Annotated in this window: 55 protein-coding genes and 1 tRNA gene (1 of these 56 running past the window's edge); 17 read left to right on the top strand and 39 right to left on the bottom strand. The window is 60.2% G+C overall.

Annotated elements, in window-relative coordinates:
* Positions 1 to 269 carry the 5' portion of a nuclear transport factor 2 family protein gene (locus HBN79_RS22580; RefSeq protein WP_095000034.1) on the bottom strand. Its footprint begins 175 nt before the window's first position, so the window shows 269 of its 444 coding nt (coding positions 1-269); the start codon lies at positions 267 to 269; its stop codon lies beyond the left edge, outside the window.
* A gap of 168 nt (positions 270 to 437) precedes the next feature.
* The gene (locus HBN79_RS22575) at positions 438 to 1,331 is read right to left on the bottom strand and encodes a LysR substrate-binding domain-containing protein (protein ID WP_095032364.1); all 894 of its coding nucleotides are present in this window, start codon (positions 1,329 to 1,331) and stop codon (positions 438 to 440) included.
* A gap of 109 nt (positions 1,332 to 1,440) precedes the next feature.
* Here HBN79_RS22575 and HBN79_RS22570 point away from each other — a divergent pair, with 109 nt between their 5' ends.
* From HBN79_RS22570 to HBN79_RS22560, 3 genes are read left to right on the top strand one after another with little or no spacing between them, the layout of a single operon-like run.
* On the top strand, positions 1,441 to 2,100 hold the full coding sequence (locus HBN79_RS22570; protein ID WP_095000032.1) for an ankyrin repeat domain-containing protein: 660 nt from the start codon (positions 1,441 to 1,443) through the stop codon (positions 2,098 to 2,100).
* A 19-nt stretch (positions 2,101 to 2,119) separates the two neighbouring features.
* Positions 2,120 to 2,581: a nucleoside deaminase gene (locus HBN79_RS22565; RefSeq protein ID WP_150628492.1), complete on the top strand. Its 462-nt coding sequence runs from the start codon at positions 2,120 to 2,122 to the stop codon at positions 2,579 to 2,581.
* On the top strand, positions 2,568 to 3,779 hold the full coding sequence (locus tag HBN79_RS22560; RefSeq protein ID WP_169917223.1) for a CynX/NimT family MFS transporter: 1,212 nt from the start codon (positions 2,568 to 2,570) through the stop codon (positions 3,777 to 3,779). The genes HBN79_RS22565 and HBN79_RS22560 overlap by 14 nt, the downstream gene beginning before the upstream one ends.
* A gap of 80 nt (positions 3,780 to 3,859) precedes the next feature.
* Here HBN79_RS22560 and HBN79_RS22555 read toward each other — a convergent pair whose 3' ends face one another.
* The 6 genes from HBN79_RS22555 to HBN79_RS22530 all read right to left on the bottom strand — a co-directional run bounded on the left by HBN79_RS22555 (position 3,860) and on the right by HBN79_RS22530 (position 9,360).
* Positions 3,860 to 5,131, bottom strand: a complete 1,272-nt coding sequence (locus HBN79_RS22555) for an outer membrane protein transport protein (protein ID WP_095018457.1) — start codon at positions 5,129 to 5,131, stop codon at positions 3,860 to 3,862.
* A gap of 538 nt (positions 5,132 to 5,669) precedes the next feature.
* Positions 5,670 to 5,745: transfer RNA gene (locus tag HBN79_RS22550), tRNA-Gly, on the bottom strand.
* Positions 5,746 to 5,808: 63 nt separating this feature from the next.
* Complete coding sequence (pgsA, locus tag HBN79_RS22545) at positions 5,809 to 6,366, bottom strand: CDP-diacylglycerol--glycerol-3-phosphate 3-phosphatidyltransferase (protein WP_016781234.1); 558 nt, start codon at positions 6,364 to 6,366, stop codon at positions 5,809 to 5,811.
* A gap of 32 nt (positions 6,367 to 6,398) precedes the next feature.
* The gene (gene uvrC / locus HBN79_RS22540; protein WP_095000028.1) at positions 6,399 to 8,222 is read right to left on the bottom strand and encodes an excinuclease ABC subunit UvrC; all 1,824 of its coding nucleotides are present in this window, start codon (positions 8,220 to 8,222) and stop codon (positions 6,399 to 6,401) included.
* A 2-nt stretch (positions 8,223 to 8,224) separates the two neighbouring features.
* Complete coding sequence (gene uvrY / locus HBN79_RS22535) at positions 8,225 to 8,863, bottom strand: UvrY/SirA/GacA family response regulator transcription factor (protein ID WP_095000027.1); 639 nt, start codon at positions 8,861 to 8,863, stop codon at positions 8,225 to 8,227.
* A 116-nt stretch (positions 8,864 to 8,979) separates the two neighbouring features.
* Positions 8,980 to 9,360 (bottom strand): helix-turn-helix transcriptional regulator, encoded by a 381-nt coding sequence (locus tag HBN79_RS22530; RefSeq protein WP_095000026.1) that lies wholly within the window; start codon positions 9,358 to 9,360, stop codon positions 8,980 to 8,982.
* Between the two features lie 81 nt (positions 9,361 to 9,441).
* On the opposite strand from HBN79_RS22530, the gene HBN79_RS22525 reads away from it, so the two are divergent.
* The 7 genes from HBN79_RS22525 (at position 9,442) to HBN79_RS22495 (ending at position 16,109) form a co-directional block, all read left to right on the top strand.
* A complete protein-coding gene (locus HBN79_RS22525; RefSeq protein ID WP_095018455.1) occupies positions 9,442 to 9,684 on the top strand; it encodes a DNA-binding protein in 243 nt (80 codons plus the stop codon).
* 654 nt (positions 9,685 to 10,338) lie between these two features.
* Complete coding sequence (locus tag HBN79_RS22520; RefSeq protein WP_095000025.1) at positions 10,339 to 11,427, top strand: 3-deoxy-7-phosphoheptulonate synthase; 1,089 nt, start codon at positions 10,339 to 10,341, stop codon at positions 11,425 to 11,427.
* Positions 11,428 to 11,536: 109 nt separating this feature from the next.
* Positions 11,537 to 12,418 (top strand): triacylglycerol lipase, encoded by an 882-nt coding sequence (locus HBN79_RS22515; protein WP_095000024.1) that lies wholly within the window; start codon positions 11,537 to 11,539, stop codon positions 12,416 to 12,418.
* Positions 12,419 to 12,524: 106 nt separating this feature from the next.
* A complete protein-coding gene (locus HBN79_RS22510; RefSeq protein ID WP_016781241.1) occupies positions 12,525 to 12,806 on the top strand; it encodes a peptidylprolyl isomerase in 282 nt (93 codons plus the stop codon).
* Positions 12,807 to 12,929: 123 nt separating this feature from the next.
* Positions 12,930 to 13,700 (top strand): 3-hydroxybutyrate dehydrogenase, encoded by a 771-nt coding sequence (locus HBN79_RS22505; RefSeq protein ID WP_186348372.1) that lies wholly within the window; start codon positions 12,930 to 12,932, stop codon positions 13,698 to 13,700.
* 147 nt (positions 13,701 to 13,847) lie between these two features.
* A complete protein-coding gene (locus HBN79_RS22500; protein ID WP_095000023.1) occupies positions 13,848 to 14,954 on the top strand; it encodes an enoyl-CoA hydratase/isomerase family protein in 1,107 nt (368 codons plus the stop codon).
* A 3-nt stretch (positions 14,955 to 14,957) separates the two neighbouring features.
* Entirely contained in the window at positions 14,958 to 16,109 is a 1,152-nt protein-coding gene (locus HBN79_RS22495; protein WP_095000022.1) for an acyl-CoA dehydrogenase family protein, read from the top strand.
* Between the two features lie 118 nt (positions 16,110 to 16,227).
* Here the strand turns inward: HBN79_RS22495 and HBN79_RS22490 are convergent, their stop codons facing one another.
* Genes HBN79_RS22490 through HBN79_RS22470 form a run of 5 tightly spaced genes read right to left on the bottom strand, consistent with a single transcriptional unit; the run spans position 16,228 to position 21,800 of the window.
* Positions 16,228 to 17,001, bottom strand: a complete 774-nt coding sequence (locus tag HBN79_RS22490) for an enoyl-CoA hydratase (protein ID WP_095026169.1) — start codon at positions 16,999 to 17,001, stop codon at positions 16,228 to 16,230.
* Between the two features lie 16 nt (positions 17,002 to 17,017).
* A complete protein-coding gene (locus HBN79_RS22485; protein WP_095021148.1) occupies positions 17,018 to 18,145 on the bottom strand; it encodes an acyl-CoA dehydrogenase in 1,128 nt (375 codons plus the stop codon).
* A gap of 9 nt (positions 18,146 to 18,154) precedes the next feature.
* On the bottom strand, positions 18,155 to 19,348 hold the full coding sequence (locus HBN79_RS22480; RefSeq protein ID WP_095000019.1) for an acetyl-CoA C-acyltransferase: 1,194 nt from the start codon (positions 19,346 to 19,348) through the stop codon (positions 18,155 to 18,157).
* Positions 19,349 to 19,358: 10 nt separating this feature from the next.
* The gene (locus HBN79_RS22475) at positions 19,359 to 20,126 is read right to left on the bottom strand and encodes an SDR family NAD(P)-dependent oxidoreductase (protein WP_095000018.1); all 768 of its coding nucleotides are present in this window, start codon (positions 20,124 to 20,126) and stop codon (positions 19,359 to 19,361) included.
* A 15-nt stretch (positions 20,127 to 20,141) separates the two neighbouring features.
* A complete protein-coding gene (locus tag HBN79_RS22470; RefSeq protein WP_169917222.1) occupies positions 20,142 to 21,800 on the bottom strand; it encodes an AMP-binding protein in 1,659 nt (552 codons plus the stop codon).
* A 201-nt stretch (positions 21,801 to 22,001) separates the two neighbouring features.
* Here HBN79_RS22470 and HBN79_RS22465 point away from each other — a divergent pair, with 201 nt between their 5' ends.
* The 3 genes from HBN79_RS22465 to HBN79_RS22455 all read left to right on the top strand — a co-directional run bounded on the left by HBN79_RS22465 (position 22,002) and on the right by HBN79_RS22455 (position 23,249).
* Entirely contained in the window at positions 22,002 to 22,361 is a 360-nt protein-coding gene (locus HBN79_RS22465) for a VOC family protein (RefSeq protein WP_095032370.1), read from the top strand.
* 265 nt (positions 22,362 to 22,626) lie between these two features.
* Complete coding sequence (locus HBN79_RS22460; RefSeq protein ID WP_095023299.1) at positions 22,627 to 22,950, top strand: type II toxin-antitoxin system RelE/ParE family toxin; 324 nt, start codon at positions 22,627 to 22,629, stop codon at positions 22,948 to 22,950.
* The gene (locus HBN79_RS22455; RefSeq protein ID WP_095000014.1) at positions 22,947 to 23,249 is read left to right on the top strand and encodes an addiction module antidote protein; all 303 of its coding nucleotides are present in this window, start codon (positions 22,947 to 22,949) and stop codon (positions 23,247 to 23,249) included. The genes HBN79_RS22460 and HBN79_RS22455 overlap by 4 nt, the downstream gene beginning before the upstream one ends.
* 60 nt (positions 23,250 to 23,309) lie before the next feature.
* On the opposite strand, the gene HBN79_RS22450 is transcribed toward HBN79_RS22455, so the two are convergent.
* The 10 genes from HBN79_RS22450 to HBN79_RS22405 all read right to left on the bottom strand — a co-directional run bounded on the left by HBN79_RS22450 (position 23,310) and on the right by HBN79_RS22405 (position 34,696).
* A complete protein-coding gene (locus HBN79_RS22450) occupies positions 23,310 to 24,692 on the bottom strand; it encodes a DUF1329 domain-containing protein (RefSeq protein WP_262372754.1) in 1,383 nt (460 codons plus the stop codon).
* Positions 24,693 to 24,780: 88 nt separating this feature from the next.
* Positions 24,781 to 26,469 (bottom strand): class I adenylate-forming enzyme family protein, encoded by a 1,689-nt coding sequence (locus HBN79_RS22445; protein WP_130871347.1) that lies wholly within the window; start codon positions 26,467 to 26,469, stop codon positions 24,781 to 24,783.
* A gap of 37 nt (positions 26,470 to 26,506) precedes the next feature.
* Positions 26,507 to 27,646, bottom strand: coding sequence for an acyl-CoA dehydrogenase family protein (locus tag HBN79_RS22440; protein WP_095018447.1), 1,140 nt, complete (start codon positions 27,644 to 27,646; stop codon positions 26,507 to 26,509).
* 11 nt (positions 27,647 to 27,657) lie between these two features.
* Positions 27,658 to 28,848, bottom strand: coding sequence for an acyl-CoA dehydrogenase family protein (locus tag HBN79_RS22435; RefSeq protein WP_169917221.1), 1,191 nt, complete (start codon positions 28,846 to 28,848; stop codon positions 27,658 to 27,660).
* A 142-nt stretch (positions 28,849 to 28,990) separates the two neighbouring features.
* Positions 28,991 to 30,160, bottom strand: a complete 1,170-nt coding sequence (locus HBN79_RS22430; protein ID WP_095018445.1) for an acyl-CoA dehydrogenase family protein — start codon at positions 30,158 to 30,160, stop codon at positions 28,991 to 28,993.
* Complete coding sequence (locus tag HBN79_RS22425) at positions 30,161 to 31,339, bottom strand: lipid-transfer protein (RefSeq protein WP_130871344.1); 1,179 nt, start codon at positions 31,337 to 31,339, stop codon at positions 30,161 to 30,163.
* 17 nt (positions 31,340 to 31,356) lie between these two features.
* Complete coding sequence (locus HBN79_RS22420; protein ID WP_095018444.1) at positions 31,357 to 31,776, bottom strand: MaoC family dehydratase; 420 nt, start codon at positions 31,774 to 31,776, stop codon at positions 31,357 to 31,359.
* On the bottom strand, positions 31,748 to 32,881 hold the full coding sequence (locus HBN79_RS22415) for an acyl-CoA dehydrogenase family protein (RefSeq protein ID WP_095018443.1): 1,134 nt from the start codon (positions 32,879 to 32,881) through the stop codon (positions 31,748 to 31,750). Before HBN79_RS22415 ends, HBN79_RS22420 begins: the two co-directional genes overlap by 29 nt.
* 10 nt (positions 32,882 to 32,891) lie before the next feature.
* Positions 32,892 to 33,869, bottom strand: coding sequence for an OB-fold domain-containing protein (locus tag HBN79_RS22410; RefSeq protein WP_095021156.1), 978 nt, complete (start codon positions 33,867 to 33,869; stop codon positions 32,892 to 32,894).
* A 53-nt stretch (positions 33,870 to 33,922) separates the two neighbouring features.
* Positions 33,923 to 34,696: an SDR family oxidoreductase gene (locus tag HBN79_RS22405; protein WP_095025937.1), complete on the bottom strand. Its 774-nt coding sequence runs from the start codon at positions 34,694 to 34,696 to the stop codon at positions 33,923 to 33,925.
* Positions 34,697 to 34,839: 143 nt separating this feature from the next.
* Between HBN79_RS22405 and HBN79_RS22400 the strand changes: the two genes are divergently transcribed.
* A complete protein-coding gene (locus tag HBN79_RS22400) occupies positions 34,840 to 35,625 on the top strand; it encodes an enoyl-CoA hydratase (RefSeq protein WP_169917220.1) in 786 nt (261 codons plus the stop codon).
* A gap of 59 nt (positions 35,626 to 35,684) precedes the next feature.
* On the opposite strand, the gene HBN79_RS22395 is transcribed toward HBN79_RS22400, so the two are convergent.
* Both HBN79_RS22395 and HBN79_RS22390 read right to left on the bottom strand, forming a co-directional pair.
* Entirely contained in the window at positions 35,685 to 37,112 is a 1,428-nt protein-coding gene (locus HBN79_RS22395; protein ID WP_095023296.1) for an FAD/NAD(P)-binding protein, read from the bottom strand.
* Between the two features lie 74 nt (positions 37,113 to 37,186).
* Positions 37,187 to 38,587 (bottom strand): LLM class flavin-dependent oxidoreductase, encoded by a 1,401-nt coding sequence (locus tag HBN79_RS22390; protein ID WP_095018438.1) that lies wholly within the window; start codon positions 38,585 to 38,587, stop codon positions 37,187 to 37,189.
* 261 nt (positions 38,588 to 38,848) lie between these two features.
* Here HBN79_RS22390 and HBN79_RS22385 point away from each other — a divergent pair, with 261 nt between their 5' ends.
* Positions 38,849 to 40,075, top strand: a complete 1,227-nt coding sequence (locus tag HBN79_RS22385; RefSeq protein WP_169917219.1) for an acyl-CoA dehydrogenase family protein — start codon at positions 38,849 to 38,851, stop codon at positions 40,073 to 40,075.
* A gap of 94 nt (positions 40,076 to 40,169) precedes the next feature.
* Here HBN79_RS22385 and HBN79_RS22380 read toward each other — a convergent pair whose 3' ends face one another.
* The 12 genes from HBN79_RS22380 to HBN79_RS22325 form a co-directional block, all read right to left on the bottom strand.
* Positions 40,170 to 41,147, bottom strand: coding sequence for an ABC transporter permease (locus HBN79_RS22380; RefSeq protein WP_169917218.1), 978 nt, complete (start codon positions 41,145 to 41,147; stop codon positions 40,170 to 40,172).
* Positions 41,144 to 42,139 carry an ABC transporter permease gene (locus HBN79_RS22375; protein WP_095026157.1) on the bottom strand — a complete coding sequence of 332 codons (996 nt, stop codon included), beginning with the start codon at positions 42,137 to 42,139 and terminating at the stop codon, positions 41,144 to 41,146. The genes HBN79_RS22380 and HBN79_RS22375 overlap by 4 nt, the downstream gene beginning before the upstream one ends.
* On the bottom strand, positions 42,126 to 43,670 hold the full coding sequence (locus HBN79_RS22370) for a sugar ABC transporter ATP-binding protein (RefSeq protein WP_095026156.1): 1,545 nt from the start codon (positions 43,668 to 43,670) through the stop codon (positions 42,126 to 42,128). The genes HBN79_RS22375 and HBN79_RS22370 overlap by 14 nt, the downstream gene beginning before the upstream one ends.
* Positions 43,667 to 44,614 carry a sugar ABC transporter substrate-binding protein gene (locus tag HBN79_RS22365; RefSeq protein ID WP_262372762.1) on the bottom strand — a complete coding sequence of 316 codons (948 nt, stop codon included), beginning with the start codon at positions 44,612 to 44,614 and terminating at the stop codon, positions 43,667 to 43,669. Before HBN79_RS22365 ends, HBN79_RS22370 begins: the two co-directional genes overlap by 4 nt.
* Before the next feature lie 251 nt (positions 44,615 to 44,865).
* Entirely contained in the window at positions 44,866 to 45,792 is a 927-nt protein-coding gene (catA, locus tag HBN79_RS22360; protein ID WP_150629015.1) for a catechol 1,2-dioxygenase, read from the bottom strand.
* 42 nt (positions 45,793 to 45,834) lie between these two features.
* Positions 45,835 to 46,125 carry a muconolactone Delta-isomerase gene (gene catC, locus HBN79_RS22355; protein ID WP_095021161.1) on the bottom strand — a complete coding sequence of 97 codons (291 nt, stop codon included), beginning with the start codon at positions 46,123 to 46,125 and terminating at the stop codon, positions 45,835 to 45,837.
* A gap of 127 nt (positions 46,126 to 46,252) precedes the next feature.
* Positions 46,253 to 47,371 carry a muconate cycloisomerase family protein gene (locus HBN79_RS22350; protein ID WP_169917216.1) on the bottom strand — a complete coding sequence of 373 codons (1,119 nt, stop codon included), beginning with the start codon at positions 47,369 to 47,371 and terminating at the stop codon, positions 46,253 to 46,255.
* Positions 47,372 to 47,398: 27 nt separating this feature from the next.
* A complete protein-coding gene (locus HBN79_RS22345) occupies positions 47,399 to 48,160 on the bottom strand; it encodes a 1,6-dihydroxycyclohexa-2,4-diene-1-carboxylate dehydrogenase (protein ID WP_095018430.1) in 762 nt (253 codons plus the stop codon).
* 20 nt (positions 48,161 to 48,180) lie between these two features.
* A complete protein-coding gene (benC, locus tag HBN79_RS22340) occupies positions 48,181 to 49,191 on the bottom strand; it encodes a benzoate 1,2-dioxygenase electron transfer component BenC (RefSeq protein WP_094999991.1) in 1,011 nt (336 codons plus the stop codon).
* Between the two features lie 79 nt (positions 49,192 to 49,270).
* Positions 49,271 to 49,759: a benzoate 1,2-dioxygenase small subunit gene (gene benB / locus HBN79_RS22335; RefSeq protein WP_169917215.1), complete on the bottom strand. Its 489-nt coding sequence runs from the start codon at positions 49,757 to 49,759 to the stop codon at positions 49,271 to 49,273.
* Positions 49,756 to 51,114: a benzoate 1,2-dioxygenase large subunit gene (benA, locus tag HBN79_RS22330; RefSeq protein WP_169917214.1), complete on the bottom strand. Its 1,359-nt coding sequence runs from the start codon at positions 51,112 to 51,114 to the stop codon at positions 49,756 to 49,758. Before benA ends, benB begins: the two co-directional genes overlap by 4 nt.
* 214 nt (positions 51,115 to 51,328) lie before the next feature.
* Positions 51,329 to 52,285 carry an AraC family transcriptional regulator gene (locus HBN79_RS22325; protein WP_169917213.1) on the bottom strand — a complete coding sequence of 319 codons (957 nt, stop codon included), beginning with the start codon at positions 52,283 to 52,285 and terminating at the stop codon, positions 51,329 to 51,331.
* Between the two features lie 191 nt (positions 52,286 to 52,476).
* Between HBN79_RS22325 and HBN79_RS22320 the strand changes: the two genes are divergently transcribed.
* The gene (locus tag HBN79_RS22320; RefSeq protein ID WP_169917212.1) at positions 52,477 to 53,811 is read left to right on the top strand and encodes an amidohydrolase; all 1,335 of its coding nucleotides are present in this window, start codon (positions 52,477 to 52,479) and stop codon (positions 53,809 to 53,811) included.
* A 539-nt stretch (positions 53,812 to 54,350) separates the two neighbouring features.
* The gene (locus tag HBN79_RS22315; RefSeq protein ID WP_094999986.1) at positions 54,351 to 54,680 is read left to right on the top strand and encodes a hypothetical protein; all 330 of its coding nucleotides are present in this window, start codon (positions 54,351 to 54,353) and stop codon (positions 54,678 to 54,680) included.
* Between the two features lie 52 nt (positions 54,681 to 54,732).
* Here the strand turns inward: HBN79_RS22315 and HBN79_RS22310 are convergent, their stop codons facing one another.
* Together HBN79_RS22310 and HBN79_RS22305 are read right to left on the bottom strand one after the other, a co-directional pair.
* The gene (locus tag HBN79_RS22310) at positions 54,733 to 55,194 is read right to left on the bottom strand and encodes a hypothetical protein (protein WP_095018427.1); all 462 of its coding nucleotides are present in this window, start codon (positions 55,192 to 55,194) and stop codon (positions 54,733 to 54,735) included.
* A gap of 197 nt (positions 55,195 to 55,391) precedes the next feature.
* A partial coding sequence (locus HBN79_RS22305) for an FAD-binding protein (RefSeq protein ID WP_222931198.1) occupies positions 55,392 to 55,904 on the bottom strand: 513 nt, incomplete at its 5' end.

The raw sequence follows: 55,904 nt of genomic DNA, 5'->3' as shown, positions 1-55,904 counted from the left end.
CCGGTCAACTTGATCCAGTGGTTGGCGATCGCATGCAGAAACGGATAACTGCCCTGGTGGTCGCGATCGAAGAGTTTGAAGGCATCATTGAGGCCACTGCGGATGGCATCTATACCCGTCATTTTGCCGACCGTAACCTCCACCACCGCATCTGCCGAGAACACTTCGTCAAGGGCGTCGATAGTGTTGCTGTCCAGGTGATGTGCATAGAGGGTTCTGAGATTGCGAATCTCTTCGCGATCAAGCAACGCTTTGAGTTTGGTATCCATAACCTGTGACCTCTGTAGTGACTGGCTTGCCTGTGAAGGCGCTGGCCTGCTCAGGACAATCAGCTCCTGACCTGTAAAACCTCTACTTTAGTCATGTTCCAGCACAAGATAATCACCCATAAATTCCAAACATTCTGGAATCACAGGATCAAATTCTTTCTCTTTCACTCAACTGGCCGCGTTTTGAAGGGCTCGTTCACCAGCCTGCTCATCGTTAGCAAGCGTCTGGCACAGATCCAGCAACTGGCATTGCAGCAATTTGCCCGCATGGCTCAGACCGTTTTGCCCATACAACGCCAGAAATACCCCCTGGATATCCGGCAGGCCGCTGCCGGCATCAATCACCCTGTGTTCCGGGCTGATCACCCGCAACGGCAACAAGCTGATACCCAGGCCCGCCGCCACGGCGGCGCAGACACTGGCCAGACTTGCGCTGGAGTAGTTGATGCGCCAGCGCCATCCCCCCACTTCAAGGTGATGGAGCATTTCATTGCGGTACAAACCGCCCACCGGAAACGCCACCAGCGGCAAGGGCTCGCGCCCCAGTGCGGGCGCTGAACGGCTGTCGACCCAACACATGGGTTCGGGCCAGCAAGCCAGGCAATCATCGCCCTGCCCCATCTGCTTGACCAATAACAGGTCGAATTCATTCTGGCGATAAAGCCGCATCAGTTCAGGCCCCAACCCGCTGGTGACTTCCAGGCGCACTCCCGGGTGCTCCAGGCCGAACCGCGAAAGGATCGGCATCAAGCGCTCGGCAGCAAAGTCTTCAGGCACGCCGAGGCGCAACACCCCCTCACTGGCCTGGTTGAACAGCACATCGCGGGCTTCCTGATCAAGCGCCAGAATGCGCCGCGCATAGGCCAGCAGGCGCTCACCTTCAGGGGTGGCAATCACCCGGCGCTGTTCGCGGTCGAGCAGCTTGCAGCCAAGGCTGTCCTCCAGACGGCGGATCTGCTGGCTGACCGTCGACTGGGTGAGATGCAGACGCTGCGCCGCCCGGGTGAAATTGGCGCAGTCCACCACCGCGACAAAACTGCGTAACAGTATGGGATCAAGCATCCGCCTCACCATTCACATTGCCACTTAAAGGCATGGCTATATTTAATTTCAGAATACCTGCTGCGCTGACCATACTGGCTTTTCACGGGATGTAAAAGAGGGCTCAACCATGGGCAGCCTGACACGCAAATGCGGCCTGCTGACGGTCGCGCTGTTGATAATGGGAGCGGTGATGGCAAGCGACAAGACACTCCTCAATGCCGTCAGCGACGGCGAACTGGACAGGGTCCAGCAACTGATCAGTGAAGGCACGGACCTCAACGTACAGGCGCTGGATGGCAGCAGCGCGCTGCTGCTGGCAACCCGATCGAACCAGATCGAAATCGCCCGGGCCTTGATCCAGGCTGGGGCCGACGTCAACCAGAAGAACCTGATGCGTGACAGCCCCTATCTGTTGGCAGGCGCCAGTGGGCGTAACGAAATCCTGCAAATGACCCTGGCTCACGGTGCCGATCTGCAGAGTACCAACCGCTATGGCGGCACCGCCCTGATCCCGGCATGCGAACGCGGACATGTTGAAACGGTACGCCTGCTGATCGCAGCAGGGGTTGATCTGAACCATGTCAATCGCCTGGGCTGGACCTGCCTGATGGAAGCCATCGTGCTCTCCGACGGCGGCCCGGCGCATCAGCAGATCATCACCCAGCTGATCAATGCCGGTGCCGACCTGAACCTGCCGGACAGCGACGGCCACACCCCCCTGCAACAAGCGCAGCAGCGCGGCCAGGGCGTAACCGCACAATTGCTGCGTGATGCCGGCGCGCACTGAATCAAACCCTGGAGTTGTTATGCATAGCGATGAGTTTTACCTGCAACGCGCCGTGGTCCTGGCCGCCAGCAACGTTGCCGGCGGTGGCCGGCCTTTTGCTGCGCTACTGGTCAAAGACGACCAGGTGATCGTTGAGGCCGTCAACACCCTCCATATCAGCCAGGATCCGACTGCACACGCAGAACTCTTGGCCATACGGGCTGCCAGCCAGCAACTGGGCCCGCGCCTGGAGGGTTGCGTGATCTATGCCAGTGGCCAGCCTTGCCCCATGTGCCTGAGTGCCATGCACCTGTGTGGCGTAACCCGAGTGGTGTATGCCGCCAGCAACCCGCAGGGGGAACCCTTCGGGCTGTCTACGGCAGCGATTTATCAGCAACTGGCGCTGCCGTTGAGCGAACAGACACTGGCGATACAACACATACCCCAACCGGCCATGGTCGAGATCTATAGTGACTGGAAAGCCTGCCATGAGCCTGGATAAACACCCTGCGCGGGTGTGCGCCAATTGGGCATTGCTGGTGGTGCTGGGGCTTAACCTGCGTCCGCTGCTCAGCTCCATCAGCCCGCTGTTGCTTGAGATACGTCATGACACGGGCATGAGCTTCCAGAGCAGTGCCTGGCTGACCAGCCTGTCAGTGATCTGCATGGGTCTGGTGGCCTTGCTCGGCGTACGCCTGCAGGCAGGCCTGGGTGAGCGCCGTGGCGTGGCCCTGGGCTTGTCGATGATCCTGGGCGCCTGCCTGTGGCGCTTGTCTGCCGATCAGGCAGAAACCCTGATGGCCACGGCCTTGTTGGGCGGTGCCGGGGTTGCGCTGATCCAGGTGCTGGTTCCGGCGCTGATCAAGCGCCAGTTTGCGCAGCGGGTTGCGCTGGCTTTAGGGGTGTACTCCGCCTCCCTTATGGCCGGCGGCGGCCTGGCTGCACTCGTCAGCCCGCTGGTGGCCGGCCATTTTGGCCATTGGCAGGCCGGACTGGGGATTTGGCTTGCGCCTGCTCTGGTCGCACTGGTGCTGTGGGGCTTATTGCCCTTTGCCAGCGGTGCCCGAACGGCGGGCGAGCCAGCCATGCGCCCGTGGCGCAACCGGCGCGCATGGTTACTGGCGCTGTACTTCGGCCTCGTCAACTGTGGCTATATGAGCATGGTGGCGTGGTTGCCCGCCTACTATTTGCAGATGGGCTGGAGTGCAGCACAAAGCGGCTCGCTTCTGGCGTTCATGACCATTTTTCAGGTACTGGCTGCGCTGGTGATGCCTGCGCTGGCCCACCGCAGCACGGACAGGCGCCCGCTCTTGGCGGTCAGCCTGGGAGCGCAGGCACTGGGCTATAGCGGACTGGTCATGTGGCCGCTGGAATCGCCGTATGTGTGGGTGGCCTTGATTGGTTTTGGCCTGGGTGCCTGTTTCGCCCTGAGCCTGATCCTGACCCTGGACCATTGCCGCAAACCCAGCGAAGCCGCTCAGCTTGCAGGGTTCGTGCAAGGCGCGGGATTTCTTGTCAATGCGGTATCGCCATGGCTGACGGGCTGGCTTCGCGAACTCACGGGGAGTTTTGTTACTGCCTGGTGGGTTCTGGTTGTGGCGGTTGTTGCAATGCTGCTACTGACGCGGATTTTCAGCCCGCAGAGCAATGCCCGGGCAGTGTTTGCCGCTGGCGAGGCCGAGCCGCTTGCGGTGCCTTGACTGAGCATGGGTGTGAAGCATGGTGCTGCTTGCCCCCGGCCAGATGTGCGTTACATTCCCGGTAACGCACATCCCGCAGATCAGAAACGATAGGTGATCGAAGTACCAAAACCGCTCGCGCTGTTTTTGTAGGTAGAGCTGTACGCGCCCTTGGAAGCCGAACTGTCGTTGACCTTGGTACTGTCTTCCCACAGGTAGGAGTACGCCAGGTCGATCGTCATGTTACTCACCGGCGTCCAGCCAGCGCCGAAGCTGATGGCGGTACGGTCACCGGTGGGGATACGCGGCGAACGGTTGCTGTTGTTGGTCGGCGACTCATCGACTGACAAGCCCGTGCGCAACACCCATTGCGGATTCAACTGATACGCGACGCCAATGGCGTGGGCCCAGGTGTCGTGCCAGTTCTGCTCCTCGGTAATGGTGCTCAACGAGCCGCCAAGACGCGGGCTGACATCACTGTTCTGAGCGGTAATATCCTTGAGGCGGCTCCAGCGGGTCCAGGTGCTCCCCGCATACAGGGTCCAGTCATCATTGAGCTGGTGAGTGACCGAGAAGTCCACGGACTCCGGCGTGTCCAGGTCCAGCTTGGCATCGTAGCTCTGGCCGCTCAGGCCCAGCAGGCTGAAGGTACCGCCAGTGACCTTGGTAGTGCCCTTGAGGTTGTAACTGACCTTGGAGTGATACGTCAGGCCCACACGGGTGCTGTCAGTGGCCTGTACCAGGATGCCGGCGTTGAAACCGATGGCCGTGTCATCGCCGCTGATCTTCACCTTGCCGTCGTTACTGCCCGGGGTAAGGGCATTTGGCACTTGTGAAGTCAGTTCACCGTCAATGCGGTTGATGGTCGGACCAAACCCGATCGACACCTTGTCATTGAAGGCATAGCTGACCGTAGGCTGGAACGTCATGACTTGAATCTTGCTTTTATTGGCGAAGTAGCGGCCGGCGAAACCACTGCCATAGTCCGTAATCAAACCAAACGGCACATAGAAACCGACACCGAAAGCCCAGTGTTCATCAATCGGCTTGACGTAATAACCCATTGGCACCGCAGTCAACGGCACCATATCGCCGTCTTCCTTGCCGCCAAAGGTACTGCGGGTATGGCTGATATCGGTTTTCGCCACGAGCAAGGCAGCACCTGCACTCACCTGCTCCTGTTTCAGGCGCGCCATGCCGGCAGGGTTGCCGTAAACGGTACTGGCATCATCCGCGGAGGACGATCGACCGGCGAAACCGGTGCCCATACCGCTGATACTTTGTTCATTGATTGCAAGACCGCTGGCAAGTAGCTGAGACGACGCAAGTGCAACGGCAAGACCGAGGGTGGTCTTGAAGAATAGTTTTTTCATTATTAGAGGTCCAGTGATCAACGGGGCGCAAACTACCAATATTCCTGATCCGTTGCCAGAGCCTGTTATATAGAAATCAATTGCCTTGTAGGACAATATAACAAGAGCGCGCCGTTATTCAGCGGGCGAATACCCGCTGATGGGCAGAGCTGATCAACTGATTGATTTCGCTAACATATTAAAGCGCTAAAGATCATTAAACATGATGCACTAAACATGAAATCGCAATCTGCTGTCCGGGAGCTGATGGCGCCGGACTTGAGTGAAGTGGATCGCTGGCGGGGCAAGTGCGCTTTTCTTGAAAGAGCTGCGAACTTTAAATAAACCCATATTCAACGTCTCAATCAAACAGGCCAGGGAATAGCAAACGGTTGGGCATTTAATAGATCAATACGCTGTGTCGGGCGCACATCATTTTCAGCCCGCGGCTTCAGAAGAGCGACTCAGCATCCCCGAATAAAACGCCAGAAACGAAAAAAGGACCCGAAGGTCCTTTGTTCTGCCCTTGCGAATCCGATTGAATTCACTGGGCCATGTTTGGAGCGGGAAACGAGACTCGAACTCGCGACCCCGACCTTGGCAAGGTCGTGCTCTACCAACTGAGCTATTCCCGCTTGGTGATGCGCATTCTATAGAAATCTAATAACGCGTCAAGCCTTTGTTTTAAAAAGTTTTATTTATTTTACCGAGGTGGTCTTCAGATGCGGCCAGGCAGCCCGCAAATACTGGAGCATCGACCACAGGGTCAAGCCGGCAGCTACCAACAGCAACCCGTACCCTACCAATACCCAGAAGCTGAAGTCCGACGGATTGGCCAGCAGTATGACCAGAGCGAGCATTTGCGCTGCGGTTTTCCATTTGCCCATGTTCGAGACCGCTACCTGGGCCCGTGCCCCCAGCTCCGCCATCCACTCGCGCAACGCGGAGATGACGATCTCACGGCCAATAATCACCGCCGCCGGCAAGGTCAGCCACACGTTGTGATGCTCTTGCACCAGCAACACCAAAGCCACAGCCACCATCAACTTGTCGGCCACCGGATCCAGAAAGGCACCAAAAGGCGTGCTCTGCTCCAGCCGGCGGGCCAGGTAGCCGTCAAGCCAGTCGGTCGCCGCCGCAAAGGCGAAGACTGAGCTGGCGGCTGCATAACTCCAGCTGTAAGGCAGGTAAAACAACAAAATGAAGAAAGGAATAAGTAGAACGCGTAGTACGGTGATCAAATTAGGGATATTCATCGGCACAACTGGCTACGAGGTGAGGTGGCATTCTACTCGCTGTGCAGGTTTGCATAAATCAACTCAGCGAGCTTTTTACTGATCCCGGGTGCTTTGGCGATCTCCTCGATGCTTGCACGAGATAGCTCCTGTAAGCCACCAAAATGTTTCAATAAATCTCGGCGGCGGGTCGGCCCTACCCCTGCAATGCCTTCCAGCGTTGAGGTTCGACGGGTTTTTCCGCGTCGCGCCCGGTGCCCGGTAATTGCAAAGCGGTGGGCCTCGTCACGGATTTGCTGGATCAGATGCAAGGCCGGCGAGTCACCCTTGAGGGTGAATTCATGGGCCGCATCATTCAGGTAAAGCGTTTCAAAACCGGCCTTGCGCGTCGTACCTTTGGCCACGCCAAGCAAAATCAGGTCGGGTACTGCCAATTCATTCAGCACATCACGGGCCATCGACATCTGCCCCTTGCCACCGTCGACCAGAAGAATGTCCGGCAGTTTGCCCTCTCCCTCCTTGAGTCGACTGAAGCGCCGCATCAGTGCCTGGTGCATGGCGGCATAGTCGTCGCCTGGCGTGACACCTTCAATGTTAAAGCGCCGGTAGTCGGACTTGATCGGCCCCTCGGGGCCAAACACCACGCAGGACGCCACAGTGGCCTCGCCGCTGGAGTGGCTGATGTCATAGCACTCCAGGCGCTGCGGAATCTCGTCGAGTTTCAATACCTGGGCCAAGGCTTCAAAACGCGCCGCCACATGCAGGCGATTGGTCAGGCGGGCCATCAGCGCTTGCTCGGCATTGGTGACCGCCAACTGCTGCCAGCGCGCCCGGGTGCCGCGCACACGATAGCTGATCGCCAGCTCTCGGCCACGCAGCTCGGCGATTGCATCGATAATCGCGCCGAAGCTCTCATGCTCCACGTTGACGATCAACTCGCTGGGCAGGTCGCGCTCGGGACTGCTGATGTAGTACTGGCCAAGAAAGGCCGCCATGACTTCGGCGACATCTTCCTCAATACCTACCTGAGGGAAAAAATTCTTGCTGCCCAGCACACGCCCGCCGCGCACGTTGATCAGGTGCACACAGGCGCCGCCCGGGTTGACGAAAGCGGCAATCACGTCCACGTCGCCGTTACCGCCCTCCATGCTTTGCTGGTCCTGAACCCGGCGCAGCAAGGAAATCTGGTCACGCACCTCAGCGGCACGCTCGAAGTCCAGCGTGCTGGCAGCCTGTTCCATGGCTGCGTTCAACTCATCGGTCAGGGCACTGCTACGCCCTTCAAGGAACATGATCGAATGGCGTACGTCCTCGGCATATTCCTGCGGGTCAACAAGGCCGACGCAAGGCGCCTTGCAACGCTTGATCTGGTACTGCAAGCAAGGTCGCGTTCTGTTTTTGAAGTAGCTGTCGTCGCACTGACGCACCAGAAAAGTCTTCTGCAGGATACTCAGACTTTCACGGATGGCGCCGGCGCTGGGGTAAGGCCCGAAATACTTGCCTTTCAGTTTTTTGGCACCGCGGTGAATACTCAGCCGCGGGTATTGACCATCCGACAAAAACACATAAGGGTAGGACTTGTCGTCGCGCAACAGGATGTTGTACGGCGGACGCCACTCTTTGATAAGCGTCTGCTCAAGCAACAGCGCTTCGGTTTCGTTGGCGGTGATAGTGGTTTCAATTTGCGCGATACGCGCAACCAGTGCAGCCGTCTTGGGCGCCAGGCCGGTTTTGCGAAAATAGCTGGCCAGGCGTTTTTTCAGGTGCTTGGCCTTGCCCACATAGAGAAGCCGCGCATCACTGTCGAACATGCGATACACGCCGGGTCGACCACTACAGGTCGAAAGAAATGCACTTGCATCAAACACGTCTGTCATCTCTAACCAGCATCAACCATGCCGTGACGAACGGCCAGCAAGGCCAGCTCAACATCGCTCTTGACCGAGAGCTTCTCGTAAATACGGTAGCGATATGTGTTTACCGTCTTGGGCGACAAACAAAGCTTGTCAGAAATAACCTGAACCTTCTGACAGCCAACAATCATCAGGGTGATCTGGATTTCGCGCTCGGACAAGGCATCGAAGGGAGAGTCGCTGGCAGGCTGAAAAGATTTGAGCGCCAGCTGTTGTGCCACTTGCGGACTGATATAGCGCTGGCCTGCGAACACCTGGCGAATTGCCTGAACCATTTCAGCCAGACCGGCACCTTTGGTCATGTAACCCGCCGCGCCTGCTTGCAGCAAGCGCGTAGGAAAAGGGTCTTCTTCACACACGGTCACAGCGACAACCTTGATATCCGGGTGGCTGCGCATCATCTTGCGAGTAGCCTCAAGACCACCAATGCCAGGCATTTTGACATCCATCAGAACCACATCCGGCTTCAATTCACGAGCCTTGAGCAACGACTCTTCGCCGGACTCGGCCTGACCGACCACCTGCAGACCTTCGATATCGGCCAGCATTCGTGTGATCCCTGTACGCACAAGATCGTGGTCATCGACCACTAGAACCCGAATCAAGTCGACACCTCGCAAATTGGTCTTGGTTGATTGCCGACACCTTAGCAAAAACTAAAGCACCAACCTATCGACTTGCGTCAACTATCCCTGCCAAAGCATTAAATCCTTTTAAACATTCATTCCTTGACGGGATCTACCTCCTTAGGATCACGGCGTTCCTTTGCCGCTTGAGGTGCCGATAACTCTGCCAGGGTAGTGGTGAGGCGGCGAATGGCGTCCTGATCCTCCTTGTGCAGCACCCTGTAACTGATCAGCACCTTCTCTTCAAGATGACTCAAATTATCGAGCAGGGTCGGGGTTGGACTGCCGGTCAACACGTAAAGCACGTCAACACCCCGGGCAGCAACGCGCGACAAGTAATCTGCCTTGGGTGCGCGGTCACCATTTTCATATTTGCCCTGGGCATTAGCCTCGACACCACCGATTTCGCCAAAAGTTTTTTGCGACAAACCTAGCCGCTCTCGCTCCTGCCGCAAGCGCAAACCAATTCCACTCATTTGGATGTAGGATCCCATTTTAAACACCCACAAGGATGGTATAATCGATAAATATTAAACAACTTTGAACGGTTTTGAACTATGACCGGAATTCGTACCGCTGCACAAGCCAAGGCATGGCTGGAACACCAGGGAAAGTCCGTTCAAGAGTTCGCTCGGGAACATGGCATAGACCCGGCTACCACTTATCAAGTGCTCGCCGGGCGCAAAAAGGGGAAACGTGGTGAAGCCCACAAGGTGGCGGTTCTTCTGGGCATGAAGGACGGGATCATTCCGTCCCAGGGCACGCATCTGACAGAAGCTAAGGATGATGAGTTAGCTTGAGTATGCGCCTAATCGGGCGGCAGGCCCGATTTAGTGTTTATACTGGCTCAGAGGCCCGATTACAGGGCTCTGCGCCCTGCCCCGGCATTGCACACGTGCAGGCCAATAGTGATCGTGGGAGTTCCAGATAGTATTTTCTTATTGAATCTGCCCGTTCGCCTCGCGTAAGCTGCAAACCATCAATCGGAGACCACCCATGTTGCATCACGCCACCACCGCCATCTGCATGACCATACGCCAATCGCGTCTGGCTGCTGCTGTGTGCGCGAACAACATGCACTCCACAGCACGATTTTATTTTGGGTATTGGTTTAGCCACTGGCGCGCCTGATACCCACACGGCGCCCACTACTTAGGGGTCGCCTGACAGAGAATTCTCACCCCCGGTCGGCTTCCCGACCGGGGGTTTTGTTTTTTTGGCCCCTGACATTTTCTTGAATTGAGGATTTACCCCATGAACTACGCCACTTATTACCGTTTCGACCTTTGCACTGCATGGCGATTTATCAGCCGCCGTTCGGGACAGCCTGCCGCCTCCGAACGGACCCACATTGGTGGCACGCACGTACTTACAGCCAGTCTGGCCAATTGTCGAACACCCCACTAGGGCTGAGCGCGCGGGACAACCCGCCGCCTGCCCAGGAAGCCCGAACCATGAACGCATCCGTATCCGCCCTGCCAACCGTACACGCTGTATCTGCCCCCGTGACGACCCGTCGCCTGCCCACGGCAGCACAACTCAAACAGCAACTGCCCCTCAGCGATGCCCTGCGCGTCCAGATCAGCAGCCAGCGCCAGGCCATTCGCGCCATCCTTGACGGTGAAGACTCCCGTTTACTGGTGGTGGTCGGCCCCTGCTCCATCCACGATCCCGTCGCCGCCCTGGAATACGCCAGCAACCTGGCTGCCCTCGCCCATGATGTGCGCGACGACATGCTGCTGGTAATGCGTGCTTACATTGAAAAACCGCGCACCACCGTGGGCTGGAAAGGCCTGGCCTACGACCCGCACCTGGACGGCAGCGATGACATGGCCCACGGCCTGACCCTTTCGCGCGAATTGATGCTGGAGATGCTGCGCATGGGCCTGCCGGTCGCCACCGAGCTATTGCAACCCATCGCCGCCGGCTACTTCGACGACTTGCTGGGCTGGGTAGCTATTGGCGCCCGCACCACGGAATCGCAAATCCACCGCGAAATGGCCAGCGGGCTTGATTTGCCGGTGGGCTTCAAGAACGGCACCGACGGCGGCGTGGCCATTGCCTGCGACGCCATGCGTTCCGCCGCCCACAGCCATCGTCACTTCGGCATCGACAGCCAGGGCCACCCGGCAATCGTCGAGACCCGTGGCAATCCCGACACCCATCTGGTGTTGCGCGGCGGCCACAGCGGTCCCAACTACGACCGCGCCAACGTCGCCAAGGCTCGTGCAGGGCTTGAGAAGTCCGCCATCCCGGCCCGCATGATGGTCGATTGCAGCCACGCCAACAGTGGCAAAGACCCGCTGCGCCAGCCGCAAGTCTTCAATGATGTGCTTGAACAACGTCTTGCCGGCGATCACTCGCTGATCGGCATGATGCTCGAAAGCCATCTGTTCGAAGGCTGCCAGTCCCTGGGTGCAAACATGCGCTACGGGGTCTCGGTGACCGATGGCTGCCTGGGCTGGGACGCGACCGAGCAACTGCTGCGTAACGCCGCACATCAGTTGCAAACACAGCGCCACACCGCCAAGGCCATCGCCTGACAGACGCGTTCGGCTAACCACAGCGCAACCCGGGACAATGCCTACGGTTGCGCGAAGCCGGTATCGACTAAGGTGTTTTTATGATTCAAAAACACCTGGAAAATAGCCCATGGACGACTCAGCCAATACCAAGTATCCGATATTACTGGTACACGGCCTCTTCGGTTTCGGCCGCATAGGCCCATTCAACTACTTCAAAGGCATCAAGCAAGCGCTCGGCGGATCGGGCGCCCGGGTTTTCGTACCGATCATCTCGGCCGCCAACAACAACGAGACCCGGGGCGAGCAGCTGCTTGAATACATACGCGGGGTTTGCTCGCGCACCGGGGCAACACGGGTCAACCTGATCGGCCACAGCCAGGGTGCCCTGACAGCCCGCTATGCGGCAGCCGTGGCCCCCCTTCTGATCGCCTCCGTCACCTCCGTCAGCGGACCGAATCATGGCTCCGAAGCAGCGGACCGCTTGCGCCAGGCCTTCGTGCCCGGATCGCTCCCCGAAACCGTCGCCGCCGCCCTGACCACCTCGTTTTCCAGTTTCCTGTCCGCGATCACCGGCCACCGGCAATTACCGCAACACGCCCTTGAAGCCCTCAACGCGCTGACCACCGAAGGCGTTGCCGCCTTCAACCTGAAATACCCCCAGGGCCTGCCCGCCACATGGGGCGGCATGGGCCCCGAGCAGGTCAATGACGTTCTTTATTACTCATGGAGCGGCATCATCAAGGGCTCACGGTTGTCGGAGTCGCTAAATCTGCTCGACCCTCTACACAATGCCTGCCGCATCTTTGGCAGTTTCTTTACCCGCGAGAGCAAACAGAACGACGGGCTGGTCGGACGTTTCAGCTCGCATCTGGGCCATGTGATCGGCTCGGACTATGCAATGGACCACTTGGACACCATCAATCACCTGGCCAGAATGAACCGCACACGCATTGACCCTGTCGCCCATTACCTCGATCACGCCAGACGACTAAAGGCAGCGGGAGCATAAGCCCACCGGCAAACCCGCAACGAAATATAGCTAAGCGCACTTTTTGCCGAGAAAAACCCTACTGAATCCGGTAGGCTCGGCACTTTCTTGAAAGGAGTACACCCTCATGGCCAAAGCCACTGCCCGTCATATCCTGGTTGCCACCGAAGACAAGTGCAACGAACTGAAAGCCCAAATCGAAGGCGGCGCTGATTTCGCCGAAGTTGCCAAGGCCAATTCTTCTTGCCCATCCAGCCGTCAGGGCGGCGATCTGGGCTCTTTCGGCCCGGGCCAAATGGTTAAAGAATTCGACACTGTCGTGTTCAGCGCGCCAATCAACGTGGTGCAAGGCCCGGTTAAAACCCAGTTTGGCTACCACCTGCTGGAAGTCACCAGCCGCCAGGACTGATCCTCTGCGCGCTGCGTGAAGACGGCCCGCCTTTTGGCGGGTCGTTTCGTTTGGGCAACGGCAAATCCCCGTGCTACGTTTCCTCATTCACGAATCCGTCGTGACGCATCCGAGGAATTGATCATGAGCCTTACAGGTAAAACTGCATTGGTTACCGGCTCCACCAGCGGCATCGGCCTGGGTATCGCATTGAGCCTGGCCAAGGCCGGAGCCAACCTGATCCTCAACGGTTTTGGCGATCCGGCCAAAGTGATTGCCGAAGTCGAACAGTTCGGCGTCAGGGTAGGTCACCACCCCGCAGATGTCAGCGACCCGGCGCAGATCGCCGACATGATCGATTATGCCGAACGCGAATTCGGCGGCATCGACATCCTGGTCAACAATGCAGGCATTCAGCATGTAGCCAGCGTCGAAGAGTTCCCGGTAGAGCGCTGGGATTCGATCATCGCCATTAACCTGTCCAGCGTGTTCCACAGCACCCGCCTCACCCTGCCCGGCATGCGCAAGCGCGGCTGGGGGCGCATCGTCAATATTGCCTCGGTTCATGGCCTGGTGGGCTCGGTCGGCAAGGCCGCCTATGTCGCCGCCAAGCACGGGGTAATCGGCCTGAGCAAAGTGGTGGGCCTGGAAACCGCCACCAGCAATATCACCTGCAACGCCATTTGCCCGGGCTGGGTGCTGACGCCGCTGGTGCAAAAACAGATTGATCAGCGCATCAGCCAGGGCATTGACCCCTATCAGGCGCAGCACGACCTGTTGGCCGAAAAACAACCTTCGCTGGAATTCGTCACCCCGCCGCAACTGGGCGAGCTGGTGCTGTTTTTATGCAGTGAGGCTGGCAGTCAGGTACGGGGCGCGGCATGGAATGTCGATGGTGGCTGGCTGGCGCAATAAGATCGCGCATTGCTGCACGCCCAATATGCAAAAATGCACAGCAACCCTGCACTTATCAGGGTTGTAATGGGCAAATTTGCACTGTTAGCATCGGTTATCGTTCACCCGTGAACCCCCTTAAAAATAATATAAAGCAGGGAGTTAGTGATGACTGCTCAGGTTTCCTCCTCACCGACACCGGATATCGCGCAGCTGCAAAGCACCGTTCTGGCCGAGGTCCGCAACCATATTGGCCACCTGACCTTGAACCGCCCAGGCGGACTCAATGCCATCAATCTTGAAATGGTCCGCAGCCTCCAGCAGCAACTCGATGCCTGGGTCGAAGACCCGCAAGTCAAGGCCGTGGTACTGCGTGGCGCGGGCGAAAAAGCCTTCTGCGCGGGCGGAGATATACGCTCGCTGTACGACAGCTATCAAAACAACGACACCCTGCATACCCTGTTCTTTGAAGAGGAATATGCCCTCGACCTGACCCTGCACCGCTACCCCAAACCCGTTGTGGCCTTGATGGACGGCTTCGTTCTCGGCGGCGGCATGGGCCTGGTGCAAGGCGCGGATCTGCGCCTGGTTACCGAGCGCAGCAAATTGGCGATGCCGGAAGTGGGCATCGGTTATTTTCCTGACGTTGGCGGTAGCTACTTCCTGACCCGAACGCCAGGTCAGTTGGGCACTTACCTGGGCGTCAGCGGGGTCCAAATCCGCGCTGCCGATGCCTTGTACTGCGGGCTTGCTGACGGCTATCTGGAAAGCACCGCACTGCCTGAACTGGACAAGGGCCTCGACAGCCTCAACTGGCAAAAATCCCCTATCGATGACCTGACCGCGCTGGTAGCCCGATTCGCGGTAACCGTATTGCCCGACCCACCGCTGGCCAGGTTGCGCCCGCTGATTGACAGCGTTTTCGCCCAGGTCGACATGCCACGGATTATCGCCCATCTGCGCGCTGTCATAGCCCCGGAAACCCGCGACTGGGCCAATGAAACCGCCGACCTGTTGCAAACCCGCTCGCCGCTGGCGATGGCCGTGACCCTAGAAATGCTGCGCCGTGGCCGAGCGCTGCCCCTTGAGCAATGCTTCGCCCTGGAACTGCACCTGGATCGCCAGTGGTTTGATCGCGGCGACCTGATGGAAGGCGTGCGTGCATTGATTATCGACAAGGACAAGAAACCGCAGTGGAACCCGCCCAGCCTGGATGCACTGGATCCAGCCCATGTCGCCAGTTTCTTCACCGCATTCAACGCCAAGGGAGCCTGAGCCATGCAAGACATCGAACTGAGCGAAGAACAAGTGATGATCCGCGACATGGCTCGCGACTTTGCCCGGCGTGAAATCGCTCCCCATGCCCAGGCCTGGGAAAAAGCCGGCTGGATCGACGACGCGCTGGTGGCCAAGCTTGGCGAACTGGGGTTGCTGGGCATGGTGGTGCCGGAGGAATGGGGTGGCACTTATGTCGATTACGTCGCCTACGCCCTGGCCGTGGAGGAAATCTCAGCGGGCGATGCCGCTACCGGCGCCCTGATGAGCATCCACAATTCGGTGGGCTGCGGGCCGATACTGAAATACGGCAGCGAGGCACAAAAACAGACCTGGCTGGCGGAGCTGGCCAGCGGCCAGACCATCGCCTGCTTCTGTCTGACCGAACCCCAGGCCGGCTCCGAAGCCCATAACCTGCGCACCCGCGCCGAGTTGCGTGACGGTCAATGGGTGATTACCGGTGCCAAGCAGTTTGTCAGCAATGGCAAGCGCGCCAAACTGGCCATTGTCTTTGCGGTAACCGACCCTGATCTGGGCAAAAAAGGCATTTCGGCGTTTTTGGTACCCACCGCCACCCCCGGTTTTATTGTCGACCGCACCGAACACAAAATGGGCATCCGCGCCTCGGACACCTGCGCGGTAACCCTCAACAGCTGCAGCGTGCCTGAAGCCAATATGCTCGGCGAGCGCGGCAAGGGGCTGGCCATTGCCCTGGCCAACCTGGAAGGCGGGCGAATCGGCATTGGCGCCCAGGCATTGGGCATCGCCCGTGCGGCCTTCGAGGCAGCACTGGGTTACGCCCGTGACCGGGTGCAATTTGACAAGGCGATCATTGAGCACCAGAGCGTGGCCAATATGCTCGCCGACATGCAGACCCGCATCAATGCGGCACGCCTGCTGATCCTGCATGCGGCGCGCCTGCGCAGCGCGGGCAAGCCCTGTCTGTCAGAAGCTTCGCAAGCCAAACTGTTTGCTTCGGAAATGGCCGAGTATGTGTGCTCCAAAGCCATCCAGATCCACGGTGGCTATGGCTACCTTGAAGACTATCCGGTGGAGCGCTACTACCGCGATGCGCGGATTACCCAGATTTATGAAGGGTCGAGCGAGATTCAGCGCATGGTGATTGCGCGGGAGCTGAAGAATTATCTGCTTTAGAAACTGATTCACAACCAGTGGGAGCGGGCTTGCTCGCGATGCAGGCGGCTCGGTGCTTCTCACACACCGAGTTGAGGCTATCGCGAGCAAGCCCGCTCCCACATAGAGGCATGTGCAGTTATTGGTTCTTGAACTGCGCCTCGCGTTTTTCAACAAACGCCGCCATGCCTTCTTTCTGATCCTGTGTGGCGAACAAGGCGTGGAATACCCGACGCTCGAAACGCACACCTTCAGCCAGGTTCACCTCAAAGGCACGGTTGACGCATTCCTTGGTCTGCATCAGCACCGGCAGGGACTTTTTGGCAATGGTGGCCGCTACCTTCAGCGCTTCGTCGAGCAATTCATCCACCGGCACCACACGGGCCACCAACCCCGAACGTTCCGCCTCTTCTGCGCCTATCAAACGCCCGCTCAGGCACATTTCCATGGCCTTGGCCTTGCCCACCGCACGGGTAAGGCGCTGTGTGCCGCCCATGCCCGGCAACACCCCCAGGTTGATTTCAGGCTGGCCGAATTTGGCGTTGTCCCCGGCCAGAATAAAGTCACACATCATTGCCAGTTCACAACCGCCACCCAGGGCAAAACCCGCGACTGCAGCAATAATCGGCTTGCGCCTGGCCGCCACACGGTCGCTGTCGGAAAACAGGTCATCAAGATAAATTTGCGGGTAGCTCAGGTCGGCCATCTCCTTGATGTCCGCACCGGCAGCAAAGGATTTCTTCGAGCCGGTGATAACGATACAGCCAATCCCGTTATCGGCTTCCAGGCTGTCCAGCGCGTGGTTTACTTCGCGGATCAATTGCGCATTCAGAGCATTCAGCGCCTGGGGGCGGTTCAGGGTAATCAGGCCCACTTGCCCATGGATGTCCAACAGAATGGTTTCGTAGCTCATCGCTAATGTCCTCGATTCAAAGATTGCGCGAAATGACCATGCGCTGAATATCACTGGTGCCTTCATAGATCTGGCACACCCGCACATCGCGGTAGATCCGTTCCAGCGGGAAGTCGCTCAAATAGCCATAACCGCCCAGGGTTTGCAACGCCTTGGAGCACACGCGCTCGGCCATTTCCGATGCAAACAGCTTGGCTTGCGAGGCCTCGACCAGCGCCGATTGCCCACTGTCACGCAGTGCCGCAGCGTAATGGACCATCTGCCGGGCGACGGCGATTTCCGTCGACATATCGGCCAGGCGAAACGCCACCGCCTGATGCTCCACCAGGGGCTGGCCAAAGGTCACGCGTTCGCGGGCATAGTCGCGGGCCGCTTCAAAGGCTGCACGGGCCATGCCTACGGCTTGTGCGGCAATACCGATGCGCCCGCCTTCCAGGTTGCCCAGGGCAATCTTGTAGCCTTGCCCCTCTTCGCCCAGGCGGTTGGCCACCGGTATCTTCAGGTCAGTAAACAGAATCTGGCAGGTGTCCGATGCATGCTGCCCCAGTTTGTCTTCAACCCGGGCCACGCTGTAACCCGGAGTATCCGTGGGTACGATAAACGCGGTAATGCCACGCTTGCCCGCCGCCGGGTCCGTCACCGCAAACACGATCACCACCCCGGCGTTTTGCCCTGAGGTAATGAACTGCTTGCAGCCATTGAGAATGTAATGATCGCCTTCGCGGCGGGCCCGGGTTTTCAGGTCACTGGCATCGGAGCCGGCTTGCGGCTCGGTAAGGGCAAACGCGCCGAGCATTTCACCGCTGGCCAGGGGGATCAGAAATTGCTGTTTTTGCGCCTCGCTGCCGTATTTGAGAATCGGCACGCAACCCACCGAGTTATGCACGCTCATGATCGTGGAGCACGAGCCGTCACCGGCGGCGACTTCTTCAAGGGCCATGGCATAGGCCTGATAACCCGTGTCACAACCACCCCACTCCTCGGGCACCAGCATGCCGAAAAACCCCAATTGAGCCATCTCGGCAATTGCCTCACGAGGAAACCGATGCTGCTTGTCCCACTCGGCGGCAAAGGGTTTGAGGCGTTCCTGGGCAAACTCTCGGGCTGCTTCGCGTATTTGTAATTGTTCGGGTGTAGGCAGCATACAAAATCCTTAATACAGACATTCCACGGCAATGGCCGTGGCTTCACCGCCGCCGATGCAGATGGCGGCAACACCGCGTGTAGCCTTTTGCTGGCGCAATGCCGAGAGCAAAGTCACCAGTATTCGCGCACCCGAAGCCCCAATCGGATGCCCCAGCGCACAGGCGCCGCCGTAGATATTGACCTTGCTGTGGGGGATATCCAGCTCAGTCATGGTTACCAGGCTGACCACAGCGAAGGCTTCGTTGATTTCAAACAGATCGACCTGGTTCAGATCCCAGCCAGTGGTGCTCATCAGGCGCTTGATTGCCCCCACCGGTGCAGTCGGAAACAACCCCGGCTCATCGGCAAAGGCGGCGTGGCCGTGGATAACCGCCAACGGCTTGAGGCCACGTCTTTGCGCTTCGCTGCGACGCATCAGTACCAGCGCCGCCGCACCGTCGGAAATCGAGCTGGAGTTGGCCGCCGTAACCGTACCGCCCTCGCGGAACGCCGGTTTCAGGGTTGGAATTTTTGCCAGATTGGCCTTGGGCGGCTGCTCGTCATCACTGATCAGGCGCTGCTCTTTACCCACGGTCACCTGCACCGGGACGATCTCGCTGCTAAAACTGCCGTCCTTGATGGCCTGCTGCGCACGGGTCAGGGAGGCCACGGCAAAGGCATCCTGAGCTTCACGGGTAAAACCGTGATTCTGGGCGCAGTCTTCGGCAAAAGTCCCCATCAGACGGCCACGGTCATAGGCGTCTTCCAGGCCGTCAAGGAACATGTGATCCAGCACCCGGCCATGGCCCATGCGGTAACCGCTGCGGGCGCGATCAAGCAGGTACGGCGCATTGGACATGCTCTCCATGCCCCCTGCCACCACCACATCGGCACTGCCGGCCAGCAGCCTGTCGTGCCCAAGAATGGCCGCTTCCATGCCCGAGCCGCACATCTTGTTCAGTGTGGTGCAACGGGTACCCTTGTCCAGCCCGGCCCCCAGGGCGGCCTGACGGGCAGGTGCCTGGCCGATCCCTGCCGACAGCACACAGCCAAACAACACTTCTTGCACACCATCGGCAGCAACCCCCGCGCGTTCAACCGCTGCACGGATCGCCGCAGCGCCCAGTTGCGGCGCGGTCAGGCCCTTGAAGTCCCCCTGAAAGCCGCCCATGGGCGTACGCGCAGCACTTACGATTACAACCGGATCATTGCTGATTGTCATATCTCACCTCTTATTTCGCGGCCATGCGCAAGGCACCGTCGAGTCGGATCACCTCACCATTGAGCATGCTGTTTTCAATAATCTGACGCACCAGCGAGGCGTACTCGTCAGGCTTGCCCAAGCGTGGTGGAAATGGCACACCGGCGGCCAGCGATGCACGCACTTCAGGCGTCATGCCAGCCATCATCGGGGTTTCAAAAATACCCGGGGCGATGGTCATTACCCGAATGCCGAAGCGTGCCAGTTCACGGGCTGCAGGCAAGGTCAGACTGGCAATCGCGCCCTTGGATGCGGCATAAGCTGCCTGACCGATCTGACCGTCGAATGCCGCGACCGAAGCCGTGTTGATGATCACCCCGCGCTCGCCCTCGGCATCGGCAGTGGTTTCGGCAATCGCCGCTGCAGCCAGACGCAACATGTTGAAGCTGCCAATCAGGTTGACGTTGATCACCTGGCTGAATGTGTCCAGCCCATGGGGGCCGTTTTTACCGAGGATCTTTTCACCGCGCACAATGCCGGCACAGTTGACCAGCCCGTTGACCGCGCCAAAGGCGGCCACTGTAGCGGCCACGGCCGCCTGGGCGGCATCTGCCTGGCTGATGTCCGCCACAGCGCTGCGCGCCTGCTCGCCCAACGCCAGGGCCTGGGCGGCCACTGCTTCGGCGTTCAGGTCCACCAGCATCACTTTGGCACCTGCCTTGACCAGCATGTGCGCCGTGGCGGCACCCAGCCCCGATGCACCACCGGTGACGATAAAAACCTTGTTTTCGATTTGCATGATGATTCCTGAAAGTTAGACGCTGGCGCTTGCGGCCAGCTCAGCCTTGGCGATTTCCTGATTGCGCAAAATAAAGCGCTGCAACTTGCCGCTGGGTGTCTTCGGCAATTCGCTGACAAATTCGATTTCACGGGGGTAAGCGTGGGCAGCCAGCCGTTGACGCACGTGCAGGCGCAGGGTTTCAGCCAGTTGTGCATCCCCCAGATACTGAGGGTTCAACACCACAAAGGCTTTGACCAGCTCGGTGCGTTCACGGTCCGGCTTGCCCACCACGGCGGCCTCTACCACCGCCGGGTGTTCGATCAGGGCGCTTTCCACATCAAAAGGCCCGACGCGGTAACCGGACGTGGTAATCACGTCGTCGCTGCGCCCGACAAAACTGATGCTGCCGTCCGGGTTCAGCTCCACGGTATCGCCACTCAGGTAATAGTTGCCGACAAAAGCCTTGGTCTTGAAGCCTTCGTAGCCACCAAACCAGCACATCGGCGACTGGCTGCGATCAACCGCCAGAATCCCCGGCTGGCCAACGGGCAGCTCCTGATGATTGTCATCGAGCACCACGATGCGGTGGCCCGGCGAGGCAAAACCGGCGGCGCCCATATGCACCGGATGATCGAGCCCGTGATGGTTGCACAGCACCATGCCGACTTCGGTCTGGCCATAGTGGTCGTGGATGGTGACGTTGAGTTCATCGGCAAACCAGCTGATGACTTCGGGGTTGAGCGGCTCCCCGGCACTGCTGACCACGCGCAACTGGCCCTTGATCTTGCTGGCGAAGGCGTCACCGGCCGCAATCAACAGGCGATAGGCGGTGGGCGAACCGGTCAGGTTGGTAATACCGTACTTCCTGATGACCCGGCAGGTACTTTCGACCGTAAACGGACCGTCGTACAGGGTGATCGGGTGGCCCATCGACAGTGGCCCGGTGATGCCGAAATAAATGCCATAGGCCCAGCCCGGATCTGCCAGGTTCCAGAACGAATCCTCGGGGCGCAGCCCCACTGCATCACGGGTGTAGCTCTGGAATGCAACGATGGCCTTGAGCGGCACCAGCAGCGGCTTGGCCGGGCCGGTAGTGCCTGAGGTAAACATCAGCAGGAACGGATCTTCACCGCTCAGCATCACCGGCTCACAGGTAGCCGGGTAGTTGTCCAGCTCTGCCCAGAAACTGAAGTCGCCACGTACCAGGCCCTGCCCCTTGGCTCCCGCCACCGTGACAATGGCCGGACAGTCATTGACCTCGTCCAACTTGACGCGGTTGACCGCATCGGTGACCACCAGCACGGCCCCCGAGCTGTTAAGCCGGTGTTCAATGGCCTTTGGCCCGAATGCAGTGAACAGGGGCTGGTAGATGGCACCAATGCGCCAGGCGGCGAATGCGACGATCAACAACTCGACATTGCGTGGCAGCAAACCTGCCACCTTGTCGCCCTGCTTGACACCCTGGGCGAGGAGAAAATTGGCAAAGCGCGCGGCCTGCTCCTGCAACTGAGTGAAGGTATAAGTCGCGCTGCTGGCATCGCGCCCCTCCCAGAACAACGCAATGCGGCCCGGCAAGGCATGACGGTCGCAGCACTCGACACAGGCATTGATCGCTGCCAGATGGCCATCCAGCGCACCGGCTACCGTGCGTTGGTAGTTAAAATCAGTCATCGAACTCAGATAGTCGCGCATCAGCAGAATCCCTCGGTCTTTATTTTTAGGATGGGAACCGTGAAAAATCCTGCTGATAATCGCCCTGCGAAGGCTCTGCAACAATGGTCAAAACACTCAAGCTGGGTGACTGCTTTGGCCAATGGCTACGAGCTTCTTGCGCTGATGAGAACCGCATGGCATTCAGCCAGTCACTTATCTATATTTGAGCCTCATAAGGAGATGCCCGTGACTACTGACAACCGCCAAAACAGAATCGACAACATCGAATTCAACGTCCATGACATCGCGCGCAGCAAAGTCTTTTATGGCGCCGTGTTCGGCTGGACCTTCACCGACTTTGGCCCCACCTACAGCGAATTCAGCGATGGGCGCCTGAGCGGCGGCTTCACCACTGGCGAACCTGTACGCCCCGGTGGCCCGCTGATCATTCTGTACGCCGACGACCTGGCCCAGGCTCAGCAAGCCATCAGCGCTGCCGGAGGTCGCATCAGCCGACCTGAATTCAAGTTTCCCGGCGGCAGCCGCTTCCACTTCACCGACCTGGATGGCTACGAACTGGCCGTGTGGTCGCAGGCATAATTAATCACTCCCCTTCGACACAACCCTCCCCCTCCCCCGGCAATGACGTGTTGCATTACCGGGGTCTGCCGCTGCGCCGCAATTGCGCCTATGTAATAAAACCTGCACAACCTTGCGATCCATCCTAATTGCCCTCGCTACACCGCAGCCCTAGCTTTGCCACGGCCACCTTCAATCACATTGAATGTGGGTCTGCTCTGACGAACAGCCGTGCTTGGCGGTTAAAAATAATTGACCAAAGGGTAGCTTCAAAGCTACATTTCAAATGCTAGAGATAAGACACTACCTCAGCGAAACAGGTAACGACCCTTACCAGCAGTGGCTGGACCACTTAAAGGATCGCACGGCCAAGGCACGCATCACCGTGCGGGTCAACCGGCTTTCAGCGGGCGCTTTTGGTGATTGCAAAGCCCTGTGCCAGGGCGTATGGGAATTGCGTATAGATCACGGACCAGGCTATCGGCTGTATTACGCTCGGGACGGCAAAAAACTGGTGTTGCTGCTGCTGGGTGGCGACAAGCGCCAGCAACAGGCCGATATCGAAAAAGCCGTGCGCTGCTGGAACGAGTATCAGAAGAGGAAGCCATGAACAAAACCAAGAATCACGACGAATCCGTTATCGAGATGATCCGCCAGGATCCCGAATTTGCCATTGAATACCTGCGTATCGCCATTGATGAGCTCGATGAAGAAGGTGGCCAGGCCAGCTTTCTGACCGCGTTGCGCCATGTTGTCGAAGCACGGGGCGGCATGGCACAAATAGCCGAAAAGGCCGGGCTTTCCCGCGAAAGCCTGTACCGCGCCCTTTCGCCCAAGGGCAACCCGACACTGCGCACCATGCGTCAGGTCGTCCATGCCACCGGAATGACGTTTGCCTCACTGACCTGAGCCCATGAAAAAGCCCCGCAGGCGTTACACCGACGGGGCTTTTACCTGCAACCCTGCGGTTTACCTCCCCATCGCCCGCGTCGCATCAGCGGTGTACTGGTCAGGGGTGAACTTGCCTTCGTTGAGGATCGGGCCTTTCTTGGCTTCGTTGGTCATGCCGTAGCCGGTGTACTGCCCCGAGTTCAAGTCCATGAAGAACTGTGAACCGGCCTGCCAGCCACTCATGTCCGGGTGGTAGTAGTAGTTGATCATGGCGTGTTTCCACAACTGGCCACGCGCGTCGTAGTTGTCCGCCAGCACCGAGTTCCAGGTGTCCTCGTCGAGGAACAGTACACGCTTGCCGTATACGTGGCGGTAGCCTTCCTTGAGGTCGGCTTCAACCACCCACACCCGGCGCAGCTCATAACGCATCAAGTCCGGATTGGGGTGATTGGGCGTCAGCATGTCAGCGTATTTCACCGTACCTGCGTTGGGCTTGTAGGCGTTGGCCGGAATGTAGATTTCGCGCTTGCCCAGCAGCTTCCAGTTGTAGCGCTCCGGCGAGCCGTTATACAAACGGTCTTCGTCCACGGTCATGGTGCCATTGGTACCGATCATCGGCTGGTCGTAGCCGTAGCCCGGCAACAGTCGCACACGACGGGTCGAAGGGCTGTAGCTCCAGGCCTGGCGCGGGTCGGTGGCGAAGTTGTAGGGTTCGTGGGAGATGCTCAGCGTGCCGTTGTCACGGGTCGGCTTGAGGGTCATGTTGTTGCTCATGGCCTGGAGCTTGTTTTCAGTCCTGGGTTCTACCGTAGGCGAGTTGGCCATGGCCAGGTTGCGGGCATAGGCACGGCCCCAGCCAATGCTGCCGTTGGGCAGCACGGAGGCCAGGTCACTGGTTTTTTCTTCGGTCCAGGCACGGGCCGGCAGCTGGTGGTTCCACAGCGCTTCCATGCCGTTTTTAGGAATCGGGAACGGCACTTGTCCCAGCCCTTCAAAGCCCATGCCATCATTGACCAGCTTGGCGTTCAAGGCATTGTTCATGACCCGCTGGCACACGTAATCCGGGTAGCGGTAGTCACGGTGACCGGTGTAGATGTTCATCTTGTAGGTGGTCGGATAACGCTTGAGCAGCGCCTTCTGGCCTTCGGTCAATTTGTCTTCGTACTGGGCCATGTTCTGCGCGGTAATCACCAGAATCGGCTTCTCCGCAGCGTAGGGGTCAACCGGCTGGTCGCCGGAAAACTTCACATGGTTCCAACCCGGCACTTCGCCCAGGTACTTGCCGGTATACGCAGGGATGGTGCCCGCGGCGTTACCCGCCTGCTCTGCCCCTACACAGGTCAGCTCCTTGCCCAGTTTGGCCGCTTCTGCGGGCGATACCTGAGCAGATGCCGTGCCGATGGCGACCACGTTGACGGCCATGGCGGCTGCGAGCATTACGCCTGTTCTTGTTATTTTCATGTATTGCCTCCTACGCGAATAAGGCTTGCTGGGGGTGTGCATCCATTCTTCGCCAATCAGCGGCGAGCACATCGTCCACAGAGACTACTCAGGCCGTTACCAGCAGTTCCTTGAGCACACTTTTTAGCGTCTTGCCCGAGGCATTGCGGGCAAAGGGTGTGTGCTGCACATGGATCTGTGCCGGCACCTTGTAGCTGGCCAGGCGCTGGGCGATAAAACTGCGCACGGCTTCGCTGCCTGGGGTTGCATCCGGCTCGCCCCGCACCACCAGAAACACCACTTCACCCAGCACATCATCAGGTACGGCAAATGCTGCCGCTTCAATCACCCCGGGCATTTCACAGGCACAGGACTCAACTTCGGCAGCAGCTATTTTCTCGCCGCCGCGATTGATCAGATCCTTGGCGCGATCCGTGATGTAGAGGAAGCCTTCGTCATCCAGCAAGCCGATATCGCCGGTGTCGAGCCAGCCATCGCACAGGGTCCGCGCACTGGCTTCGGGCAGGTTCCAGTATTCGCTCATCAGGGTTGGCGAGCGCATCCAGATCAGCCCGCTGACCCCGGCCGGCACGGGGCGATCCGGGCTGTCACCGATACGCACATCGACAATCGGCAAAGGCCACCCGGCCGATGCCGGTTTGTAGACGAACTGGTCGCCACCATGGGCCGCACAGATGCCATTACTTTCGGTCAGGCCATAGCCGCTGCCACCGATTGCTTCGGGCTTGCGCCGGGTCAGGTTGTCCAGCAGGCTGCTGGAGGGTGCCGCACCGCCCAGGCCCAGCCCGAACAGGCTCGCAGTGTCGGAGCTGCCAAAACGTGGCGAAGCCAGCAGTTGCTGCATCATCACCGGCGCACCGTTGAACTGGGTGCATTGTTCGTCACGTATCAGGTCGAGGGCTTTTTCCACGTCCCACTTGTACATCAGCAGCAAGCGCCGCCCACTGCGCAAGGCCAGCAGAAACTGGGCATGCAGGCCACTGACATGGAACAGCGGCACCGCCATCAGGGTGGCGGGAGCATAGCCGCTATTGATTACCACACTGATGCGTTCCGGCGAACTGACCGCACAGAATGCCCCCTGAAACTCCAGGGCGACCAGCGCCTGGCAGACTGCGCCATGGGTCGACAACACGCCCTTGGCCAGGCTGGTGGTGCCCGAGGTGTAGAGGATCATCGCCGGATCACTGGCACTGACCGACTGTACCGGCACGCTCAGCGCCGGGGCTGCCAGCAGGTCCTCCAGCCGATGGCAATGCTCCTCCAGCGGCACGCCTGCGCGCAGCCCCGCCACCACGGTTGCCAGCCCCTGCTGGCGCAGGTCATTGGCGAGCAACTGCAAGCGTGGCTCGTCGCACAGCAACAGGGATGCGCCGCTGTCCTGCAGACCGTGGAACAGTTCGTCACGCAGCCCCCAGCTGTTGAGCGGTACACACACCGCACCGCAACGCTGGATGGCGGCAAACGCCACCAGCCAGGCGGGCTGATTGCGCATGGCAATGGCCACGCGATCACCCTTGCGCAAGCCAAAGGTCTCGACCAGTTGCCCCGCCAGGCGATCCACCTGATCGAAAAACTGGCTGAATGTCAGGCGCTGCTGCTCCCACACCAGAAATTCACGGTCACCGTGGATGCGCCCACTATCAATCGCGGCCCAGACGCTGGCGGCGGTATGACGAAAAAATTTCGGCCCGCCATCGGCGGGTGTCTGTACTTCAAAAGGCGAGCCGGCACCAATCAGTTGCTGCCAGGCGCTCTGCCATTGTTCAAGTTTCATCTTGTTATTCTCCTGACTCGAACTGCCCGCTACAGGCTCAAGCGTGCGCCAGCTCCAGGGCTCCATAGCGCTCGCAGTGATAATCGGCATCGCCAAGGGTTGCCTGGGCCACCCGGATACGCTTGAGAAACAGGCCCACATCCAGCTCGTCGGTGACACCGATGCCGCCGTGCATCTGCACCGCCTCGTTGGCCACCTTGATCGCCGTCTGCCCGGCCTTCCACTTGGCCAGGCTGGCCAGGCGCTGACGCTCGGCCTCGCTCAGGCTGCTGTCGTCCAGCGCCGCCAGACCGGCCATCACGGCGCTGCGTGCCAGCGCCAGATCCACATACAACTGCGCCGCGCGATGTTGCAGGGACTGGAAGGTGCCTATCGCCACATCAAACTGCACTCGGGTCTTGAGGTAGTCGAGGGTCAGTTCAAACAGCTTTTCAGACATGCCCAGCATCTCGGCAGCCAGACACACGCGGCCGCGATCCAGGGCGATATTCAAGGCCGGCATGGCAGACCCGGCGGCACCCAGCAAGGCATCAGCCCCGACCTGTACCTGATCCAGCTGCAAGCGCGCATGGTTGCGCGAGTCAATCAGCGGCAACGGGCTGACGGTCAGGCCCGGGGCATCTGCCGGCAGCAGGAACAGACTGATGCCTGCCGTGCCGGTGCGTGCCGCCACCAGATAAGCGTCGGCCCCCACCCCGTCGATAACGAAATATTTATCTCCGCTCAGGCTGTAGCCGTCGCCATTGGCCACAGCTTGCAACGCCACTTTCGCCGGGTTGTGCCGTGGCTGTTCGTCCAGCGCCAGCGCCACCCGCTGCCCCCCGCTGATGGTCGCCGACAGCCAGCGGTCCTGCTGCTGTGCATTGCCTTGCAGGTGCAGCAGCGATCCGCTGAGCACCACACTCGAAAGCAACGGCGTGGCACTGAGATTACAACCGATGGCTTCAAAAATCGGCCCCAGGCCCATGCAGCCAAAATCCAGCCCGCCGAGGTTTTCCGGGAAAGGAATTGCACTCCAGCCCAACGCCACCGCGTCTTGCCACAGTAGCGGATCAAAGCCGTCCACCTGCGCTTCATCCCGCAAGGCGCGCTGACGGGACACCGGGCTGCGCGCGGCGAGAAATTCGCCGGCGCTGTCGGCCAGCAGTCGTTGATCTTCGTTGTAAAGCAGGTTCATGGTGAGTTTCCTTACTTCACGTCAGGCAGGCCCAGGACCCGCTTGGCAATAACGTTGAGCTGCACTTCCGACGAGCCGCCAGAGATGGTCAGGGCGAAGCTGTTCAACCAGCCGCGGGTGATTGCCTGTTGCTGGGGGCTGAAAGCATCCGGGTCCCAGCCCAGTCCCTGATAGCCCATGACATCGAGCAGCACTTCGAACTTGTCGCGCTCCTGTTCGGTGTGCACCAGCTTCATGATCGACATCAGCCCGCTGACGTCCTGCCCGACGCGGCCGGCTTCGCCCATGCGCTGCACGGTCAGGTTGTAGCTGTGCTCGTTCATGGCCGTGGCCACCGCTCGTGCAACCAGTGCCGACTCGCTCTGGCCGGTGGCCTCGGGCAAGTACTGTTTGACCAGGGGCAACAAATGAAAATGGGTCGGCAAGCTGAACTCGCCAAACTTGGACATGGCCTTGCGTTCGTGTTGCAACAGACGCTTGGCCAGGTTCCAGCCGCCGTGCAGCGGGCCGATCAACTGGCTTTTCGGAACTTTGACGCCATCGAAAAACACCTGACAGAACGCCGACTTGCCGCTGATCAAATCAATCGGCGCAACGCTGACTCCGGGGCTCTTCATGTCCAGTACGATCAGGCTGATGCCCGTGTGCTTGCTGGCCTTGGCATCGGTGCGCACCAGAGCGTACATCCAGTCCGACTTGTCGCCGTAGGAGGTCCAGATTTTGCTGCCATCGACCACAAAGTGATCGCCGGCATCCCGGGCCGATGTTTTCAGGCTGGCCAGATCAGAACCGGCATTGGGCTCGGAGAAGCCCTGGCACCAGCGCACCTCTCCACGGGTCATGGGTGCCAGCAGCTGTTTTTTCTGCTCTTCGGTACCGAACTCCAGCAGCACCGGGCCCAGCATCCAGATGCCCAGGTTGATTTGCGGCGGGCGGCATTTGAGGCGGCGCAGCTCGCTTTCGAGCACGGCGTTGTACTCCGCACTCAGCCCGGCGCCACCGTATTCAACGGGCCACTCGGGGCAGAACCAGCCTTTGTCGCGCATGCGCTCGAACCACAATTGCGCATCTTCACTGGGGAACTCCATCTTGCGGGCCCCCCACACCATTTCGCCTTCAGGGATGGCCTTGCGTTGCGATGGCGGGCAATTGGCCTCAAGCCAGCTGCGGGTCTGTTCTCTGAACTGGTCAATCGCGTTCATGTGGTTTCACCTTTCGGTTCTTGTAGCCGCTGGCGAGGTACGAGGCTGCGACGGGATGAGCAGCAGCCCCGGTGATCTGCAGGGCCTGCGCCCCTTGTCGCAGCCTCGTACCTCGCCAGCGGCTACAGGTTTTCGGCAATGTTTAACGCTGGGTACGCGGCATGCCCAAACCGAACTGGGCGATCAGCTCGCGCTGGATTTCATTGGTGCCACCGCCAAAGGTCAGGGTCACTGAAGCACGCACTTCGTACTCCAGTTCGCCGTGCAGCAGCGCCGCCGGTGAACCGCTGCGTATCAAGCCCGCGGCACCGACCATGTTGCTCAGGACTCGCAATATCTCGATCCCCGACTCCGAGCCGTAGACCTTGGTGGTCGACGCCAGCGCCACGTCCATGCGGTCGCGCTCGAGGTCGGCGGCAATGCGCAGGTTGATCAGGCGCATGGCTTCCAGCCGCGCGTAGCACTGCGCCAGTCCCGCACGCACCCAGGCCTTGTCGGTGGCACGCACGCCTCGTTCATCGGCTGCATTGGCCCACTTCAAGACCCGGCCAAACAGCCCCACGACCTTGTCCGACCAGGCGCCCAGGCCCAGACGCTCGTGGTTAAGTTGTGCCGTGATGAGTTTCCAGCCGCCATTCAACTCGCCCACCAGCATGTCGGTGGGCACCCGCACGTTGTCGTAGTAGGTGGCCGCCGTCGGGATGCTGGTGGTCGGGATCACTGTGCTGGCAAAACCTGGCGCGCGGGTGTCGAGAATCAGGATCGACACGCCTTTGTGCCGCGGCCGCTCGGCATCGGTGCGCGCCGCCAGCCAGATGTAGTCAGCCGACTCCGCACCCGAGGTCCAGAGCTTGTTGCCGTTGACCACGAACGCATCGCCTTCGAGGCGCGCCGTGGTTTTCAGCGCCGCCAGATCGCTGCCTGCATCCGGCTCGGAGTAGCCGATGGCGAAGATGATTTCCCCTGCCGCGATACCCGGCAAAAACCGCGCCTTTTGCTGCTCGGTGCCGTGGGCCATCAACGCCGGCCCCACGGTGCTGATGGTTACGAACGGCAACGGCGCACCGGCGATATTGGCCTCTTCAAAGAAAATAAACTGCTCGGTAGGGCCATAGCCCTGGCCGCCGTGTTCCTTGGGCCAACCCACCGCCAGCCAGCCGTCACGGCCCATCTGGCGGATGGTGTCGCGGTACAGCTGGCCGCCCTCTTTGCCGCGCAATTGCTCACGCAACTGCGGGGTCATCAGGTTCTGGAAGTAGTCCCGCACCTTCAAACGCAGGGCATGTTGTTCTGGCGTCAGGTCGACGAACATTCAGGCTGCTCCCAGAATCAGGCCGCTGGTTGGCACACCGGTGCCGGCCGTCACCAGTACGTTCTCGACATTGTCGACCTGGTTGACCGAGCTGCCGCGCACCTGCCGCACCGCTTCGGCCACGCCGTTCATGCCGTGGATATAAGCCTCGCCCAGTTGCCCACCATGGGTATTGATCGGGAATTTGCCGCCACGGGCATGGTGCCCGGCGCGAATAAACTCCTTGGCCTCGCCGCGTTCGCACAGGCCGAATTCTTCCAGTTGCGGCAGTACAAACGGGGTGAAGTGGTCATAAATGATCGCCGTTTGCAGCGCCTCGGGGCCAAGTCCCGACTGGCGATACAGCTCTTTGGCGACAACGCCCATTTCCGGCAGTCCGGTGATGTCGTCGCGGTAGAACGAGGTCATGATCTGCTGGCCCGAGGTAATGCCCTGGGAACCGGCCTTGATCATCACCGGCTTCTGGCGCAAGTCCCTGGCACGTTCGGCCGAGGTGATCACCATCGCCACGGCACCGTCGGATTCCTGGCAGCAATCGAGCAGGTGCAGCGGCTCGCAGATCCAGCGCGAAGCCTGGTGTTCTTCCAGGGTGATCGGCTTGCCGTAGAAAAACGCCTGGGGGTTGGTGGCGGCAAAATCCCGTACGGCTACCGCTACGCGGCCAAAGTCTTCGGAGGTGGCCCCGTAGGTATGCATGTAGCGCTGGGCAAACATCCCGACCCAGGATGCTGGCGTGTGCAGGCCGTGGGGCATATACCAGCCGTAGTTGACGTTCTCGAACGTCGGGGTCGAGGCAAAGCCGTAGCTGCCGCTGCCGAAGCGATACCACGAGCGCTCGTTCATGGCACGGTACACCACCACCACTTTGGCCACACCGGTGGCCACGGCCATGGCTGCGTGCATGATCGGCCCGCAGGCAGCACCGCCGCCGTGGGGCACCTGGGAGAAGAACTTGACGTCCTTGCACCCCAGTAACCGGGCGATTTCATATTCCGGCACTTTATCCACCGAGTACGAGCTGAAGCCCTCGACCTCGGAAGGTTCAATACCGGCGTCTTTCAACGCAGCCAGAGTGGCCTCCAGCGCCAGACGCAGTTCGGTGCGCCCGGAGTTTTTCGAAAATTCGGTCGCGCCCAGGCCAACAATAGCCGCGCTGCCGGAAAGTGACGATTGCGTCATGAGTACTGTCTCCGCGATCAGGGCAGAACCAGCGCGACCGTACCGGTCACGTGGTTACCCATGGAATTTTTGCCGCTGAGGGTGATTTCCACCGTGCGGGTAGTGGCATCCTGACGGGTGACCGCGCCATTGAAGGTCATGCTGTCGCCGGGATAATTCGGCGCGCCAAGCTTGATCTTCAGCGAGGCAAAACGCGCCTCGGGGCCGGCCCAGTCTTCGATATAGCGTTGCACCAGGCCGTTGGTGGTGAGGATATTCATGAAGATATGTGGCGAGCCCAACTCCCGCGCCGCCTCTACATCATGATGGCCGGGGAAGTAGTCGCGGGTGGCGATGGCACCACCGGCGATCAGGCCCACGGTGATCGGGATCGCCAGTTCCGGCAGGGTTTCGCCGGGGCGCACATCGTCAAAGCGCTTGGTGTTCTGCAAGGTCATATTTCCATCCCAGCTTGTCGTTATGGCTCAGCCAGTCGCCGAGGCGTTCAAGGCATGCTGCCGATCCACCCAGGGCACAACCCAGGGCGCGGCTCCAGTAGAGGAAGCGGTGTATCGGGTAGGTCAGGTCGACACCTATGCCGCCATGTACGTGCTGGGCGTTGTGCCCAATCAGATGCCCCGCTTCACAGGCTTGCCAGGCTGTGGCCAGTGCTTCGCTGGGCGCCGGCAAACCGGCGTCCAGGCGGTAGCACAACTGCCACAGGGTGCTGCGCAGCGCTTCGAGGGCGATATGGGCGTTGGCCATGCTCATTTGCACCGCCTGAAAACTGCCAATGCTGCGTTCGAACTGGCGCCGCTCGGTGACGTATTCCACGGTGCGGCGGATCTGCTCGGCACTGACGCCCAGCTGCAGCGCCGCCAGTGCCGCGATGCTGCGCGGCTCCAGCCAGTCCAGCGCGGCTGGCGGGAGCAGGCACTCGGCGCGGATCAGCAGCCCGTCGATATGTACATCGGCAATGGCCTCACCATGGGTCATGCGCCCGGGCACGTGAGTGATCGCCTTGTCGCCCAGCTCGACCAGCGCCAACCGCGGCTGCCCGTCAACACTGACCAGCAGCAATGCCGCCTGCGATTGCTCGGCCAGCGCCAGAGCGCCAACACGGCCTTTGACACGCCAGCCACCGTCAGTCTCTACCCCGTGCAATTGAATGCCATGGGCGTTGAACAGGCCGCTCAAATCCAGGGTCAGCAATGCCCTGCCCGCGGCGGCCTCCTCAGCCCACGCCTGCAATGACGGATCGGCAAACTGCGCGACAGTGGCAGCCGCCAGTTGATGGCGCCACAGCGGTACCTGCCCCAACGCACGGCCCTGAGCCTGTAACACCAGCATCAATTCGGTCATGCCCAGGCCGCTGCCACCCTGTGCTTCAGGGATGGCCAGGGCTTGCAGGCCGGTTTCCACGCACAGTTCCCACAGCGGCTGCATATAGGCCTGCTCACTGGTATCGAACTGGCGCAGGCGGTCATCGGTGCAATAGTCGGCAAACACGCTGCCGGCCATTTCGGCAATGGCGCCCTGGTCTTCGCTAATGTCGAAATCCATGCTGGCTCCCTTACTCGACCACAGGTCGGAATAGCGGCAAGGTCAACTCGCCATCGAAGGTCTGGAACTCAAGCTGCAAGGGCTGGCCAATACGCAGGTCCTCGCGCTTGGCGCCTGCAAGCCCCGCCACCAGACGCACGCCCTCCTCCAGCTCGATCAGGCCGATCGGGTTGGGATGGTCGAACGGGGCAACTTCGGGGTAATGCATGATCACAAACGAATACAGGCTGGCGCGGCCGCTGGCCTGCACACTGTCCCAATCAAACGAGTGGCATTCGATGCACACCGGCGCCGGCGGATGACGCAAGGTCTGGCACTGGGTGCAGCGCTGGATCAGCAGCTTGCCGGCGTCACAGCCTTCCCAGAAAAACCGCGTGTCATCGCTCATGCCCGGCTTCGGCCGTTTGACCACCGCAGCCGCTTCGGCCTTGGCCGGAGCGGCCTCGACCGCATGGTTGTTGGCCGGGCGAAACTTGAATACGCGAAACAGCAACTGGCCAACGGCCTCGTCGCCACTTTTGTGTTCAACGAAGTAGTCCATCACCAGGGTGACAAAGAAGCCGGTGCCCAGACCGGTGGTTTTTTCGTCGCCCACCGAGTCAAGCCGCGTGGTGTAGTAGAGCTTTTCACCCGGACGCAGGTTGCGCTCGAAGGTCAGTTCGGAGTTGACCGCGACCACCGACGGATAACCGTAGGACTCAATCAGCTTGAGCACTTCATAGGGGTTTTCGGTGGTCGAGCCGGGCGCATAGTTGTTTATGTGAAAACCTTCCATGCACCACACCTGCAACATCGCAGGCGGCGCCACCAGCCCGTCCTGGGCGCTGTTGGCGGCAAAGGCCGGGTCGGTGTAAAGCGGGTTGTCGACGCCCATGATCTCGCACCACTGGCGGATCATCGGGGCGTTGACTTCGTCCCAGGCGTAGACGCGACCATATTCACGCCCCACCAGGGCGCGCACGTCGGTTAGCAATTGAGAATCAGCCAAGTTCGTCTCCTGCGTGTCAAGTGCAGCAACCGGGTGGTCGCCGCTGAAGGTCGTCAGTGCGCAGCGCTCAAAAAAGCCGGGCGTTCGCCGCCGCCGTGCAACAACAGGTTGCAGCCGCTGGCATAGCCGGCCAGGGGTGATGCGATAAACAGGCAGGCGTTGCCGATGTCTTCGGGCAGCGCCATGCGCCCGGCCGGGATCCCGGCGCTGACCGCTGCGATGCCTTGTTCGTTGCCAAAATGCAGGTGAGCCTGCTCGGTGCGTACCAGCCCCGGACTGACCGCCACTACCCGCACCCTGGGTGCCCACTCCACGGCCAACGACTGCACCAAAGCCAGCACCCCGGCCTTCGCCGCGCCATACGCGGCGGTGCCCGGCGATGCGCGCAAGGCACTGATACTGCCGATAAACACGATGCAACCACCCTCGTCCTGTTGCTGCATCAGGGCATTGGCCTGCTGGGCAACGTTCAGCGGGGCGATCAGGTTGAGACGGATAATGCTTTCGTGAAAACGCGGCGAGACGCTGGCCGCATCGGCCGGCGGGCTGCCGCCGGCATTGTTGATGAGCACATCGAGGCGGCCGAAATCGGCGCGAATGCCTTCGAACAGTGCCTGGAGCGAGTCCGGGTCGCGCACATCGCAGGCCATGAACACCGCCTGTGCCGACCCCGCCCGGGGCAACACCTCGGGGGTTGTCCTGCCACACACGATCACCCGTGCCCCGGCTTGCAGAAAGCTGCGGGCGATTCCGGCGCCGATGCCTTTGGTGCCGCCGGTGACCAGCACCACCTTGGCGCTGTAATCCAGCCCTGAGAGTTGACCCATGACATGCTCCTTTTCTACTGATGGAGCCACTCTAGGGGCAATCCGGGGGCTGCTCGTCGTCTGAACGGACGATGAATCACGACCGGGTGAACGCAACAATCCAGCGCATGCTGTGGTGACAGCCCCCGTCAATGAGGAACCCCATGACAGATCCATCTGCCGCGCCGGTACTACTTGAATTCCCGAGCCCGGGCGTGGCCCTGCTGCGTCTGAACCGCCCCCAGGCCACCAACGCCCTGAGCCTTGAGCTGCAAGCGCTGCTGTCGCGTCACTTCACCGAGCTGGCCGAGAACCCGAACGTGCGCTGCATCCTGTTGACCGGTGGCGACAAAGTGTTTGCCGCCGGTGGCGATATCAACAGCATGGCCGGAGTCGGCCCGATCGATATTTACCAGCGTCATACCGAACGGCTGTGGGCACCCATCCAGCATTGCCCCAAGCCGGTGATTGCGGCGGTGTGCGGCTATGCCTATGGCGGTGGCTGCGAACTGGCGATGCTCGCCGATATCATCGTGGCCGGGCGCAGCGCCAAATTTTGCCAGCCGGAAATTCGCATCGGCATCATGCCGGGTATCGGTGGCACTCAACGGCTGGTGCGGGCGGTCGGCAAGGCCAAGGCGATGCGCATGGCCCTGACCGGGCAGCCGATTACCGCTGAAGAGGCCTGGATTTCGGGGCTGGTGAGCAACGTTGTGGACGATGCCGAGGTCCAGGCCTATGCCCTGGAGATGGCGCAACTGATCGCCGCCATGCCGCCGCTGGCAGCAGAACAGATCAAAGAAGTGATTTTGGCCGGGGTTGACGGGCCACTGGAAACGGGCCTGGCGCTGGAGCGCAAAGCCAATGCACTGCTGTTTGCCTCCAGGGATCAAAAAGAAGGCATGCAGGCGTTTATTGAAAAACGGGCGGCTCGCTTTGAGGGCAATTAAGTCATTTCAAACAAAAGCCCCCCCAACCCCCTGACTGCGGCAGAGGGTCGGGGGGGGTATTACAGCGACGCCAATCGCTCAGCCAATGCCTTGGCCTGCAAGGCAACATCGGTTACCGCGGTACTTTCCCACCACATGCCGCGCAATGGCGGGCCCATCGCAAACAACCGCTGTGCGGGCTCGGCCTGCGCATTCAAAACCGCCCCGCCCGCATCGGCGGCAATGCCCAGCCCCAGATTGCCGGGCCGTATCAACCCGCGCTGCAACAGCTGGCGTGGCAAGGGTTTATCCACCCGGCGCCAGTCGTACTCGATGCCGGTGGAGTTGATCAGGCCATCACCCTCAATCCATACCGCTTCGGATTGCCCGCGATAACGCAGCCGGATCCGTGGCCCTGAGCTATCAACCCCTTGCAGCGACGCCGCATGGATGGTCAGCCGCCCTTCCTCGAGCAGACGCTGCAACAAGGCATCACCCTGAGGCGGCGAACGGTGATGATGGCTCTCCCACCAGGGCCGCACATGGCGTACAAACTGACGGCGCTGGGTATCATCGGCCTGACTCCAGAGCCTGGCGATATGCACGCGCACGGTGTCCAGCGGTGCCTGCCAGTCGATCCCGAGGGACTGGGCCAGGGCACATTGGCGGCGCAGTTCACGCAGCAGCTGCAAAGGACTGCGAAGGTCCGGGGCCTGGCTGAGAAAATCTTCCCATACCGGCGGCTGGCGTCGCACATGGGGCAACAGGCCATGCCGGGAAAAAACCTCGATCGGCCCTCGGTGTCCCGCCTGGTTCAGGGACTCAAGGGCATCCACCATGGTCAGCCCCGAGCCGATAATCAGTACCCGGGCATCCACCGGCAGCGCACGCAAAGCCTGGACATCCCAAGGGTCCAGCGCTGCCGCGTTGAGGCCACTGGACTGGCGCTGCGCCGTGCGGGCCGCCGGGAACATGCCGGTGGCCAGGACCGCAACACCGGCCTGCCACTGGCTACCGTCCTTGAGTGTGGCGATAACACCCTGCCCCGGGGTTTGCAGATCGATCACTTCATCACGCACATGGGTCAGGCTTGAGCCCTGCGCTGCGCCGATGGCCTGTGCTTCGGCCAGACGCTGGCGGGCATACACACCAAACAGCCCTCGCGGCGGGAACAGCTCGGCAACCGGCACCTGCTGCACCCCGGACTCGGGCCAGCCACCCCCGGCGATATGAGCCTGCAGCCAGCGGGTCAGGTCGTCGGCATCATCCGGTTCGACGCTCATGCGCGCGGCATTGCCGTTAAGGGTATGGCCCAGCTCGGTGGCGCTGTAGGCCTCGCCCCGGCCCAGTTCGGCCCGGGGTTCCAGCACCACGATATGCCGGGCACCCGGCAAGCGCAGCAGTTGCATGGCCAGCAAGGTACCGCTCAGGCCACCGCCAACAATCAGAATATCGGCCGTGCGGATGGCAGGGGTTGCCTGTCCGCTTGGCACATCACTTGAGGTCATTCACTCGTTCCTGGATTTATTGAGCGCTGAACGCAGAGTCAGTCACTGACCCTGCCTGTGTCCAGCCCCTGGTTTCAAGCAGGCTCTGTTGCGCGGCTGCGGTTGAGTTCGCCCAGGTTGCGGTAGCCCGCCCCCGGATGCCCGTGTGCCAGACGCGGACCTTCGCCAAACAGCTTCTCGCGCAGGGTGCCCGGCGCGTAGTCCTTCTTGTACACGCCGCGCTTTTGCAGTTCCGGCACCAACAGCTCGACGGCATCGATAAAGGTCTCGTGGGTGATGGCGTAAGCCAGGTTGAAACCGTCCACATCGGTCTCGGCCACCCATTCTTCGAGCAGGTCAGCCACGGTTTCCGGGCTGCCGACAAACAGCGGGCCAAAGCCGCCGATGCCCACCCAGTCGGCCAGGGCATTGGGGGTCCAGACAGTGTTGGGGTCCGCCGTGGAAAAGGTCTCGACCGCCGACTGAATGGCATTGGTGTGCACATGTTTGAGCGGCTCGTCAGGCTTGAACTGACTGAAATCAATGCCGGTCCAGCCGCTGATCAGGGCCATTGCGCCTTCGTAGCTGACGTAGCTTTTGTATTCTTCGAACTTGGCCTTGGCCAGGGCATCGGTCTCGCCGAGGATCACTGTCTGCAGATTGAAAATCAGGATTTTGGCAGGGTCTCGCCCGGCTTCGGCCGCACGGCGGCGGATATCGGCGACGGTTTTTTTCAACAGCACCTTGGACGGCGCCGCGACAAACACGCACTCGGCCTGTTCAGCGGCAAACTGCTTGCCCCGGCCGGACGCCCCTGCCTGATAGAGCACCGGAGTGCGCTGCGGCGAGGGTTCACAGAGGTGAATGCCCGGCACCTGGAAATGTTTGCCGTAGTGGTGGATTTCATGAATTTTGCCCGGGTCGCTGAACACCCGTCGCTCGCGGTCGCGCAGGATGGCGCCCTCTTCCCAGCTGCCTTCCCAGAGTTTGTAGCAAACTTCCAGATATTCCTGGGCATAGTCATAGCGCGCATCGTGCTCGGTCAGCGCTTGCTGCCCGATGTTCCTGGCGCCGCTTTCCAGATACGAAGTGACAATATTCCACCCTGCACGGCCTTTGGTCAGATGGTCAAGGGTCGACAGCCGACGAGCGAACGGATACGGATGCTCAAACGACAATGAGGCGGTCAGGCCAAACCCCAGGTGCTCGGTCACCAGCGCCATCGGCGGGATCAGTTGCAGCGGGTCATTGACCGGCACCTGCACGCCCTGGCGGATCGCCGCATCGCCATTGCCGCGATACACGTCATAGATTCCCAGCACATCGGCGATAAACAGTCCGTCGAACTTGCCACGCTCAAGGATCCTGGCCAGGTCTGTCCAGTATTCAAGGTCCTTGTACTGCCACGAGCGATCACGGGGGTGGGCCCACAAGCCCGGGGATTGATGACCGACACAGTTCATATCGAAGGCATTGAGACGGATTTCACGGGACATCCAATTACTCCACGGCAAGGCTTTTGAAAGCGCTATTGCACAGGCCGTGCCGGACATGCCCCTTCCTTGCGAGTACGAGCCTGCTTGCCCGCGCAAGGATTCTTGGTGCTCATTGCTGTGCGATTTGCGTACAACCTGATTGTTAACTGTTGCTCAGCAGTCAGTTGCCAAGGCCTGACTCCCGGTTTTGCGGGCTCGTCGCCTGCGGCACAAACCCTGCAACCCCCCACGACAGGAACCTTCCATTTCAGGAGAACTGCCATGACCGCATCACCTCTGTCCGTGGGCACCGACTACGAGACCCTGGCCAATCGTTTTCGCCCGCTGTTTCGCAAAATCGCCGCCGGCACGCTTGAACGCGAACAGGCCCGCGAGTTGCCCCATGAACCTATCCGCTGGCTCAAGCAGGCAGGTTTTGGCGCAGTGCGGGTGCCGGTTGAATACGGCGGCTCCGGAGCGTCCATCGGCCAATTGTTCCAGTTACTGATCGAGCTGGCCGAGGCCGACTCCAATATCCCGCAAGCCCTGCGCGGCCATTTTGCCTTTGTCGAAGACCGTCTCAACGCTTCGCCAAGCCCGGAACGCGGGGCATGGTTCGCACGTTTTGTGGCGGGCGAGCTGGTGGGCAATGGCTGGACTGAAGTGGGCGCGGTAAAACTGGGGGAAATCCTCACCAGGATCACCCCCCACGGCGACAAGTACCTCCTCAACGGCACCAAGTACTACAGTACCGGCAGCCTCTTTGCCGACTGGATAGATGTCTATGCCCAACGTTCGGACAACGGCGCCGATGTGATTGCCCTGGTGCATGCCCATCACCCCGGCGTCACCCAGAGCGATGACTGGGACGGCTTTGGCCAGCGCACCACGGGCAGCGGCACCTCGGTGTATGTCGACGTGCCGCTGAGCGCCGAACACGTAATCCCCTTCGAAACACGTTTCAAATACCAGACCGCTTTTTACCAACTGGTGCTGCTGGCCGTACTCGCGGGTATTGGTCGTGCGGTGGAGCGCGATATTGCGCAAGAAGTGCGTGAACGCAAGCGGGTGTTCAGCCACGGCAATGCCGAGACCGCCAGTGGCGATGCGCAAATCCTGCAAGTGGTCGGGCAGATATCGGCTCAGGTCTACGCAGCCGAGGCGCTGACCCTACGCTCGGCCGAACCGCTGCAGAGGGCCTATGTCGCACGCCTGGCCGAGGATATTGAGGCCGAGCGCCTGGCCAATATCGACGCCGAAATCGAGACTTCCAAAGCCCAGGTGGTGGTGTCGGAATTGATTCTGCGGGCCACCAGCGATCTGTTCAATGCGCTGGGAGCCTCCGGGGTCAGCGTCAGCAAGGCGCTGGATCGCCACTGGCGCAATGCTCGCACTGCGGCCTCCCACAACCCGTGGATCTACAAGGCGCGGATTGTCGGGGACTGGGCGGTTAACGGTACTGCGCCGCTGTATGTTTGGCAGATCGGCAATAGCCTCAAAGCAGGCTAGACAGCGGTGTGGCCGCGGGCCTCGCGATGCAGACAGCGCGGGGCATTCGCACCAGCACAGGGCTGCCACCGCAGGCAAACCAGCCCCTTCAGGCTTACTGCTGCGCCTGCAATCGCCGACTGCCAAAACTGAACGCCAGCACCAGCAAAATCAGCGCCCCGGTCGCCACCTGTTGCCAATAGAAATTCCAGCCGATCAACAGCAACCCATTGGCAATCACATTGATAAACAACACCCCCAGCAGCGTGCCGGGGATGTTGGCGCGCCCGGTTCGGCTCAAGGTGGTGCCCATAAACACCGCGCCGATGGCATTGATCAAAAACGCATTGCCCGACATCGGTACATAAGCGTTGACCGTGGAACTGAGCACAACCCCGGCCACGGCACAGGCCAGCGCGCTGGCAATAAACACCTTGAGGCTGATCTGACGGATCGACAGGCCCGAATATCGCGCCAGTTGCACCTGAGTGCCAAGCGCGAGAATTTCTCGTCCCAACCGCCCTCGGGCCAGAATCACCCCGTATACCGTCGCCACACCCAGCACCAGCCACAAAGGCAAGGGCACACCCAACCATGACATCGCGCTAAGCCCCGGCAACAGGTTCTGCGCGATATAGATCGGCTGCCCACCCTCGGACAGCAACTGCTGAATACTGGTGCCGATAAACAATGTGCCCAGTGTCGCCAGAAATGGCGTGATGCCAAGACCCGCGATCAGCCCCGCATTAAAACCACCCACCAGCGCCCCGGCCAGCAGGGCGCCGGGGATGGCAACGGGCAGGCCATGACCGCCATTTAACAGCACGACAAAGGCCAGGCTGGCGAAATCCACCGCGGTGCCCACCGACAGGTCGATCCCCCCTGCCGCCACAGCCCAGGTCATGCCAATGGCGACAATCGCCAACAGCACGAAGTTGTTCAGCAGCAGGCTGCTCAAATTGCCCAGGGTCAAAAATCCCGGCGCAGCCACAGCGAAAAACACCACGATCACAACGATCAAGAGCGGCAGAATACCGCGCAGCAGGCGGGATATAAGCACCGCGGATACCGGCGTTGCAGCGAGCGTAGTCATTGTCCACCCTCCTCTTTGCGCAAGGCACTGGACATGGCCACCACCAATAGAATCAGCACCCCCTGCACACCGTTGACCCAGAAGCTGGCGATGTTCAGCAGTTGGAAACCGTTAATCAAGAAACCCAGCAGCAACGTTGCCAACAAGGTGCCGGGGATATTCGCCACCAGCCGCCGGGAGAACACCACACCGAGAAAAGCAATGGCCACTACCGACAGCAGCATGTCCCCGGAACCGGTGGTGCTGCCGCTGAAAAATGCCGCCGAACAAAATGCTGCAACCGCTGCACACAGCCCGGCAATCAGGTAGCTGGAAAACACATAGCGGCCTACGCCCAGCCCGGCCGCCCGCGCCGCCTGGGGGTATTCGCCCACCGCATACAGGCGCAAGCCATAAGGGCTGTGCTGAATCAACAAGCCCAGCAGCAAGGCAACCCCCAGCAACACCCAGGCCAGTACGGGTACCCGCAGCCATTCACCAGTGGCCAGGATGTCGAGCAAGGCCGAGTCGGTGGGCAGCACGCTGTTTTGGGTCAGCACCAGCTCCAGCCCGGCAATCAGGTTCATGCTCGCCAGGGTGGCGAGCAGCGGCGGCAGACGCAGCACCACTACGGTAAAACCGTTCAGGGCACCCACCGCCAGCCCGCAGAGCAAGGTCAGGCCAATTGCTTGCGCGGCGTTCAGCCCCGCATTGTTCAGGCTGCTGTAGACCGCTGCACAGAGGCCCAGATTGGCCGCCAGCGACAGGTCAAGGCCACCCGAAACCACATTGGAACCACCACCAATCACCACACAGGTAAGGCCGAAGGCGAGAATGCCGAGGATCGCCGACTGGGCAAACACGTTGGCGATATTGCCCGGGCTGAGGAAGTTTGGCGCACTCACGGCGAACACCGCCAGGATCAGCAAAAGCGCCAGCAGTGAGCCGCGCCTCAGAAGTAGCAAGCCAAGCCGTCGGGACAGCGGTTGGACGAGGATTTCAGACGAAGGCATGTGCAGGCTCCCGCTCGCATTCAAGGGCCACAGTGGCTAATTCCCGCGCCCCCGTGGCACAGGCCAGCAAACGATCGCTGTCGACCTCACGGGCATCGAATTCACCGGCCAGCGCACCACGGTGCATCACCAGAATCCGGTCACTAATGCCAATCAGCTCCGGTAAATCAGAAGACAGCACCAGCACCGCCGCACCTTGCTTGGCCAAGCGGCCGATCAGGCGATAGATCTCGACCTTGGCGCCGATATCGATGCCGACACTGGGTTCGTCGAGCAGATACACCGCACAGCCCTTCCCTAGCCATTTACCCAGCGCGACTTTTTGCTGATTGCCGCCACTCAACTGCGAGACCCTGGCGTCATGTCCGGCGGTCTTGATCCCCAGTTCGGCAATCAGCCGATCGCTTTCCCGAACCTGTGCCGCAGAACTCAACAGCCCCCAGCGACTAAAGCGCGACAACCCGGCCAGGGTCAGGTTTTCCATGACCGAAAGCAGTGGTGCAACCCCGTGGCTGCGGCGTTCTTCGGGCACCAGCGCGATACCTTTGCGCACCGCATCGCGGGGCGACTTGAGGCGCGTAAGGCGTCCCTGCAAATGCACGCTGCCCTGCTCGGGCTGCACCAGACCAAACAAAGTCTTGAGCAGTTCCTTGGCACCAGAACCCACCAGCCCGGTCAGCCCCAACACTTCACCTTTGCGCAGGCTCAAGTGGATATCGCGATACGCCAGACCAGCACTGAGCCCCTTCAGTTCGAGCACCACCTCACCCGGCGTTACCACGGCCTTGGGGTACATCTCGCCGACCTCGCGATTGACCATCAACCGGGCAATCTGCGCGGTTGAAGTGCTGCGTGGATCGACCACGGCCACGGCACGACCATTGCGCAACACGGTGACCCGGTCGCACAGGCTTTGGATTTCTTGCAGATAATGGGAGATGTACACAATCGTCAGACCCTGATCGCGCAGACGGCGGATAATGGCCAGCAACTGGTCAACCTCGCGCTTGACCAGTGACACGCTGGGCTCGTCGAACACCAGGACTTTCGGCTTGGCCAGCAAGGCCCGGGTAATTTGCAGAATCTGTCGCCGGGCGCTGTCCAGCTCGCTGACCAGCGCCCCGGCGGGGAACTCCAGGTCGAAATACTCACGCAACAACCGTGCGGCCTCGCGGTCCTGGGCACGCCGGCGGATAAAAGGCCCGCACCGGAGTTCGCGGCCGAAGAACAGCGCTTCACCTACGGTAAAACTGGCGGGCAACAAGCGTTCCTGGTGAATGAAATGCACGCCCAGCGCCTCGATCTGCCGCGGGCTCAACGCCGCAAAAGACTGCCCGTCCACTGCCAGGGTACCGCTGTCGGCCCGATGGATACCTGCCAGCACTTTGATCAGGGTTGATTTACCGGCGCCGTTTTCACCGACCAGCCCGTGAATGGAGCCTTGCTCGACGCGCAGATCAACGCCATCCAGTGCCCGGGTGGCTCCAAAAGACTTGGTGATGCCCTGCAAATGCAGGGCGGGAGACGTCACTGATCGCCTCGCAGCTTTTGCACCTGCTCAAGGTTCGCTGCAGTGGTTAGCAGGGTCGGCACCTGGGTTTCCCTGGGCAGGTCATGTTGCCCGGCCAGATAGCGCGCCACGTTTTGCACAGCGGTTTTGCCGATCAAAGCCGGTTGCTGGGCTATCACCGCACCGACCGGCGAGTCGTTGCGTTTGAGCAACTCCAGCACTTCGGGAGTGCCATCGACGCCATAGGTCTTGATCTCCGTACGCCCGGCATCCACCAACGCCTTGCTCGCGCCCAATTGCGGAATATCCCAGGCAGACCAGATCGCGGTTACGCTGCCCTTGGGGTATTTGTTGAGCAATGCACTGACCTGACTGTAGGCGTCCTGCACGGTATTGGGGATCACATCACGCAGTTCGGGATCAATGATTTTCAGCTCGGGATGATCCTTGAGCGCCAGTTTGAGCTGGTCATAGCGGATCGCACACACCGGCACCCCGTAAAAACCGTTGAACACCAGAATATTGCCCTTCGCGCCACTGTCAGCCACCAACTGGTCGGCCAGATGCTTGCCGGTGGCGACGTTGTCCGATGTGGTGTTATTGAGGCTGTATTGCGACGGCGCATCAATCGTAAACAGAGGAATGCCGGCCTTGCTGATACGCTTGAGCCAGGGATCGATCACGCTCAGGGTGCCCAGGGTCTGGATCACCGCATCGGGTTTCTGGGTGACCACGGTTTGCAGTTGGGTCACCAGGTTTTTATCGTTGCGCCCGGCATCCAGGGTGATCGGTCTACCGCCCAGGCGCCTGACTTCGGCAACCTGGGCGTCGAAGGCTTTGACATCAAAGTAGTGACTGGTGCCGGTCATGCTGATGGCAATGCGTTTGCCGGCCAGGGAAGGCACATCGTTGTCGTCGGCATGGGCCAGTGTGCCCAGCCCGACGCTGACCACCGCCAGCGCCATGGCCTGCCAGAAGCGTGTAGGGAAAAAGTGCGGTTTGCGCGAGGTGGCTGCAGGCATGACAGTGTTCCTGAAGGGTATTTCCAGGAGCTTTGCACAGACCATGCCGCAGCCCTTTGAGCCTGTGGCGCCGGCGGGCAGCGCTGTGGCACGGTTCCCAGAGCTGCCTGTTTGCCAACAGTCTGTCGGACCACTGTTGCCGGGCAAACACTTGCAGACCGGCACGGGTTCTCAGGCCGCGCTGCAGCCTGCTGTCAAACCTGCTGCAAGGCTCGCGGGCGATGGCTGCGCTGTTCGGCAGCAGGCGCAACGGCCTGTTGCAACTGGAAGTCGAACCTCAACTCGGCATAACGCCCGGCAACACCACGGGCACCGTCGTCGCGAAACTGCACTTCACCCACCAGGCCGTCGCGGGTGGCATAGGCAAAGTCGTCCCACAGGTACTTGTCCCCGGACAGGTTGATCTGGGTGGTCAGGTGACGGTGACCGGGAGCCGAGATAAAGAAGTGCACATGGGCCGGACGCTGGCCGTGACGGCCCAGTTGGTCAAGGCATTCCTGGGTCGGCCCCTGCGGGTCGCAGCCATAGCCCGAGGGCACGATGCTGCGGGCACGGTAGCGGCCCTGGGCATCGGTGATGATACGTCGGCGCAGATTGTACTCGGACTGGCTCTGGTCAAAGAACGAGTAGGTACCCTTGGTGTTGGCGTGCCACAGATCAACCGTGGCACCGGCCAGCGGTTGGCCCGAAAGATCGAACACCTGCCCTTCGAGGAACATCACGGTGGCAACACCCTCCTCGCTGCCGTCGTCCATCCGTGCCAACCCTTCGCACACCGGGGCACCGGCCACATACAGCGGGCCTTCGATGGTACGCGGGGTACCGCCGGTCTGACCGGCCTGCTCGTCCTTGGCGTCCTGCAACAGGTCGATAAAATGCTCGATGCCCAGCCCGGCCACCAGCAGCCCGGCTTCCGAGCGGCCGCCCAGGCGGTTGAGATAGTCCACGGACTTCCAGAATTCATCTTCAGTGATGTCCAGGTCTTCGATGATTCTGGCGCTGTCCTGCAAGATGCGCAGGATGATGCTTTTCAGGCGCGGGTTGCCGTTATCGCTGGAAAAACCTGCGGCTTCCTTGAAGAAGCGCTGGATGACTTCGGTGTGGGAAATTTTCACGGTCATGGGGCTCACCTCATCTTGTTCTTGTGCAAGGGATAGAAAGCGTTAGCGGTCGTCGCTGTGGATCGAGGACGGGTGGCGGCACAGCCCTTCAATCTCGATATCCATGTAGGGAAAGAGCGGCAATTGCAGCAGGGTGTCGTGCAAGGCCTCGACACTGGCCACGTCGAACACGCTGTAGTTGGCGTAGTGCCCGGCGATGCGCCACAGATGGCGCCAGGTGCCTTCCTGCTGCAGCCGTTGAGCCAGTTGCTTTTCGTCGGCTTTGAGTTTTGCGGCCTTGGTCGGGTCCATGTCCAGGGGCAGATTTACGGTCATTTTTACGTGGAAAAGCATGGGGCTCTCCTTGAAGAAATAGGGGAAGTGGCTGTGGGAGCGGGCTTGCTCGCGATAGCATCAGCGCGGATGCACCGAGTCGTCTGCATCGCGAGCAAGCCCGCTGCCACAGGGGTTTTTCAGAGTGTCAGCGGCTAAAACGGGCCAGGCGCTCTTCGTCCAGCGTCAGGCCCAGGCCTGGAGTGCGCGGGATATGCAGCTCAAAATCACGGTACTGCGGCGCCTCGGTGACGATGTCTTCGGTCAGCAGCAGTGGCCCGAACAGCTCGGTGCCCCAGGTCAGTTGCTTGAGGGTGAGGAAAACATGGGCCGAGGCCAGGGTGCCCACCGCGCCTTCAAGCATGGTGCCGCCATACAGGGCGATACCGGCTGCCTCGGCGATATGAGCAGTGCGCAGCACCGCACGGGGCCCGCCGTTTTTCGCGATCTTGAGGGCAAATACACTGGCCGCACCGTCCGCCGCCAGGCTGAAGGCGTCCTCGACACTTTCGATGGATTCGTCGGCCATGATCGGCGCCGGGCTGCGCAGATTCAGACGCACCTGCCCTGAACGATTAGCCCGGGAAATCGGCTGTTCGATCAGGTCGATACCGTGGTCACCCAGCACCTGGCAACCACGAATGGCCTGGGACTCGTCCCAATACTGGTTGACGTCAACCCGCACACTGGCGCGCTCACCCAGGGCCTTTTTGATCGCCAGCACATGTTTGAGGTCCTGCTCCAGCGGGTTGGCACCGATCTTCAATTTGAAGATGCGGTGGCGTCGCAGGTCGAGCATCTGCTCGGCTTCGGCAATGTCACGGGCAGTGTCACCGCTGGCCAGGGTCCAGGCCACTTCCAGACTGTCGCGCACGCGCCCGCCCAGCAACTCGCTGACCGCCAGCCCCAGGCGCTTGCCCTGGGCGTCGAGCAACGCGCTTTCGATACCCGATTTGGCAAAGGTATTGCCCTTGGCAATCTTGTCCAGGCTGTGCATGGCGGCGTTGATATTGGCTGCTGGCTTGCCCACCAGCATCGGTGCCAGATGCGCATCGATATTGGCCTTGATGCTTTCCGGGCTTTCGTAACCGTAGGCCAGGCCGCCGATGGTAGTGGCTTCACCGACACCTTCGATACCGTCGCTGCAACGCAGGCGCACAATCACCAGGGTCTGTTTGCGCATGGTGTGCATGGCCAGCGTATGCGGGCGGATGGTGGGCAGGTCGACGATCAGGGTCGTCAGGCTTTCAATCAGAATTTGGCTCATGGCAGTTGTCCTTTTTTATCAGAGAAGTCAGCCGAGGTCGCCGCCACCCACCGGCAGGGTTACGCCGGTGATATAGGAGGCTTCGTCGCTGGCCAGAAACAGGATCGCGCCGACCTGCTCATCGAGGCTGGCGTAACGTTTCATCAGGCTGCTGTCGAGGGTCTGGTCAACGATTTGCCGGTACCAGACCTGCTCCTCGGGGCTTTGCTCGTTCTCATTGCGCGCAATCCGCCGCGGTGGTGCCTCAGTGCCCCCGGGGGCAGTGGCGTTGACGCGAATCCCGCGCTGGGCATTCTCGAACGCCAGGCAGGCAGTCAATGCATTCACGCCGCCCTTGGCCGCGCCGTAAGGAACGCGGTTGACGCTGCGGGTGGCGATTGAAGAAACATTCACAATCGCCCCGCTGCCCTGTTCGAGCATGTAGGGCAGCGCCGCATGGCAGCACCACAGAGTGGGGAACAGCGAGCGACGAACTTCGGCCTCGATTTCCTCGGCCCGGTAATGCTCGAACGGTTTGGCCCAGATGGTGCCGCCCACGTTGTTGACCAGCACATCGAGGCGGCCAAAGGTATTCACCGCTGCAGCCATCACCCGCACACAATCGGTGTATTGCTCCAGATCGGCAGTCAGGGCCAGCACGCCTTCGCCCTGCAGCTCAAAGACCAGCTCGGAACGGTCCACCGCAATCACTTGCGCGCCCTCGCCCAGCAGACGCTCGCACACGCGACGGCCAATGCCCTGGGCGGCGCCGGTAACCAGCGCGACCTTGTTGTGGAATCGGTTGTTCATGGCTAGCTCCAATCAAAGTGTCAGGCCGCAGCGGCAAACTTCTCGTAGTAGAAATTGGCCGGGGTAATGCCCTGCTCGCGGATATACAGGTTGACCGCTTCCACCATCGGCGGCGGGCCGCACAGGTACACATCGACGTCGCCCTGGTTGAGATGGCCCGGCTCGATATGCTGGGTCACATAGCCCTTGAGCGGGTGCTGGCTCTGCGGGTTGGCCACGCAGGCGCTGAAGCTGAAATTGGCGATGCGCTCACTCAGGGCATGCAGGCGATCCAGCTCCACCAGATCGAAGTCGTTGCTCACGCCGTAGATCAGATGAACCGGGTAGGCACTGCCCTGCTCGGCGATTTTTTCCAGCATGGCGGTGAACGGCGCCAGCCCGGTACCACCTGCCAGCAACAACAAGGGCCGCTGGATCTGACGCAGGTAAAAGCTGCCCAAAGGGCCCGCCAGGGTCATGCTGTCGCCAGCCTTGGCGATGCCTGTCAAAAAGCTGCTCATCAGCCCGCCCGGGACATTGCGGATCAGGAAGCTGACCTCGCCATCCTTTTGCAGGGTGCTGAAGGAATAGGCCCGGCTCTGCCCGCTGCCGGGTACCTGCAGGTTGACATACTGGCCCGGCAAAAACGCCAGGCTGCCCAGGGACTCGCCCTTTATCGACAGAGCGATGGTGCTCTCGGACAACTGCTGCACATTGCTGATAACGGCATCAAAACTGGCCTGTTGGGTCTTGCACAAGGTCGAAGAAGCAGGCACCCGCAATACGCAGTCGCTGGCGGCGCGCATCTGGCAGGTCAGCACATAGCCCTGCCCGGCCTCCTCTGCGCTGAGGGCGTCTTCGATATAGTCCTCGCCCAGCTCGTAGCGGCCAGCTTCGGCAAAGCACTTGCAGGTACCGCAGGCACCGTCGCGGCAGTCCAGCGGGATATTGATGCCCTGGCGGTAAGCGGCGTCAGCGACGGTTTCCTGGCCATTGGTCTCGATAAAACGGGTAACTCCGTCTTCGAAGTTGAGGGCAATTTGAAAACTCATAATGTACCTCGCAGGCAATGCCCGGCCCGGGCACCCACAGGCACTCTCAGGCACTCTCAGGCACGCATCACAGCCTTGATCAGATGTGGTAGATGTCGATGACCTGACGCACGTAGTCATTCTTGAGCACGACTTTCTTGGCCTTGATCAGCGGCTGTGGGCCGCGCATGTCGAGGGTGTAAAAGCTGCTGCCGAAGTAGCTGTCGGTGGTCTTGTAGCGAAAGCTGAGGGTGTGCCAGTTAAAACGCACTTGGCACAGGCCGTCGGCCTGGTCGACGATCTCGATATTGCTCAGGTTGTGCGAAGTCCGGGTGTCGGGCACGGTCGCGCTGGAGCGCTCGGTCTTGATGCGGAACACGCGATCTTCCAGGCCACCGCGGCTGCCGTACCAGATCAGCGAGATTTCGCTTTGCGGGTCTTCGGTAAGGCGGTCGTTGTCATCCCAGCACGGCATCCAGAAACTGGCATCGGCGGCGTACAGCTCAAGCCACTGATCCCACTGGCCGTCGTCCAGGTAACGCGCTTCGCGGTACAGAAAATCCCGCACAATGGGGTAAAGGCTGTTCATTGCACAGCCTCCACGGGGATCAGCGCGGGCTCGCCGCCAGCCGCCTTGAGCATGGTTTGCTGCCAGTATTTATGTTGCAGCACAAACAGGCCTTCGTCTTCGGTACGCACCCCGGACAACAGCGGCTTGAGGTCGATTTCTGCGGCGGCGGCATCGGCGCCTTCGACCCAGTGTTCGGCCCCGCGGGACATGTCATTCCAGCCGCGACCTGCACCGTAACCGGTCTGGCAGGAGCGGAACTCTTCCAGATCGTCCGGAGTGGCCATGCCGCTGACGTTGAAGAAATCTTCGTACTGACGGATGCGCTTGGTGCGCGCCTCACTGCTTTCGCCTTTGGGCGCGATGCAGTAGATGGTGATCTCGGTCTGATTCACGGAGATGGGCCGGGCAATGCGGATTTGCGAGCTGAACTGGTCCATCAGGTACACATTGGGGTACAGGCACAGGTTACGCGAGTTCTCGATCATCCAGTCGGCACGGGCCTGGCCGAAATCCCGGGCCAGTTCGTCGCGGCGCTCGTAGGCCGGACGATCTTCGGGGTTGGCCCAGCGGGTCCAGAGCAGCAGATGGCCATGGTCGAAGGAGTAGAAACCGCCGCCGCCCTTGGCCCAGCTGCCGGCGCTCATGGTTTTGATCTCTTCACCCGCTTCACGCAGGGTGCGCTGGTTTTGCGTGGCCGCGTAGTTCCAGTGCACGGAGCTGACGTGATAACCATCGGCGCCGTTTTCGGCGGTCAGTTTCCAGTTGCCTTCGTAGATATAGGAACTGGCACCGCGCAGCACCTCCAGGCCATCGGCGGACTGGTCGACGATCATGTCGATGATCTTGGCGGATTCACCCAGATGCTCGGCCAGGGATTTCACATCGGGGTTGAGGCTGCCAAACAGAAAGCCGCGATAGGACTCGAAGCGGGCCACTTTGGTCAAATCATGGGAGCCTTCGCAGTTGAAGCCATCGGGGTAACCGGCGGCACCCGGATCCTTGACCTTGAGCAGCTTGCCGCTGTTGTTGAAGGTCCAGCCGTGAAACGGGCAGGTATAGCTGGCGCGGTTGCCGGTTTTGTGCCGGCACAGCATGGCGCCGCGATGGCTGCAGGCATTGAGAAAGGCGTTGAGTTCACCGGCCTTGTTACGCGCGATAAAAATCGGCTGGCGGCCCATGGTGGTGGTCAGGAAGTCGTTGACGTTGGGGATCTGGCTCTCGTGGGCGAGGTAGATCCAGTTGCCCTCGAAGATATGGGTCATTTCGAGTTCAAAGAGGTCGGGGTCGGTGAACATCTCACGCTTGCAGCGGTAGATACCCTTGTCTTTGTCGTCTTCCAGCATGGCATTCAAGTAATCGATACCCAGGGACATGGCCAGGGCCTCCGTTGTTATTATCCAGGCCGGGTCAGGTTAGGGAATCGATGTCCGGGGCACTATCCGTTTACTGCGGATCGTTATCCGGTTAGTGCAGGCAAGACGGGTATTTCAGTGGGAGCGGGCTTGCTCGCGATCCAGGCAGCGCGGTGTTCCGCTGACACCGCAGCGATCCCATCGCGAGCAAGCCCGCTCCCACAAAAGCCGTTGCTCAGTGCCGGCGCTTGAAGGTGCTTGAAGGCAGCTCGCCGTACTGCAAACGGTAGCTTTCGGAAAAACGGCCCAAGTGCATAAAACCGTAATCGAGCGCCAGCTCTGTGAGGCTGGGTACCGTGCAGCTCGGGTCGTTCAGGCAGGCATGAATCCGCGCAAGTTTGCGCTGGCGAATGTACTGCAAGGGCGTCACGCCCAACTGGCGCTCAAACAGGCTGTACAACGAGCGCTGGCTGATACAGGCCTGTGCTGCCAGGTCTTCACCGTTGAGTTCCTGTTTGAGATTGCGCTCGATGTAATCGAGTATGCGCTCAAGACCGGCACTGGCTGATGCCAGGTTTTCACGGCTGATATTGGTCTGCATCAGGGTCAACAGCTTGCTGCCGACAATCTGCGTGTAGTGCTCCTGCACCCGCAGCAGCGGATCGCTGGCCTCGGACTCCTGGCACACCATGCCCAGCAAACCGATAAAGCCCTCCAGCTCATCGAGCCGGTAGTGATTGCGCATAAAGCGCACACCGCCTGACGGCCGCCGCCAACGCTGATCGTCGCACACCGATTCGAGCAATTTGGCCGGTATTTTGAGGATGAACTTTTCGCAATCCTGAGAGTAAGTCAAATCGACCGGATCATCCGGATTGATCACCAGCAACTCCCCCGGCACCAGGTGCTGCTCGCGGTTCGGGCCGCGCCACAGGCAATTGCCGCTGAGCAGCACCTGCAAGTGAAAGATGGTTTCCAGTGCGGGCGAGGTCACGCGCACACTGCCGCCATAACTGATGCGGCACAGATCAAGCTCGGCGAATTTACGGTGATTGAGGCTGGCCAGCGGCCGGGTGGTTCTGGAAAGGCCGATGCAGTGCTGGCCAACATGCTGGTTTACATAGTCGGACACGGCATGTGGGTCGGCGTGTCGGAACACGCTACTGCGTTCACTCAGCAGGCGGCTATCCATCGGCAAGGTACTCGGTGTTGTCATTATTATGGGTGTTGTCTGCGCCAGAGTAAGCACGACGGCAATGGCAGGGCAATTGGACACTCGGCTAATGGGCGGTAATCGAACGCTTTTAGCCCGGCGGTTGCGCCGCCTGTGCGAAAAACTGGCTTACCCTGAGCGCCCTAAAAACAACAAACAAGAGACCTTCAATGCTGCCCCGCCTTCGCCATGCCCCTTTGTACCTCGCACTGTTGAGCACGCTGACCAGCACCGGCCATGCGGCTGACCTGAGCTGGGTCGACCCCGCCGTCGCGACGGTCAATGAGCAGGTAATCTCCCTGCGCCACACCCTCCACCAGAACCCGGAGATGGGCAATCAGGAATTCAAGACCGCCGCCCTGGTCGCCGAGCAACTCAAAAGCCTGGGCTTGCAGGTGCGCACCCAAGTGGGCAATACCGGTGTAGTGGCCGTGCTCAAGGGTGGCCTGCCTGGCCCGGTGATGGCCCTGCGCGCCGATATGGACGCCCTGCCGGTCAAGGAAATGACCGGCCTGCCCTGGGCCAGCACGGCCACGGGAGTGCGCCTGGGCAAGACCGTACCGGTGATGCACGCCTGCGGCCATGACACCCACACCGCCATGCTGCTGGGTGCAGCCAGAGTGCTGGCCGAGCATCGCGATCAGGTCGCCGGCACCGTGGTATTCCTGTTCCAGCCCGCTGAAGAAGGCGCGGCAGACCTGGACGAATTCGAAACCGAAACCCTGGTGGGTGCCCAGGCGATGATCCGCGACGGCGCCCTGGACTCCCCCAAGGTCGAAGCCATATTCGGCGTGCATGTGATGGCGGGTTACCCCACCGGTCATCTGTATTACAAGGCCGGTACCGTGCTCAATAGCAGCGACGGTTTTCGCATCATCGTCAAAGGCCAGCAAACCCATGGCTCGGCACCCTGGAGCGGCGTCGACCCGGTAGTAGCCAGCGCAGGCATTATCAACGGCCTGCAAACCCTGGTCAGCCGCCGGGCTGATCTGACCCAGGGGATGGGCGTGATCAGTGTTGGCACCGTCAATGCCGGTTCTGCAGCCAATATCATTCCCGAAAGCGTGGAAATGACCGGCACCATCCGCAGCAACAGCGCGGCAGTGCGCGACACCCTGCTGAAAAAAATGCCACCCCTGGTGCAAGGCATTGCCAGTGCCTACGAGACCGAAGCCAGCCTGCTGCTGGTCAATCATGCGCCGGTCACCAGCAACGACCCGCAGCTTACCGCCGCGATGGTCCCGGCACTGGAACTGGCTGCGCCAGGCAAGGTGCAGTTGCTGCCGGCGTCCCTGTCGCCCAGCGAAGACTTCTCCTACTACGCCGAAAAAGTCCCGGGCTTGTTCGTATTTTTGGGCGCTACGCCTGAAGGGCAGGACATGAGCAAGGTCGCGAACAACCACAGCCCCTACTTCACCGCCGACGATGCCACCCTGGCCACGGGCGTAAAGGCTCATGTGCAATTTGTGATGAATTACCCGGGGCGGGTGCGCAACAGCAACTGAGTGGGGCTCGCCTACCTTGAACTGCCGAAATAACGGGGGTATCGGCTACGGTTGGGGCATTTATCGGGGATGACCGGCATGCTGAAAATCGACCCGCCAGTCACATATGTAGTGCATGAAAATAATCACTACATAAGTATTGACGGCTCGATTTTCCCCCAGCATTATGCAGACGTCTTCCCCACCGGAAGCGCTGGAAAGGGTTGTTGCAAGCATGCTCGACGAGCTGTCGGGCTGTTCCGGGATAGGTACTGCCCACAAGGCAGAATTGATGAAGCTGACCTGGCTTGATCGTCCGCGTCAAAGACGACAGGGGCTAGCGAAACGTCCTCAAGAAGCTTGTGGCTGATGCGTCATGTCACTCAGGCATCCTGGTTCACGCTGCTCTCCTTCGCTTTACGCTCTGTATGTAGTGCCGGGTTTTACTACTACATATGACGAACTCAAGACAGATCTGCTTTGGATGGACACTACGTAGCGCTGCATGTGCAGTTGCGCGAATCAATTAGACAGATCAACGAGTAGTCAAGGAGTTAGCCATGAACCTGAATAACCAACCGACTGTTAACGAGCTGGCTCGACTCTTCGCCGCCCAGAAAGACACGCTGAACGACCATATCCTGTGGATCAGCGAAGCCGGCGATGTACGTATCGATCCCGTGACGTCGTGCAAGGAAGAAACCAGATTCGAGGAGGAACGTCCACAAATGCGCGCCCACCTCAAAATGTACCGCCGTGGCCAAGGCTACGTGGGCAAGAAGGCTGCGGCCGATAGCGACTATATGGCGCGCGTGCTGCAAACCCTGACCCTGACCTGGCAAAAGGCTCAAACCGAGCCTGCCCTGGTAAAAGTTAACAGCTACAGCTGATAACCCGGGCCGTACAAAAAAGCCCCGGATAATCTCCGGGGCTTTTTCAATTTCAAACTTGCGGGGTTTTAATGCATGTTTCCGTACCATGGCCACCGCCATTGTAGTCGGGCGCATAGTATGACTTGTGCAGCGTGGTAGTGTATTGCCCCTTGCTGTCCTGATCACGGGTAATGGTCGCAAGCCCGATGCCTCGATCCGTGGCGGCCTCCTGGCTGTCATTGGCAAAATACATTGCCAATTGCTGACCCTGGGCGGCGGCGTAGCCTGAATAAGTGGCCTTGTCGCCTCCAAGATCCACTTCAAGCGTGAAGGTATAAGCGCCGAAGTTCTGGCTGAAGTTGCTGGATTTCTCATTCACTTTGACACTCAGGTCGCCCTTGAAGGCCCCGTCATGACTGTCAAACCCTGTGCATTTATAGTTGCCGGTTATATACAGCGGATCATTGACTGCCGTATCGGCCAGTGCAGAACCGGTAAACGCCAAACTAAGCGCAACCACAAGAGTATTCATTACATTCCTGGAGAAGTTACCCGACATAGTCTTACCCTCGATACAACGTAATTAAGGATGGGATATTACCGTCGGGAATCTACACTCGAACTTGTACTTGCATCTATAGAACTACAAAACGGATTGTGGCAAAAGTTGTGCTGCAAGCAGATGGCTTTATTCCTGCGGGAGCGGGTGAACCCGTCCCCCTACAGAAGTTAAACCGCCTGCTCCAGCTCAGGTACCGCTTCGAACAAGTCCGCTACCAGGCCGTAATCGGCCACCTGGAAGATCGGCGCTTCTTCGTCCTTGTTGATCGCAACGATCACCTTGGAATCTTTCATCCCGGCCAGATGCTGGATCGCGCCGGAAATACCGACCGCAATGTACAGCTGTGGCGCAACGATTTTGCCGGTCTGGCCGACCTGCATGTCGTTGGGTACAAAACCCGCGTCAACTGCAGCACGGGATGCACCCACACCAGCGCCCAGCTTGTCGGCCAGCGCATACAGGTACTTGAAATTGTCACCGCTCTGCATGCCACGCCCGCCCGAGACGACGATTTTGGCAGCGGTCAGTTCCGGGCGGTCCGATTTGGCCAGCGCTTCGCCAACAAACGACGAAGTGCCTGCATCGTGAACCGCTGCAACCGCTTCAACCGCTGCCGAACCACCTTGCGCAGCAACCGGGTCGAAACCGGTGGCGCGTACGGTGATCACTTTGACCGGCGC

Source organism: Pseudomonas sp. WS 5051, from assembly GCF_012985715.1.
Lineage (GTDB): Bacteria > Pseudomonadota > Gammaproteobacteria > Pseudomonadales > Pseudomonadaceae > Aquipseudomonas > Aquipseudomonas bubulae.
Note: the sequence above shows the minus strand (reverse complement) of the source record. Positions and strands in the feature narration are given on the sequence as shown.

Excerpts from the sequence above, each read along its gene's own strand:
- HBN79_RS22575 (WP_095032364.1), bottom strand. The coding sequence starts at position 1,331 with ATGCTTGATCCCATACTGTTACGCAGTTTTGTCGCGGTGGTGGACTGC.
- HBN79_RS22570 (WP_095000032.1), top strand. The coding sequence starts at position 1,441 with ATGGGCAGCCTGACACGCAAATGCGGCCTGCTGACGGTCGCGCTGTTG.
- HBN79_RS22565 (WP_150628492.1), top strand. The coding sequence starts at position 2,120 with ATGCATAGCGATGAGTTTTACCTGCAACGCGCCGTGGTCCTGGCCGCC.
- HBN79_RS22560 (WP_169917223.1), top strand. The coding sequence starts at position 2,568 with ATGAGCCTGGATAAACACCCTGCGCGGGTGTGCGCCAATTGGGCATTG.
- HBN79_RS22555 (WP_095018457.1), bottom strand. The coding sequence starts at position 5,131 with ATGAAAAAACTATTCTTCAAGACCACCCTCGGTCTTGCCGTTGCACTT.
- pgsA (WP_016781234.1), bottom strand. The coding sequence starts at position 6,366 with ATGAATATCCCTAATTTGATCACCGTACTACGCGTTCTACTTATTCCT.
- uvrC (WP_095000028.1), bottom strand. The coding sequence starts at position 8,222 with ATGACAGACGTGTTTGATGCAAGTGCATTTCTTTCGACCTGTAGTGGT.
- HBN79_RS22530 (WP_095000026.1), bottom strand. The coding sequence starts at position 9,360 with ATGAGTGGAATTGGTTTGCGCTTGCGGCAGGAGCGAGAGCGGCTAGGT.
- HBN79_RS22525 (WP_095018455.1), top strand. The coding sequence starts at position 9,442 with ATGACCGGAATTCGTACCGCTGCACAAGCCAAGGCATGGCTGGAACAC.
- HBN79_RS22520 (WP_095000025.1), top strand. The coding sequence starts at position 10,339 with ATGAACGCATCCGTATCCGCCCTGCCAACCGTACACGCTGTATCTGCC.
- HBN79_RS22515 (WP_095000024.1), top strand. The coding sequence starts at position 11,537 with ATGGACGACTCAGCCAATACCAAGTATCCGATATTACTGGTACACGGC.
- HBN79_RS22510 (WP_016781241.1), top strand. The coding sequence starts at position 12,525 with ATGGCCAAAGCCACTGCCCGTCATATCCTGGTTGCCACCGAAGACAAG.
- HBN79_RS22505 (WP_186348372.1), top strand. The coding sequence starts at position 12,930 with ATGAGCCTTACAGGTAAAACTGCATTGGTTACCGGCTCCACCAGCGGC.
- HBN79_RS22500 (WP_095000023.1), top strand. The coding sequence starts at position 13,848 with ATGACTGCTCAGGTTTCCTCCTCACCGACACCGGATATCGCGCAGCTG.
- HBN79_RS22495 (WP_095000022.1), top strand. The coding sequence starts at position 14,958 with ATGCAAGACATCGAACTGAGCGAAGAACAAGTGATGATCCGCGACATG.
- HBN79_RS22490 (WP_095026169.1), bottom strand. The coding sequence starts at position 17,001 with ATGAGCTACGAAACCATTCTGTTGGACATCCATGGGCAAGTGGGCCTG.
- HBN79_RS22485 (WP_095021148.1), bottom strand. The coding sequence starts at position 18,145 with ATGCTGCCTACACCCGAACAATTACAAATACGCGAAGCAGCCCGAGAG.
- HBN79_RS22480 (WP_095000019.1), bottom strand. The coding sequence starts at position 19,348 with ATGACAATCAGCAATGATCCGGTTGTAATCGTAAGTGCTGCGCGTACG.
- HBN79_RS22475 (WP_095000018.1), bottom strand. The coding sequence starts at position 20,126 with ATGCAAATCGAAAACAAGGTTTTTATCGTCACCGGTGGTGCATCGGGG.
- HBN79_RS22470 (WP_169917222.1), bottom strand. The coding sequence starts at position 21,800 with ATGCGCGACTATCTGAGTTCGATGACTGATTTTAACTACCAACGCACG.
- HBN79_RS22465 (WP_095032370.1), top strand. The coding sequence starts at position 22,002 with ATGCCCGTGACTACTGACAACCGCCAAAACAGAATCGACAACATCGAA.
- HBN79_RS22460 (WP_095023299.1), top strand. The coding sequence starts at position 22,627 with ATGCTAGAGATAAGACACTACCTCAGCGAAACAGGTAACGACCCTTAC.
- HBN79_RS22455 (WP_095000014.1), top strand. The coding sequence starts at position 22,947 with ATGAACAAAACCAAGAATCACGACGAATCCGTTATCGAGATGATCCGC.
- HBN79_RS22450 (WP_262372754.1), bottom strand. The coding sequence starts at position 24,692 with ATGAAAATAACAAGAACAGGCGTAATGCTCGCAGCCGCCATGGCCGTC.
- HBN79_RS22445 (WP_130871347.1), bottom strand. The coding sequence starts at position 26,469 with ATGAAACTTGAACAATGGCAGAGCGCCTGGCAGCAACTGATTGGTGCC.
- HBN79_RS22440 (WP_095018447.1), bottom strand. The coding sequence starts at position 27,646 with ATGAACCTGCTTTACAACGAAGATCAACGACTGCTGGCCGACAGCGCC.
- HBN79_RS22435 (WP_169917221.1), bottom strand. The coding sequence starts at position 28,848 with ATGAACGCGATTGACCAGTTCAGAGAACAGACCCGCAGCTGGCTTGAG.
- HBN79_RS22430 (WP_095018445.1), bottom strand. The coding sequence starts at position 30,160 with ATGTTCGTCGACCTGACGCCAGAACAACATGCCCTGCGTTTGAAGGTG.
- HBN79_RS22425 (WP_130871344.1), bottom strand. The coding sequence starts at position 31,339 with ATGACGCAATCGTCACTTTCCGGCAGCGCGGCTATTGTTGGCCTGGGC.
- HBN79_RS22420 (WP_095018444.1), bottom strand. The coding sequence starts at position 31,776 with ATGACCTTGCAGAACACCAAGCGCTTTGACGATGTGCGCCCCGGCGAA.
- HBN79_RS22415 (WP_095018443.1), bottom strand. The coding sequence starts at position 32,881 with ATGGATTTCGACATTAGCGAAGACCAGGGCGCCATTGCCGAAATGGCC.
- HBN79_RS22405 (WP_095025937.1), bottom strand. The coding sequence starts at position 34,696 with ATGGGTCAACTCTCAGGGCTGGATTACAGCGCCAAGGTGGTGCTGGTC.
- HBN79_RS22400 (WP_169917220.1), top strand. The coding sequence starts at position 34,840 with ATGACAGATCCATCTGCCGCGCCGGTACTACTTGAATTCCCGAGCCCG.
- HBN79_RS22395 (WP_095023296.1), bottom strand. The coding sequence starts at position 37,112 with ATGACCTCAAGTGATGTGCCAAGCGGACAGGCAACCCCTGCCATCCGC.
- HBN79_RS22390 (WP_095018438.1), bottom strand. The coding sequence starts at position 38,587 with ATGTCCCGTGAAATCCGTCTCAATGCCTTCGATATGAACTGTGTCGGT.
- HBN79_RS22385 (WP_169917219.1), top strand. The coding sequence starts at position 38,849 with ATGACCGCATCACCTCTGTCCGTGGGCACCGACTACGAGACCCTGGCC.
- HBN79_RS22380 (WP_169917218.1), bottom strand. The coding sequence starts at position 41,147 with ATGACTACGCTCGCTGCAACGCCGGTATCCGCGGTGCTTATATCCCGC.
- HBN79_RS22375 (WP_095026157.1), bottom strand. The coding sequence starts at position 42,139 with ATGCCTTCGTCTGAAATCCTCGTCCAACCGCTGTCCCGACGGCTTGGC.
- HBN79_RS22365 (WP_262372762.1), bottom strand. The coding sequence starts at position 44,614 with ATGGCGCTGGCGGTGGTCAGCGTCGGGCTGGGCACACTGGCCCATGCC.
- catA (WP_150629015.1), bottom strand. The coding sequence starts at position 45,792 with ATGACCGTGAAAATTTCCCACACCGAAGTCATCCAGCGCTTCTTCAAG.
- catC (WP_095021161.1), bottom strand. The coding sequence starts at position 46,125 with ATGCTTTTCCACGTAAAAATGACCGTAAATCTGCCCCTGGACATGGAC.
- HBN79_RS22350 (WP_169917216.1), bottom strand. The coding sequence starts at position 47,371 with ATGAGCCAAATTCTGATTGAAAGCCTGACGACCCTGATCGTCGACCTG.
- HBN79_RS22345 (WP_095018430.1), bottom strand. The coding sequence starts at position 48,160 with ATGAACAACCGATTCCACAACAAGGTCGCGCTGGTTACCGGCGCCGCC.
- benC (WP_094999991.1), bottom strand. The coding sequence starts at position 49,191 with ATGAGTTTTCAAATTGCCCTCAACTTCGAAGACGGAGTTACCCGTTTT.
- benB (WP_169917215.1), bottom strand. The coding sequence starts at position 49,759 with ATGAACAGCCTTTACCCCATTGTGCGGGATTTTCTGTACCGCGAAGCG.
- benA (WP_169917214.1), bottom strand. The coding sequence starts at position 51,114 with ATGTCCCTGGGTATCGATTACTTGAATGCCATGCTGGAAGACGACAAA.
- HBN79_RS22325 (WP_169917213.1), bottom strand. The coding sequence starts at position 52,285 with ATGGATAGCCGCCTGCTGAGTGAACGCAGTAGCGTGTTCCGACACGCC.
- HBN79_RS22320 (WP_169917212.1), top strand. The coding sequence starts at position 52,477 with ATGCTGCCCCGCCTTCGCCATGCCCCTTTGTACCTCGCACTGTTGAGC.
- HBN79_RS22315 (WP_094999986.1), top strand. The coding sequence starts at position 54,351 with ATGAACCTGAATAACCAACCGACTGTTAACGAGCTGGCTCGACTCTTC.
- HBN79_RS22310 (WP_095018427.1), bottom strand. The coding sequence starts at position 55,194 with ATGAATACTCTTGTGGTTGCGCTTAGTTTGGCGTTTACCGGTTCTGCA.